The 57671-nt window shown below is 69.0% G+C and carries 46 protein-coding genes and 5 pseudogenes (1 of these 51 running past the window's edge); 31 read left to right on the top strand and 20 right to left on the bottom strand.

Annotated elements, in window-relative coordinates:
* Both IPG61_19950 and IPG61_19945 read right to left on the bottom strand, forming a co-directional pair.
* Positions 1 to 483, bottom strand: partial view of a type II toxin-antitoxin system HipA family toxin gene (locus IPG61_19950; GenBank protein ID MBK6736292.1) — the 5' end (the start) only. Its footprint begins 780 nt before the window's first position; only the first 483 of its 1263 coding nucleotides appear in the window; it begins with the start codon at positions 481 to 483; its stop codon lies off the left edge, out of view.
* Entirely contained in the window at positions 471 to 728 is a 258-nt protein-coding gene (locus tag IPG61_19945) for a helix-turn-helix transcriptional regulator (GenBank protein MBK6736291.1), read from the bottom strand. The genes IPG61_19950 and IPG61_19945 overlap by 13 nt, the downstream gene beginning before the upstream one ends.
* Positions 729 to 1104: 376 nt before the next feature.
* Here IPG61_19945 and IPG61_19940 point away from each other — a divergent pair, with 376 nt between their 5' ends.
* The 3 genes from IPG61_19940 to IPG61_19930 all read left to right on the top strand — a co-directional run bounded on the left by IPG61_19940 (position 1105) and on the right by IPG61_19930 (position 4872).
* Positions 1105 to 2724: a DNA topoisomerase VI subunit B gene (locus tag IPG61_19940; GenBank protein MBK6736290.1), complete on the top strand. Its 1620-nt coding sequence runs from the start codon at positions 1105 to 1107 to the stop codon at positions 2722 to 2724.
* Between the two features lie 397 nt (positions 2725 to 3121).
* Positions 3122 to 4129: a DNA topoisomerase IV subunit A gene (locus IPG61_19935; GenBank protein MBK6736289.1), complete on the top strand. Its 1008-nt coding sequence runs from the start codon at positions 3122 to 3124 to the stop codon at positions 4127 to 4129.
* Between the two features lie 284 nt (positions 4130 to 4413).
* Entirely contained in the window at positions 4414 to 4872 is a 459-nt protein-coding gene (locus tag IPG61_19930) for a MarR family transcriptional regulator (GenBank protein ID MBK6736288.1), read from the top strand.
* Between the two features lie 288 nt (positions 4873 to 5160).
* On the opposite strand, the gene IPG61_19925 is transcribed toward IPG61_19930, so the two are convergent.
* Positions 5161 to 5889 carry a hypothetical protein gene (locus IPG61_19925; protein ID MBK6736287.1) on the bottom strand — a complete coding sequence of 243 codons (729 nt, stop codon included), beginning with the start codon at positions 5887 to 5889 and terminating at the stop codon, positions 5161 to 5163.
* A 146-nt stretch (positions 5890 to 6035) separates the two neighbouring features.
* On the opposite strand from IPG61_19925, the gene IPG61_19920 reads away from it, so the two are divergent.
* From IPG61_19920 to IPG61_19910, 3 genes and pseudogenes are all read left to right on the top strand, one after another.
* Positions 6036 to 6758, top strand: a complete 723-nt coding sequence (locus IPG61_19920) for a response regulator transcription factor (protein MBK6736286.1) — start codon at positions 6036 to 6038, stop codon at positions 6756 to 6758.
* Positions 6759 to 6889: 131 nt separating this feature from the next.
* Positions 6890 to 7285, top strand: coding sequence for an EF-hand domain-containing protein (locus IPG61_19915; GenBank protein MBK6736285.1), 396 nt, complete (start codon positions 6890 to 6892; stop codon positions 7283 to 7285).
* A gap of 513 nt (positions 7286 to 7798) precedes the next feature.
* Positions 7799 to 8374 (top strand): annotated as a pseudogene (locus IPG61_19910) (NUDIX domain-containing protein).
* 86 nt (positions 8375 to 8460) lie between these two features.
* Here IPG61_19910 and IPG61_19905 read toward each other — a convergent pair.
* On the bottom strand, positions 8461 to 9159 hold the full coding sequence (locus tag IPG61_19905; protein ID MBK6736284.1) for a methyltransferase domain-containing protein: 699 nt from the start codon (positions 9157 to 9159) through the stop codon (positions 8461 to 8463).
* 166 nt (positions 9160 to 9325) lie between these two features.
* Here IPG61_19905 and IPG61_19900 point away from each other — a divergent pair, with 166 nt between their 5' ends.
* On the top strand, positions 9326 to 10279 hold the full coding sequence (locus IPG61_19900; protein ID MBK6736283.1) for a malate dehydrogenase: 954 nt from the start codon (positions 9326 to 9328) through the stop codon (positions 10277 to 10279).
* A 178-nt stretch (positions 10280 to 10457) separates the two neighbouring features.
* Positions 10458 to 13019 carry an immune inhibitor A gene (locus IPG61_19895; GenBank protein ID MBK6736282.1) on the top strand — a complete coding sequence of 854 codons (2562 nt, stop codon included), beginning with the start codon at positions 10458 to 10460 and terminating at the stop codon, positions 13017 to 13019.
* 150 nt (positions 13020 to 13169) lie between these two features.
* Here the strand turns inward: IPG61_19895 and IPG61_19890 are convergent, their stop codons facing one another.
* Together IPG61_19890 and IPG61_19885 are read right to left on the bottom strand one after the other, a co-directional pair.
* Positions 13170 to 13391: a helix-turn-helix transcriptional regulator gene (locus IPG61_19890; protein MBK6736281.1), complete on the bottom strand. Its 222-nt coding sequence runs from the start codon at positions 13389 to 13391 to the stop codon at positions 13170 to 13172.
* A gap of 3 nt (positions 13392 to 13394) precedes the next feature.
* Positions 13395 to 13811 carry a hypothetical protein gene (locus IPG61_19885; GenBank protein MBK6736280.1) on the bottom strand — a complete coding sequence of 139 codons (417 nt, stop codon included), beginning with the start codon at positions 13809 to 13811 and terminating at the stop codon, positions 13395 to 13397.
* Positions 13812 to 14010: 199 nt separating this feature from the next.
* Between IPG61_19885 and IPG61_19880 the strand changes: the two genes are divergently transcribed.
* The gene (locus IPG61_19880) at positions 14011 to 16179 is read left to right on the top strand and encodes a hypothetical protein (GenBank protein MBK6736279.1); all 2169 of its coding nucleotides are present in this window, start codon (positions 14011 to 14013) and stop codon (positions 16177 to 16179) included.
* Positions 16180 to 16386: 207 nt separating this feature from the next.
* On the top strand, positions 16387 to 18606 hold the full coding sequence (locus IPG61_19875) for a hypothetical protein (GenBank protein MBK6736278.1): 2220 nt from the start codon (positions 16387 to 16389) through the stop codon (positions 18604 to 18606).
* 141 nt (positions 18607 to 18747) lie between these two features.
* On the opposite strand, the gene IPG61_19870 is transcribed toward IPG61_19875, so the two are convergent.
* The 3 genes from IPG61_19870 to IPG61_19860 all read right to left on the bottom strand — a co-directional run bounded on the left by IPG61_19870 (position 18748) and on the right by IPG61_19860 (position 21414).
* The gene (locus IPG61_19870; protein MBK6736277.1) at positions 18748 to 20193 is read right to left on the bottom strand and encodes a glutamine synthetase; all 1446 of its coding nucleotides are present in this window, start codon (positions 20191 to 20193) and stop codon (positions 18748 to 18750) included.
* Positions 20194 to 20402: 209 nt separating this feature from the next.
* Positions 20403 to 21251: a hypothetical protein gene (locus IPG61_19865; protein MBK6736276.1), complete on the bottom strand. Its 849-nt coding sequence runs from the start codon at positions 21249 to 21251 to the stop codon at positions 20403 to 20405.
* The gene (locus IPG61_19860) at positions 21244 to 21414 is read right to left on the bottom strand and encodes a hypothetical protein (protein MBK6736275.1); all 171 of its coding nucleotides are present in this window, start codon (positions 21412 to 21414) and stop codon (positions 21244 to 21246) included. Before IPG61_19860 ends, IPG61_19865 begins: the two co-directional genes overlap by 8 nt.
* A gap of 188 nt (positions 21415 to 21602) precedes the next feature.
* Here IPG61_19860 and IPG61_19855 point away from each other — a divergent pair, with 188 nt between their 5' ends.
* On the top strand, positions 21603 to 23210 hold the full coding sequence (locus IPG61_19855) for a hypothetical protein (protein MBK6736274.1): 1608 nt from the start codon (positions 21603 to 21605) through the stop codon (positions 23208 to 23210).
* A 29-nt stretch (positions 23211 to 23239) separates the two neighbouring features.
* Complete coding sequence (locus tag IPG61_19850; GenBank protein MBK6736273.1) at positions 23240 to 25837, top strand: S49 family peptidase; 2598 nt, start codon at positions 23240 to 23242, stop codon at positions 25835 to 25837.
* Positions 25838 to 25851: 14 nt separating this feature from the next.
* Here the strand turns inward: IPG61_19850 and IPG61_19845 are convergent, their stop codons facing one another.
* Complete coding sequence (locus IPG61_19845; GenBank protein ID MBK6736272.1) at positions 25852 to 26238, bottom strand: Hpt domain-containing protein; 387 nt, start codon at positions 26236 to 26238, stop codon at positions 25852 to 25854.
* Positions 26239 to 26421: 183 nt separating this feature from the next.
* On the bottom strand, positions 26422 to 27708 hold the full coding sequence (locus IPG61_19840) for an NYN domain-containing protein (protein ID MBK6736271.1): 1287 nt from the start codon (positions 27706 to 27708) through the stop codon (positions 26422 to 26424).
* A gap of 130 nt (positions 27709 to 27838) precedes the next feature.
* Between IPG61_19840 and IPG61_19835 the strand changes: the two are divergent.
* Both IPG61_19835 and IPG61_19830 read left to right on the top strand, forming a co-directional pair.
* Positions 27839 to 29001: pseudogene (locus IPG61_19835) on the top strand (hypothetical protein).
* 286 nt (positions 29002 to 29287) lie between these two features.
* The gene (locus IPG61_19830; protein MBK6736270.1) at positions 29288 to 30178 is read left to right on the top strand and encodes a radical SAM protein; all 891 of its coding nucleotides are present in this window, start codon (positions 29288 to 29290) and stop codon (positions 30176 to 30178) included.
* A 14-nt stretch (positions 30179 to 30192) separates the two neighbouring features.
* Here the strand turns inward: IPG61_19830 and IPG61_19825 are convergent, their stop codons facing one another.
* A complete protein-coding gene (locus IPG61_19825) occupies positions 30193 to 31554 on the bottom strand; it encodes a phosphomannomutase (protein MBK6736269.1) in 1362 nt (453 codons plus the stop codon).
* A gap of 190 nt (positions 31555 to 31744) precedes the next feature.
* On the opposite strand from IPG61_19825, the gene IPG61_19820 reads away from it, so the two are divergent.
* The gene (locus IPG61_19820; protein MBK6736268.1) at positions 31745 to 32464 is read left to right on the top strand and encodes a hypothetical protein; all 720 of its coding nucleotides are present in this window, start codon (positions 31745 to 31747) and stop codon (positions 32462 to 32464) included.
* Positions 32465 to 32480: 16 nt separating this feature from the next.
* Positions 32481 to 33104, top strand: coding sequence for a pyridoxamine 5'-phosphate oxidase family protein (locus tag IPG61_19815; protein MBK6736267.1), 624 nt, complete (start codon positions 32481 to 32483; stop codon positions 33102 to 33104).
* Positions 33105 to 33120: 16 nt separating this feature from the next.
* On the opposite strand, the pseudogene IPG61_19810 reads toward IPG61_19815, so the two are convergent.
* Positions 33121 to 33989: pseudogene (locus tag IPG61_19810) on the bottom strand (dienelactone hydrolase family protein).
* Positions 33990 to 34038: 49 nt separating this feature from the next.
* On the opposite strand from IPG61_19810, the gene IPG61_19805 reads away from it, so the two are divergent.
* Positions 34039 to 35775, top strand: coding sequence for a hypothetical protein (locus IPG61_19805; protein MBK6736266.1), 1737 nt, complete (start codon positions 34039 to 34041; stop codon positions 35773 to 35775).
* Between the two features lie 78 nt (positions 35776 to 35853).
* Here IPG61_19805 and IPG61_19800 read toward each other — a convergent pair whose 3' ends face one another.
* Complete coding sequence (locus IPG61_19800) at positions 35854 to 36366, bottom strand: ferritin (GenBank protein MBK6736265.1); 513 nt, start codon at positions 36364 to 36366, stop codon at positions 35854 to 35856.
* A gap of 274 nt (positions 36367 to 36640) precedes the next feature.
* On the opposite strand from IPG61_19800, the gene pdhA reads away from it, so the two are divergent.
* The 6 genes and pseudogenes from pdhA to IPG61_19770 all read left to right on the top strand — a co-directional run bounded on the left by pdhA (position 36641) and on the right by IPG61_19770 (position 43057).
* Entirely contained in the window at positions 36641 to 37744 is a 1104-nt protein-coding gene (gene pdhA, locus IPG61_19795) for a pyruvate dehydrogenase (acetyl-transferring) E1 component subunit alpha (protein ID MBK6736264.1), read from the top strand.
* Positions 37737 to 38717, top strand: coding sequence for an alpha-ketoacid dehydrogenase subunit beta (locus tag IPG61_19790; GenBank protein ID MBK6736263.1), 981 nt, complete (start codon positions 37737 to 37739; stop codon positions 38715 to 38717). Before pdhA ends, IPG61_19790 begins: the two co-directional genes overlap by 8 nt.
* Before the next feature lie 22 nt (positions 38718 to 38739).
* Positions 38740 to 40136: pseudogene (locus IPG61_19785) on the top strand (2-oxo acid dehydrogenase subunit E2).
* Positions 40137 to 40161: 25 nt separating this feature from the next.
* Entirely contained in the window at positions 40162 to 41595 is a 1434-nt protein-coding gene (lpdA, locus tag IPG61_19780) for a dihydrolipoyl dehydrogenase (protein ID MBK6736262.1), read from the top strand.
* A 1-nt stretch (position 41596) separates the two neighbouring features.
* Positions 41597 to 42229 carry a hypothetical protein gene (locus IPG61_19775; protein MBK6736261.1) on the top strand — a complete coding sequence of 211 codons (633 nt, stop codon included), beginning with the start codon at positions 41597 to 41599 and terminating at the stop codon, positions 42227 to 42229.
* A 162-nt stretch (positions 42230 to 42391) separates the two neighbouring features.
* Entirely contained in the window at positions 42392 to 43057 is a 666-nt protein-coding gene (locus IPG61_19770) for a response regulator transcription factor (protein MBK6736260.1), read from the top strand.
* Between the two features lie 73 nt (positions 43058 to 43130).
* Here the strand turns inward: IPG61_19770 and IPG61_19765 are convergent, their stop codons facing one another.
* From IPG61_19765 to IPG61_19740, 6 genes and pseudogenes are all read right to left on the bottom strand, one after another.
* The gene (locus IPG61_19765; protein MBK6736259.1) at positions 43131 to 44051 is read right to left on the bottom strand and encodes a TraB/GumN family protein; all 921 of its coding nucleotides are present in this window, start codon (positions 44049 to 44051) and stop codon (positions 43131 to 43133) included.
* Positions 44048 to 44983, bottom strand: a complete 936-nt coding sequence (gene hflC / locus IPG61_19760) for a protease modulator HflC (protein ID MBK6736258.1) — start codon at positions 44981 to 44983, stop codon at positions 44048 to 44050. Before hflC ends, IPG61_19765 begins: the two co-directional genes overlap by 4 nt.
* 1 nt (position 44984) lies before the next feature.
* Complete coding sequence (gene hflK / locus IPG61_19755) at positions 44985 to 46010, bottom strand: FtsH protease activity modulator HflK (protein ID MBK6736257.1); 1026 nt, start codon at positions 46008 to 46010, stop codon at positions 44985 to 44987.
* Positions 46011 to 46129: 119 nt separating this feature from the next.
* Complete coding sequence (locus tag IPG61_19750; GenBank protein ID MBK6736256.1) at positions 46130 to 46981, bottom strand: TatD family hydrolase; 852 nt, start codon at positions 46979 to 46981, stop codon at positions 46130 to 46132.
* A pseudogene (locus tag IPG61_19745) lies at positions 46978 to 47480 on the bottom strand (SRPBCC family protein). Before IPG61_19745 ends, IPG61_19750 begins: the two are co-directional and overlap by 4 nt.
* Positions 47481 to 47492: 12 nt before the next feature.
* The gene (locus tag IPG61_19740; GenBank protein ID MBK6736255.1) at positions 47493 to 48260 is read right to left on the bottom strand and encodes a hypothetical protein; all 768 of its coding nucleotides are present in this window, start codon (positions 48258 to 48260) and stop codon (positions 47493 to 47495) included.
* A 262-nt stretch (positions 48261 to 48522) separates the two neighbouring features.
* On the opposite strand from IPG61_19740, the gene IPG61_19735 reads away from it, so the two are divergent.
* The 8 genes from IPG61_19735 to IPG61_19700 form a co-directional block, all read left to right on the top strand.
* Entirely contained in the window at positions 48523 to 49896 is a 1374-nt protein-coding gene (locus IPG61_19735) for an adenosylhomocysteinase (GenBank protein ID MBK6736254.1), read from the top strand.
* A gap of 211 nt (positions 49897 to 50107) precedes the next feature.
* Complete coding sequence (wecB, locus tag IPG61_19730) at positions 50108 to 51262, top strand: UDP-N-acetylglucosamine 2-epimerase (non-hydrolyzing) (protein ID MBK6736253.1); 1155 nt, start codon at positions 50108 to 50110, stop codon at positions 51260 to 51262.
* 190 nt (positions 51263 to 51452) lie between these two features.
* Complete coding sequence (locus IPG61_19725) at positions 51453 to 52694, top strand: glycosyltransferase family 2 protein (GenBank protein MBK6736252.1); 1242 nt, start codon at positions 51453 to 51455, stop codon at positions 52692 to 52694.
* Positions 52685 to 54601, top strand: coding sequence for a hypothetical protein (locus IPG61_19720; protein MBK6736251.1), 1917 nt, complete (start codon positions 52685 to 52687; stop codon positions 54599 to 54601). Before IPG61_19725 ends, IPG61_19720 begins: the two co-directional genes overlap by 10 nt.
* 60 nt (positions 54602 to 54661) lie before the next feature.
* Positions 54662 to 55534 (top strand): YaiO family outer membrane beta-barrel protein, encoded by an 873-nt coding sequence (gene yaiO / locus IPG61_19715; GenBank protein ID MBK6736250.1) that lies wholly within the window; start codon positions 54662 to 54664, stop codon positions 55532 to 55534.
* A gap of 17 nt (positions 55535 to 55551) precedes the next feature.
* Positions 55552 to 57132, top strand: a complete 1581-nt coding sequence (locus tag IPG61_19710; GenBank protein MBK6736249.1) for a phospholipid carrier-dependent glycosyltransferase — start codon at positions 55552 to 55554, stop codon at positions 57130 to 57132.
* A gap of 8 nt (positions 57133 to 57140) precedes the next feature.
* Positions 57141 to 57368, top strand: coding sequence for a hypothetical protein (locus IPG61_19705; GenBank protein ID MBK6736248.1), 228 nt, complete (start codon positions 57141 to 57143; stop codon positions 57366 to 57368).
* Positions 57369 to 57509: 141 nt separating this feature from the next.
* Positions 57510 to 57671: hypothetical protein (locus IPG61_19700; GenBank protein MBK6736247.1), on the top strand; the 162-nt coding region annotated here is incomplete at its 3' end.

The raw sequence follows: 57671 nt of genomic DNA, 5'->3' as shown, positions 1-57671 counted from the left end.
AGCCAGATGCACCGGCAGCTTGTCCTGCGCCCCGGCCAGCGACAACCGCAGTTCCCGGTCCCCGAAGACCAGGGCCAACAGGGACGGCCTGGGAGTCGAGGCGATCTTCGCTTCGAGTTCGGCACAGGCCAGCGGCGTCAGCCCCGCTTCCTCGTCGGCCGGCGCCGCCTCGGGCAGCAGCCGCAGGGCGCCGGCGCAATCGCCCCCCACACCGCCGAGCAGGGCGAATTCATTCCTCTCCGACACGCCCAGCTTCCGCGCCACATGGGCGCGCACGTCGCCCTCGGGCAGCAGATTGGCGAACCACGCGCCGGGCACGGCGCCCACAAACGGTTCTTCCCCGAGCGGCAATGACAGCGAGATGGCGCGGGCCTGCGGCGACGACAGCCAGGCTGACGCATAGCGGAAGGTCATGTCTCGCCCGGGGCCGGTTTCGAGATGGCCCACCAGGGCGCCGTCCCAGGTGACGTTCAACGCTTCCATGTCTGCTCCGCCGTCGAGTGGGTCACGATCTGCAGGCGGAGGCCCAGGGCCGCGACCACCTTCAGGAGCTTATCAAGGCGCACCGTCGGCTTTCCGTTTTCCAGCTCCGAAAGAAAGCGGATGCCCACATTGGTCAGCCCGGCCGTTTCGGCAAGGGTCAGGCCATCACGCTTGCGCCGCGCACGGATGGCGAGTCCGAGAGCAGAGGCATCGGTGATGTCCACCGGGCGGGATGTCTGGTGCATGGGGCGCTCCTCCGATGTTTCCCGTTCGGGAACATTATCAGCTGAATCGGCCCCGACTTCAAGGAATTTTCCCGTTCGGATAAATTTATGGTCCCAGCGCGCCAGCAGGCTGGGAGCCGCGGAATTTCCATCATTGGTGCCGCAACGACTTGCGCCGGCGCAAGTTTCCCCGCAGGCAGCAAGTTTCGCGGCGGGCGCCCCACTTCCATCTACCTTCGCGATCTTTTCGCCGGTTGACCTGCGCCCTCTGCGCCCCTAGTCTTGCGCGGACTCATGAATGCCCGGCATCAGGCACCTGAAGGAACCGCCCCACCCCGGAAGGACCCGGCATGGCCGCCCCCGCCGCAAATCCGCCGCCTCGGCCGACGCGCAAGAGATGGCCGGCAAGCAGCGCGAGATCTCCATCAGCGAGTTCTTCACCAAGAACCGCCACCTGCTGGGCTTCGACTCGCCCGCGCGGGCGCTGCTGACCGCCATCAAGGAGGCGGTCGACAACAGCCTCGACGCCTGCGAAGAGGGCGGCATCGTGCCGGTGCTGTATGTGGAGATCCGGCCCGACCGGCCGGTGAACCTGGGGCTCGAGCTGGCCAGCCTCGACGAGAACGTCAAGGGCGGGAAGAACGACCAGGCGTCGGGCAACGGCACCAGCCGTGACGAGCGCTACCGCATCATCGTCGAGGACAACGGGCCGGGCATCGTGCGCGCGCAGATCCCGCGCATCTTCGGCAAGCTGCTCTACGGGTCCAAGTTCCACAGCCTGAAGCAGAGCCGCGGGCAGCAGGGCATCGGCATCTCGGCCGCGGGCATGTACGGGCAGCTGACGACCGGCGAGCCCGTCACCATCTACAGCTGCACCGGCAAGGGCGCGCCTGCGCACCGCATCAAGCTGATGATGGACATGAAGAAGAACGAGCCGCGCATCCTCTCCGACGAGGAGACGATCTGGGAGAAGGACCACGGCACGCGCATCGAGATCATGCTGACCGGCAGCTACAAGCGCGGGCAGCACTCGGTCGACAACTACCTCGAGCAGACGGCCATCGCCAACCCGCACCTGCACCTGACGTACAAGGATCCGCGGGGCGAGGTCATCATCTACGGCAACTCCACCAGCGAGCTGCCGCCGGCCGCCATCGAGATCAAGCCGCACCCGTACGGCGTGGAGCTGGGCATCCTCGGGCGCATGCTGCAGGACTCGCACAGCAAGACCATGGACGCGTTCCTGCGCGACGAATTCTGCCGCGTGGGGCCCAAGACCGCCGAGCAGATCCTGGAGACCGCCGGCCTGCCCGAACGCAAGGCCCCGGGCAAGCTGCAGCAGGAAGATATCCAGAAGCTGATCGACGCCATCGCCAGCACGAAGATCGCCTCGCCGCCCACCGACTGCCTCTCGCCCATCGGCGAGGACCTGGTCATGGCCGGCCTCAAGAGCGGCGTGGCGGCCGACTTCTACACCTCGGTGACGCGGCCCGCCTCGGTGTACCGCGGCAACCCGTTCCAGATCGAGGTGGGCCTGGCCTACGGCGGCCAGTTGCCGGGCGACGAACTGGCCAAGGTGCTGCGCTTCGCGAACCGCGTGCCGCTGCTCTACCAGGCCTCGGCCTGCGCCGTGCACAAGGCGGTGCTCACCAGCAACTGGCGCGGCTACGGCCTGCAGCAGAGCAAGGGCGCGCTGCCCACCGGGCCGCTGGTGATCCTCGTGCACATGGCCTCGGTGTGGGTGCCGTTCACTTCCGAGAGCAAGGAAGCCGTGGCGCACTACCCGGAGATCATCAAGGAGATCCGCCTCGCGCTGCAGGAGGCGGGCCGCCAGCTGGGCTCGCACATCCGCCGGCGCGCCCGCGAGAAGGACGCGCTGAAGAAGCAGAACTACATCCAGAAGTACATCCCGCACATCGGCGACGCGCTGCAGTCGATCCTGCTGATCTCCGACGCCGAGCGCGCGGAAGTCGTCGCCACCCTGACCGACACCCTCGAGCGCAGCCGCAAGCTCTAGGAAGGACGCCGACGTGGCCGATCGCAAGAAGCCCACAAACAAGAAGACGACGACGAAAAAGCCTGCCGGCTCCGGCGCCGCCTCCGACGACCCGGCTTCGCAGGGCGAACTGGGCTTCGGCCGGCCGCTCGGGCGCCGCATCGTGCGCGCCGAGGACGAGGACGCCAGGTTCGCGGCCGCGGGCGACGACGACTTGGTGGACGACTTGGTGGACGCCCCCGACGACGACGACGGTCACGACGACCTGGCCCTCTCCCGCGCCGGCGGCCCGCCGCGCCGCAAGCGGAAGCCCGAGGCCGGCGCGGCCGAGAAGAAGCTGTCGTTCACGCCCGTATCAAGGCGCATCCGCAGCGAGTCGGCCGTCATCAAGGACAAGATCCTGCTCGGCCAGAAGCCGATGATGAAGTTCCCGCTGCGTTCGCTGGCCAACGTCGACTACAACGCCAAGACCGGCTTCTTCAAGCTCAAGGGCAAGCAGAAGGAACGCACGCTGACCGTCAACACGGTCAAGACCTTCGCCCAGACGCTGAAGATGATGGCGCTGTCCAAGGAACTCATCGAGACCGACGACATCGCCACCAAGCGAGAAGCGTACTACGTCAGCAAGAACTGGGCAGAGGCGCGCTTCAAGGAACAGCCCGAGTCCGACACGGTGATGGAAGACGTCGAGGCCTTCTTCGCGGTCAACCGCGAACAGCTCGGCTTCGTCCCCGAGGAAAAGGGCGGCGACGTGGCCGGCCAGCTCGTGGTCATCGACCACGACCGCGACACCGGCGAGGAACTGCGCATCGACTGCACGCGCTTCGGCAGCGGCGCCTACTCCATCCCCATCTCGGTCGAACACCTGAAGTTCGAGACCGACGCCACGTTCATCCTCTGCATCGAGACCGCCGGCATGTTCCAGCGCCTGGTCAAGCACAACTACTGGAAGAACGCGCGCTGCATCCTGATCTCGATGGGCGGCGTGCCCACCCGCGCCTGCCGCCGCTTCGTGCGCCGCCTGGCCGACAGCTACGGCCTGCCGGTCTACGTCTTCGTCGACGGCGACCCCTACGGCTTCACCAACATCTACCGCACGCTGAAAGTGGGCTCCGGCAACGCCGCCCACCTGAACGAGTACTTCTGCGTGCCGCAGGCGCACCTGCTGGGCATCACCCCGCAGGACATCATCGATTACCAGCTGCCCACGCACCCGCTGAAGGACGTCGACATCAAGCGCGCGAAAGACGCCCTGAAGAACGATCCCTTCATTTTGCACTACAAGGAATGGTCACAGGCCTTCGAACAGATCATCCGCATGGGCGTCCGCGCCGAGCAGCAGGCTTTGGCCAAGCACGGGCTCAACTACGTGATCGACGAGTATTTGCCGCAGAAGCTGGCGCATGTGGAGAGGTTCCTGCCGTAGGGCCGCTGGCGAGGGGCGCCGCTGCTGTGTGTGCGGTGACGCCTCGCGGTAACTTCGCCGGCCGTGCCGACTGCCTCGGGTGACGATAAGCGGTTATTCGTGGCGAGATCTCTGTTGTCGATGTTCTTTTTTTGCTGATGGTTGACGTATCAACCGATTGTGGCACGCCAATGGCCCGTTTCGGGCTCCACAATTGGATGACAGGTCAACCAACCGCCGAGAGAGTATCGTGCGCACCCAGGCCTTACCGGTCCCGCCCCGCCAGGCCCCTCGGCGACCTTCTGGTGAAGCTTGCCCGCAAGTTTGCCACCCAGGAATCCCGCGAACTCGACGACCTGGCCATCGGCCCGACGCAGCACCAGCTCCTGGAACTGGTGGTTGCGGCGCCCGGCATCTGCCCGGCGGCCGTGGCCGAGCGGCTTGCCATCGACAAGGCGGCGGCCTCGCGCGCGGTGAATCGGCTGGTGCGCAACGGATTCGTCGAGCGCCGGCGCGGCACCCGCGACAGGCGATTCTCGGAATTGTTTCCGACCCGGTCGGGCGCGATTGCGGCGCGGGTGTTCAGCCCGGACTTCGCGTCACCGGAGATGCGGCTCGTCGCCGGTTTCAGCGCCGACGAGCTCCAGCAGCTGCGCGCGTTTCTCAAACGCCTCGACGCCAACCTCGATGTGACGGCGAAGGCGTTCATTCGTTATGTCACGCGGGGACCGCGTCGGCCCGGGGACTCGCTGAAGGACGACTAGCGGCGGTGGGGTGCGGGCGCGCCGAGTTGCGAATTGAGGGGCGGGTCAACCGTGTTACCAAGTGAAGGAAGGGCCAACCGTGTTACGAAGTGAGGGATGGGCGAAACGTGTAACGAAGTGAGGGGCGGGCTCTCTCTTCACACCTTCGCGTCGCCGGTTGGTTGACGTATCAACCAAATGGCGGCCGGCCAGGGGCCGATTGGCGCCACCGGATTCGTTGATAGGTCAACCAACCGGTGGCGCCGAAGTGTGAAGAGAGAGCGCCCGCCCCTCGCAAGAGCAGGAGCGTTAGCGCCAGAGCGACTTCACATCGCCCCAGGTCGCCTTCTCCTGGGAGACCGGGTTCTCGCAGCATGTCACGTCGGCGTGCATGATGTTGTTGCCCCACCAGCCGAAATCGCCGACCAGGTCGGACCAGCCGAAGCCGCTGTTGTACCAGCTGATGCCGGTCTGCGGATCGTTGTCCTCCAGCGCCGACGGCCACCAGGCGAAGCCGTTGGGCAGGTGGAAGGTGATGAAGTAGGGCTCGGTGGTCGCCGCGCACGGGCAGGCGTCGGCCATGTCGACATAGATGTCGTAGAGGCCGGCCGCGCTGGCCGAGATCGACCAGGTGGGCGAGGTGCAGTACTCGGGGCCGGGCACGTAGGCGCTGCGCGACGGGTCCCACACCGCCTCGGCCAGGCCGGCGTAGGCGTCGAAGGTGACGGGGGCGTCCTCGGGGCCGAACTGCATCATCATGTAGACGCGGTCGAGCTTGAAGCCGGCGCCGCAGGTGCAGCCCTCGGCGGGCGGGTTGATCAGGTAGGCGTAGGTCTCGCCGCCCATGATCCAGTTGCCGTAGGTCCAGTAGGGGTCGTCGGGGTTGCCGACCTCGCAGGTCGCGCCCGGCGGGGGCGACATGGGCAGCAGCGACAGGGTCGGGTTCTCGAGCTTGATCTGCTCGCGCGGCTGTTCGGCGCCCAGGCTCGCGGCGGCCAGCAGGCACAGGGCCATGATCATCATGAGCGAACGCATCATCGGTGTTCCTCCGGTGCAGGGTGTTGGATTGGCCGGGAGATTCTAGACGAGGCGCGTCCGTAATGCAATCGAAAGATCAAATTGTCACGTGTCCGTGATGCGGAGCTGTATTTTTCGCCGCTGGAACCGGCCACGGCGCGCGTTGCGTGACCGCACGCCCGACCCCGGAAGAGGACTGCGACCCGACCATGCTGCCGATCATCGTCCTGAGCAATGATGCCGAGACCCGCCGCGACCTGGCTGCGGCGCTGGCGCTGGCCGGCTTCGGGGCCGTCGCCGCCGAGAAGCGGCCGGCCACCTGCGCGACGCTGCCCGATCGCGTGCGCCACGGCGGGGCGCTGGTCGTGCTCGACCTCGGTCCGGAGCCCGGCACGGCGCTCGACTGGTGCCGGGCGGCCCGACGTGAACTGCCCGGCCTGCTCCTCTGCGCCGTGGCGCGCGGACCGGAAGCTGCGCTCGAGGTGACGGCGCTGGAGCAGGGCGCCGACGCGGTGGTCTCGTGGCCGCCGGATCCGCGCCGACTGTCCGCGCAGCTGCGCGCCATGCAGCGACCGTTGCGCGCGGCGATGCCCGCGGGCGACCTTGCGCTCGATGCGGCGCATCGTCACGCCGTGGTCGACGGCCGCCACCTGGCGCTGACCGACGGCGAGTTCGAGCTTCTGGCTGTCCTGCACCGCCGCCGCGGAAGCGTGGTGACCCGCGACGAACTCTCGCTCGAACTCCACGGCCGCACCTGCGCTGCCGGCGACCGCTCGCTGGACCTGCGCGTGACACGCCTGCGCCGCAAGCTGGGTGACGATTCGCGCGCGCCGCGCTGGATCCGCGCCGTGCGCGGCGAGGGCTACCTCTTGCTGCCGCCTTCCGCCTGATACCGACCCGTTACCGGCCGCGGAACACCGATTGCTGCCGCTGGGCGCCGCGACGCGCCAGCCGTCCGCGCGCGGCGCGATCGCCGCATCGGCGGGATCACCATTCCACTGACGGCCTGGAAGGGGTGACCATGATCTCTTCGATCAGCGGGAACAGTTCGATGCTGTCCCTGTCTTCCACGTCCACGCGGCCGGCGCCGCCCGACCCCAAGGAGATGTTCAACAGCATCGACACCGACGGAGACGGCAAGGTGACGCTCGCCGAGATGCAGGCGATGTCCGAATCGATGCCTTCGCGCGGCGACGGCGACCAGCCCGCCGCCGAGGACATGTTCGCAGAGCTCGATGGCGACAGCGATGGCGCCGTGAGCTTCGAGGAGTTCGAGGCGCGGCGGCCGTCCGGGCCGCCGCAGGGTCCGCCGCCGCAGATGATGGCCGCAGGCGGCTCGGGCGGCTTCGACCTGGCGGCGCTGTTCGGCGAGCGCGACGAAGAGGCCACCGGCAGCCTGCTGGCGATGATGGCCTGAGCGGGGGCTGGCTCGCGGGTAGTGCCGCGGGCAGAATCGTGGACAGGTGATGGAACGGGCGGCGGCGAGCCCCGATGGCTGCCGCCGCCCGCTCTGCTGGCCGCGCTCGTTGCGCGGGCAGCGCCCGCGGCGTTCATCCGCCGCATCACGCGGGGTCCGCGTCGGCCCGGGGACTCGTTGGACGATTAGTGAGGAGTTGGCGCGGCGTGTCACGCAGTGTGGGGCGGGCTCTCTCTTCACATCTCTGCGCCGCCGGTTGGTTGATCTATCAACCAATTGACGGCCGGTCAGGGGCCTATTGGGGCCGCCAAATTCGTTGATAGGTCAACCAACCGGCGGCGCACAGCTGTGAAGAGAGAGCGCCCACCCGGCCGCGCAGGGGTGTGAAGAGAGAGCGCCCACCCGGCGCCCCCCATATTTGCCCGTGCGCCACCGCCGGCCGAAGTGTTACTTTCCCCCCGCCTCGAGCCCGACCCGACACACCCCGCGACCGCCAAAGGACAGAGCCCGCCCATGCGCGTCATCCTCGTTGTCGAACGCTGCCACCTGTTCCCGGGCCTGAGCCCGCAGGGTTTCCTGCCGCCGGGCGCCATCGACCTCGAGGCTGTGGCCGGCCGCCTGTTCTTTGCCGAGCGCGACTACATGGAGCAGTGCTCCCATTTCAAGCAGGTCATCCCCTATCTCGTGCTCACGCGCGGCGAGGGTGCCGCAACGCGCGTGCTCTGCTACCAGCGGCGCACGAAGCACACCGAGGCGCGGCTGGGCGGCCTGTGGTCGGTCGGGTTCGGCGGGCACATCGAGCCCGAGGATTCGGGTGCGGGCGCGCGGCGCTCGGCCGCGTTGCTCGAGGCCACCGCGCTGCGCGAGATGCAGGAAGAGACCGGCCTGGAGCCGGGGGCCGGTGCGCTGCGGCTGGCCGGCTACATCAATTCCGATGCACACGATGTTTCCAGCGTGCACTTCGGCGTGGTCTACCGCGTGGCGCTCGATGCGCTGCCCGGCAGTGACGACGAGCTGATCCGGCTGGTCAGCGCCCAGGCCGAGCCGCACCAGGCGCGCTGGATCAATGCCCGCGAGCTGCCGGCCCTGCTGGATGACGGCGCCGGGCCGGACGGCGGCTCGTTCGAGGACTGGTCGAAGCTGGCGGTGCGCGGGATGTTCGGGCGTAGCTGCCGTCAGTTCCTGCTGGCGTTGTCCCAATTCCCCTTCGACCAGCCGCCCTTGCCCCAGCCGCCGCCCGACCAGGCTTCCTTCGTCTTGCGCCCGATCATCTCGATCACCATGGCGGCGCCGCGGTGGCCGCTGCCCTCGGACAGGTCGACTTCGTGCTCGACGGCCTGGTCCCAGGCCAGGCCCGGGAACTGCGCGCGCAACTCCTCCAGGTCGTGCAGCCATTCCAGGCGCGGCGGGCCGCCCGACGTGCGGCCCAGCTGGGCCTTGCTGAACGAGCTGAGCAGCAGCGTGCCGCCTGGCGCCAGCGCCTCGGCGACGCGCGCGTGCATGGCGATCGCGTCGGCCGGGGCCAGGTGGGCGAAGCACAGCACCACCAGACTCCAGGGACGGTTGTTCCAGGGATCGGTCGACCAGTCGTCGGCCAGCACGTCGGCGCAGCGGTAGTCCAGCGTCACGTTGCGGGCCGCGGCCAGCGCCAGCGCCTTGCGGCGGCCGACCTCGCTGCTGTCGACGGCCAGCACGCGGTGACCCAGCCCGGCGGCGTAGACGGCGTTGCGCCCCTCGCCCTCTCCCAGGAACAGGGCCGTACCCTTCGGCAGGGTGGGCAGGTGGGTGGCGATGAAGGCGTTGGGCTCTTCGCCGTAGTAGTAGCGCTCGTGGTCATAGCGCTCATCCCAACGGTTGCCTGGCTGGTCGGACATGATTCTCCTTATCGGTCGACAACGGCCCGGGGCTGCACCAAAACGGCGCTTGCGGCCCGAAACCGCTGGAATGGGATCGGGATGGGTGTTAATGTGCTGACAACTCTGGCCGGGGCGCTCCTGTTTCGCCCCGCAAGGCCCCTCATCCTGCAAGGAGACGGCGCTCATGATCAACAAAATCGGTATCGTCGGCGGCGGCAACATCGGCGGCGTGCTCGCGGCCGAAATCGTTTCGCGGCGGCTGGCCCGGAACGTTGCCCTGGTCGACGTCAAGGGTCCGGACCTGGCGGCGGGCAAGTGCCTGGATATCGCCGAGGCCACGCCGGTCTACGGCAGCGACGTGAACATCGTCGGCGCCAAGACCTACGACATCCTGACCGGCTGCGATTTCGTGATCAACACCGCCGGCGTGCCCCGCACGATGCGCCCGGACGGCACCTTCCCCTCGCGTGAAGAGCTGCTGGCCATCAACCTGAAGATCACCGACCTGGTGGCCGACGGCATCAACAAGTTCGCGCCCGGCGCGTTCATCATCTCGATCGCGAACCCGCTCGACGCCATCGTCTACCGGCTGTTCAAGAAGACCAAGGCGAATCCCGCGCGCATCATGGGCATGGCCGGCGTGCTCGACTCGGCGCGCTACAAGTTCTTCGTGGCCGAGGCCGCGGGCGTGTCGGTGGAAAACGTCGAGGCGGTTGTGCTGGGCGGCCACGGCGACACGATGGTGCCGATCCGCAGCGCCTGCCGTATCTACGGCCTGCCGGTCGAACAGTTCGTGCCCGCCAAGAAGCTCGACGCCATCGAGGACCGCACGCGCAACGCGGGCGGCGAAGTCGTCAAGCTGCTGGGCTCGGGCTCGGCGTTCGTCAGCCCGGCGGTCAGCGCGCTCGAGATGGTCGAGGCCATCGCCTACGACAAGAAGAAGATCGTGCCGGTGTGCGCCTACCTGCAGGGCGAGTACTCGGTGAAGGGCCTGTTCGTGGGCGTGCCCGCGCTGCTGGGTGCCGGCGGCATCGAGAAGATCATCAAGATCAAGCTGACGCCGGAAGAGGCTGCCGCACTGAAGAAGTCGGTGGCTGCGGTGAAGAAGACCTGCGCCGAAGTCGACGCGGCCAAGTAGATCAAGCGGTTAGCTAATCGTCACGAATTGATCACGCCGCCGCCGGGTGTCCCCACACCCGGCGGCGTTGTCTTTCGTTGAGTTGTCTTTCGTTGAGGTTCCCGCTTCCATCCTGTAGAATTGTGAGATCGCAGCCTCGGCCCTTCAACGAATCTGGAGTTCGGCATGCGTCGCCTCTTTGTCCCTGTTGCTGGCAGGATTGTGCCTGCTCGTTTCGCTGTCCGCCCTCGCCGCCGAACCCCGCCATGACCTGGTGCGCGTTTCGCTGGCCGATCCCGCCGCCTCCGAGTGGCTGCGCCTGCACCAGAACGAACTGGATGTCGTGTTCGTGAAGCCTGGTGTCGAGGCGCACATCGCGGCGCAGCCGGGCGATGAGGCCATCCTGCGCGCAGCCGGCCTGGTGCCGGAAGTGATGCAGCGCGACATGGAACTGGCGGCCGCGTACCCCGACAAGGGCGTCGGCTTCGGCATCTTCCACACGTTCAGCGAGAACGTGGCCTTCATGGACAGCCTGCGCCTGCTGTACCCGAACGTGATCAGCGCGAAGTGGTCCATCGGCACCACGTACCAGGGCCGCTCCATCTGGGCCTATCGCCTGTCGGACAACCCGGACGTGGACGAGAACGAACCCGAGGTGATGATCGACGGCACGCACCACGCGCGCGAGATCATGGCGGCCGAGTTCCCCATCATGTTCGCCGAGTACCTGTGCAGGAACTACGCGACCGACCCCTCCATCAAGTGGCTGGTCGACAATCGCGAACTGTACCTGATCCCGGTGGTGAACCCCGACGGCTTCGTCTACAACGAGACGACCGACCCCAACGGCGGCGGCATGTGGCGCAAGAACCGCTCGCCCCAGGCGGGCGGCCAGATCGGCGTCGACCTGAACCGCAACTACCCCAACCACTGGGGCTACGACGACATCGGCAGCAGCCCGAGCCCGTCCGACATCACCTACCGCGGGCCGTCGGCCGCCAGCGAGCTCGAGACGCAGGCGATGATCAACTTCGTGAACGGGCGCGAGATCATCACGCACGATTCGGTGCACACGTACTCGGGCATGACGCTGTATCCGTGGGGCTATCAGAACACACCGTCGCCGCATGACGCCATCTTCCAGCACATCGCCCAGAAGATGACCGCCGTGAACAACTATGACTACGGCCGGCCCGGCGCCATTCTCTATGACGTGAATGGCGGCGTGTTCGACACCTTCTACGGCACCACGTCGTTCCACCCGGCCATCTTCAGCATGTCGAACGAGATCGGCAGCTACGGTTTCTGGCCGCCCGAGTCCAACCGCTCCATCGAGTTCAACGAGAACCTGGACGCGCACCTGTACCTGATGCGCGCGGCGGGCACCAGCCTGATGGCGCGCACGCCGGTGGCCACCGGGGCCGTGCCCGGCGGCAACGGCACCTTCAACTTCACCGTCGAGAACGAGTCGGTCGCCTCCAGCGCGCTGAACGTCCAGGTGACCGTCAGCACCGACGACCCCTGGGTGCAGCTGCTGGCCTCGTCGCGCACCGTGGGCAACGTGCCGGCCATGGGCACGGCCACGCTGGGCGCCAGCCCCATCCCCTTCACCGTCGACGCGGCCTGCCCGTCCGGCCACCAGGTCCAGCTGCAGGTGACCGTGCACCAGCCCGACGGCGACCTCACGTTCCCGATGGCCTTCCTGGTGGGCTCGCCCTCGCTCGTGTTCAGCGACAACTTCGAGTCGGGCACCGGCAACTGGACGCTGTCAGGCACGTGGGGCACCACCACGTCGACGTCGCACTCGACGTCGCGCTCGCTGACCGACACGCCCACCGGCAGCTACACCAACTACAGCAACACCTCCGCGCAGCTGAACGGCACGCGCCGCATCTCGCGCCTGCGCTTCTGGCACAAGTACACCACCGAAGCGACCTACGACTTCGCGCAGGTGCAGGTCTCGGCGAACGGCGGCCCCTGGACCACCGTGGCCCAGTACGACGGCACGCTGTCCACCTGGACGCAGGTGACCATCGACCTGGCCGCCTACGCCGGCCAGGACCTGGCGCTGCGGTTCTACCTGACGACCGACGTCTCGCTGACCTATGACGGCTGGTACATCGACGACGTGGAGCTCGAGGGCGCCACTCCGGCCTTCGCGATGCTGCCCCCGGTGGCCCTCAGCCCCGTCGGCGGCGCGGTGGTCAGCGTGCAGCCCGCCCTGACGGTGGCCAACAGCGCCGTGCCCGGCGGCGGCGCGGCCGACTACGGCTTCCGCCTCTACCGCGATGCGGCCTGCACCGACGTAGCCGCCACGGTCAACAACGTGGCCGAGACCGCCGGCCAGACCGCCTGGACCACGCCGACGCTGGCCGCCGGCAACTACTGGTGGCGGGCCTGGGCCGGCAACGGCGTGCTGCGCACGTCGCTGACGGAACCCGAGTCGTTCACGGTATCGTCGTACGTGGCGGGCGTGGATCTTGGCGGCGCGCTGAACCTGCGCGTGCTTGGCGGCGCGGGCAGTGACGGCTCACGCCTGCTGCTGACCCTGCCGGGCCGGGCCGATGTGACCGTGGACATCCACGATGCCCGCGGTGCCCGCGTGCGGCGCCTGTTCTCCGGCAGCCTCGACGGCGGCGAACGCGCCCTGGCCTGGGACGGCCGCGACGCGCAGGGCCGTTCGGCCGCCAGCGGCGTCTACTTCGTACGCGCCCAGGTGGGCAGCGAGCAGCTGACCGGCCGCGTGGTGATCGTGCGCTGAGGCGGGACTGCCTTGGGATGACTCGGGAGTGCGCCGGCCTGCGCGGATGTGCGGGCCGGCGCTGCCTTTTTCGGCCGGCGGCCGACTTGCGCCGGCGCAAGTAGTTGGGCCCAGCCAGTGTGTGGGCCCAGCCCGTGTGCCGGCCCAGCCTCACTCATCCGTGTAGCAGAACACCTCGTCCACCGTCAGGCCGAACACGCGCGCCACGCGGAACGCCACTTCCAGCGACGGGGAGTAGCGGTTCGCCTCCATCACGTTGATGGTCTGGCGCGTGACGCCGACCAGGTCGGCCAGTTCCTGCTGCGTCATCTCGCCCTGCCGGAAGCGCAGGGAGCGGATCTCGTTGGTCAGTCGGCCGCCGCGCTTGCCCATGGCTCACGCCCCCCGGCGATGCAGGGCCAGTTCCGAGACGATCTCGACGATCTGCGCCACCACCCACGAGCCCAGCAGGACGTGCATGAACACGAAATTTCCCTGCGTCACGAGCGCCGTGCACAGCGCGAAGAAGACGCCCGCCGCCAGCACGTAGGCGCCGTTGCGCGTGCCCTTGAGCTCGATCAGGTGGTCGCGCTCGTCGGTCTCGGTGCGCCGGTCGACCAGCGCGATGACGATGTGCCCGGCCACCTGCGTGGCCACCAGCACGCCCACCATCACCGCGAACAGCGCCACCTGGTGCGGCTGCACGTCGGGGCCGGCGCCGGGCAGTGCAGAAGCGAAATAGACGCCGAAGGCGGCGACCAGGCTGATCAGCATCAGCCAGAGGCTCTTTTCGTGGAACGAGAGGCTGGACATGGCGGGCGGCTCCTTGGTGGTGTCGGGTTATTTGTTCTTTGTGTCTGAATTATACGACACTATCCAGCCACTGTCAACTAATTCATACATCACCCTCACGCGGGTCGGCCCCGTTTCCCAACGAAAGCCTTTATTCATATACTGATTCGATATCGCCCAGACGGCATGAGAACGCTTTTCCTCGCTCGGGGGAGCCACCATGATGATCAGACTATCGGGCGCGATCTGCAGCGCCTTGGCGCTGTTCCTTGCCATGGCGGGAACGGGGCGTGCCGAACCGGCGGGGATCACCCTGCTCGGATCGGGTTTCACAGGGACGCCTTTCGCCATCACCGGCGATATCGTCGCCGAATCCGACAGCCTCTACGAAACCATTCGCGACTTCAGCCAGCCGGACGCACCCACGGTCATCGGCAGCACGATGGGCCACGCCATGGACACCATTCTGCGCGAGTTCGTGAGCGGCGACGGCCTGCTCGTCGGCCTGACAGGACCAGCGCCCTTTGGCGAAATCGGGCTCAGCCTGTTCGATGTGAATGACCTTGCGAAGCCGGACTACCTCGGCACGATCAACACACTGCCGTACGAATCGGCGTGGATGCGGGGCCGCGAGTTGCTCGCAAGCACGAATGGGCTGCTGGTCGCCTATGATTTCAGCGCGCCGCTGTCGCCGTTGTTCACGGCGTTTATCCCCCTGGCGACGCACGACGGCTCGCGCTGGCCCAGCGCTGTGGGGAACACGCTGTACCAGATCGAGACCGGTGCCACCCCGGCCACGCTCGGCCTGCCGGCCCTTGCCGGCGACCGCATCGACGCCCTGGCTGCCGGCACAGGTGTTATCTACGCGCTGGTCGCCGTGTCTGTCGGTCAGGTCGATGAGCACCTCGATCTGGTGACCAGCAATGTGGGCGTGCCCGCAGTTCCGGTGGAAGTGGACCGCGTGACGATCAGCGTCGGTGCGGGCGCCGCCGGCCGCTCGCTGATCCGCTCCGGCGACCTGCTCGTCGCCGCCACCGCCGATGGACAGGTGCAGGCCTTCGGCCTGGAAACGCCGTCCGAACCCGAAGCCGGCTGGGTGCTGGCCCATGATTGCAGCCGCCTGGTCGTCACACCGAGCGCCATCCTGGTGCGCGAGGGCCGCGACCTGTTCACCTACGCGCGCACGGCCTGGAACGTGGCGCCGGTGCTGGTGAATCATCGCGGACCGCTGCCGCAGCTGCATACGGTGGTCGGCGAGGGACCGCTGCAGATTGCCCAGTACTATTGGGACCGGAGCATCCTGGCGACGGTCGACGTCTCCGAACCCGCCCTCCCACGCCTGGGCCCCCCGATCCAGATGAACAGCAGCGGCGGCCAGCTGCAGTACGTCGATGGAATCGGTCTGATGGCGGCCTCCAGTGTCGGGCGCCTGGTCGACTTCGCGGATCCGGCACAACCGGTCGAGCGGGACTGGATCAGCGGAGAAGACGGTCGATCGCTGTTGCGGCTCATGTCACGCGAGCTGGTGGTGGTCGAGAACCGCATGACGGACCTTGGTCTCAAACTGCTGGACATCAGCGATCTCTCCGATCCGGTGCAGGCGTCGGTCATCAACGAGCGGATCCTGATGGGCGCCGCCGACGGCCTGCTCGCGGGTGGCAACGCGGCGGGCGTGCGGCTCTACGACATTGCCGATCTCACCGCCCCGCAACTGGTCGGCGCACTGCCCGATCCCGGCGAGGTCACCTGCGGCACCTTCTGGCGCGGCCATTTCTACGCCGTGACGACGCGCAACAGTACCGACAAGACGCTCGAAGCCTGGGATCTCGGCAATCTGTCGGCGCCGATCCTGGTCTCCAGCCTGCCGTTGTCCTTCACAGCCAAGCGCCTGGATCTGCACGGCAGCCGTCTCTACGTGCAGGGCTACATGGTCTTCCAGGTCTTCGACCTGGCGAACCTGGGCACGCCCGTGGCGCTCACCGACGCCATCTGGCACAACAGCGCGGGCAACGGCTTCGCCATGAACGGCAACGTGACCACCATCGGCGGCCAACTGCTCACCATGCGCAACGACGGCCTGTCGCCTTCGGCGGTGCCGCCCGTGGCCCTTGCCGCGGTGCAGTTCGAACCCGCCTGGCCCAATCCGTTCAATCCGTCCACGCAGTTCGCCTTCGTGGTCGACACCGAGCGCGACCTCACGCTCTCGGTTTACGACGTGCGGGGCCGGCGACTGACCGAACTGGCCCACGGCCGCTTCACGGCCGGCCGCCACAACGCCACCTGGGACGGCACCGACAACACCGGCACCGGTGTTGCCGCCGGCGTCTACCTGGTCCGCCTGCATGGCCCGGGTATCGAGGCGGTGCAGACCGTCACGCTCGTGAAATAGCGTTTTTCGTCGTGGCACTTGCGTCGGCGCACTTGCGCCGGCGCAAGTGGCAGGACGCGCTGCGTGGGTTTGGATTGCGGATACGGACGCCCATTGCCTCGGGGGCATGATCCCTGCTACTGCCCTTTCCTCTGCCCTGATCCACAGCCCAACGGGGAAAACCAGGGAAGTTCGGGCCGTCCCGGACCGCATTGGGAAAGGAATACCATGCCCTCTCGCTATCGCAGCATGCCCGCGATTGCCGCCATTTTCGCGTTTCTTGCCCTGCCCCTGCGTGCCGTCGCGGAACCACCGTTCACGATCCTGGGCACCGGAGTGACCGCCAGGCCGTACGTGCTGTGGGACGACCTCGTTGTCGAAACCGACGGCGTCGACGCCTACGTCCGTGACTACGCGGATCCGGCGCAGCCGCGCTGGTACGGCGAACCGTTCAGCTCCGCGCAGATGCATTGGTCGGACGTGGTGGCAGACGACGGTCTTGTCGTGGTGATCAATACCGATCCGTTGTTCTATCCGGTGGGCTACGGCGTCATCGACTTCAGCAACCCCGCTGCACCGGTGGAACTGCACGTGACCGCTGGTCTGGCCTGTCGATCGGTCTGGCTCAGCGAGCGCGCCCTGATCTGCGACCTCGAGACGGGCATCCTGGCCTACGACCTGACGGAACCGGCAGCTCCCGCGTTCTCGGGAGGCCTCGTGGTCGGCCAGCATCCCGGCCGGCGGTGGCTGAGCGTGGTCGGCAATGAGATGTACCTCATCGACCACGGTTCGGTCCTGCGTCGCCTCGACGTCACCGATCCGCGTCATCCGGTCGATCGCGGGTTGGTCACGACGGTGATCGACGGTCGCATCGACGCCCTGGTCGGTGGCGACGGCGTGCTCCATGGCCTGGTGGCGGCGCCGGACGGTACGTCGGGAACATCCCTGGATCTGGTGACCTGGGACTGCACCGAACCCGGATCACCTGTCGAATCCGCCCGCGAACGCCTCTTCACCGACGCCGGCGCCGACGCCGCCGGGCGCGTGCTGGTTCTCGACGGGGATCTGCTGCTGGCCGCCGGCAGCGATGCCCGGCTGCACGCCTTCGGCATGGACACGCCCACCGCGCCGCGGGCCGGCTGGGTACTGCCTCTCGACACCGGCCATGTCGCCCTCGGCGCGCGGACCCTGCACGTCACGACGGACGGCGGGCTCCATGTCTATCCGCGCACCGCCGCCGACGCGCAGCCGCCGGCGGCGTTGGTGTATCCGGTGCTCCCGCGCTTCCAGACGATCACCGGTGAAGGAGCGATCCAGATCGCCCAGCTGCGATCGGACGACTCGGTGCTCATGGCTGTCGACGTGAGTGAACCTGCCCGACCCCGCCTGGAGAAACCATTCCAGACCGGGCTGAACGGCCGGCTGCAGTTCGTCGACGGGCTGGGCCTGATGTTGGACGGCCCCGAGACGGTGCAGTTGCTGGATCTGTCGGATCCGCGCTCTCCCCTGCGCCGTGGTCGCATCGGGTTGCCGGGCACGGGAGCGTCCGCCACCCTGCACGCGCGCGGGATGGTGACCATCGACTACGGGCTGGAAGACACACGGTTGGACATCTGGGACGTTCGCGACCCCGATCAACCCCGGTTCGTGCGTTCGCTTGCCGATCGCTCGGCCTTCTCCAGCGATGGCCGCTGGCTCGTGTGCGGCACCGGTGCACCGCATCACTACGATGATCCGCGCCTCTACAAGCTGGACGACGACTACCGGCCCGAGTTTGTCGGCGAGCTGCAGTCCTCGCTCTGGACCGTGTGGCAGCCGCTGGTCGTCGGCGACTGCGTCTACCTCTTCGGACAGAACGCAACCGCCACGGACCTGATGGAGATCCATCGCCTGTCCGGTCCTCCAACGCGGCTGCAGGTGCAGTCACTGGGGTTCGCCCCGATCCTGGCGACCACCTTGGGCAACCTCCTTTTCGTCCAGGGGAACTACCGCTGTCACGTGTACGATGTCTCGCAGGCGGACGACCCTGAGCATCTCGGGTCATTCGCCGCCGATCGCTTCGGCGGCGCCGGCTTCGCGCGCAACGGCAATGTCCTCACGGTGTCCGGTCAACTGATCACCGTCGGCAGCGGACTCAACGCCACCACGGCGGCGCCCCTGCCCGCGGCATCGGCGGCCGTCCACCTGGAGCCCGCACAACCGAATCCGTTCAACCCTTCGACGCGGCTGGCGTTCACCGTCGACCGTGAACGGTTCCTGACCGTGGCCATCCACGACGTCCGTGGCCGCCTGGTGCGCGAACTGGCGGCGCGGCCGTTCGCTCCCGGCCGCCATGAATTTTCCTGGGACGGCACCGGCGGCGGCGCCCCCGCCCCGTCCGGCGTCTACTTCGCGCGCGTCCACGGCGACGGCGTCGAGGCCGCACAGCCCATGACGCTGCTCAAATAAACGCCGCACCCCGCTCGCTCAACCACGGACATGTTTCAGCCGTCTGCGCGCGTTGGAAATAACAGGAACGGCGGGCAATCCGCAGCGCCGAAGGCGCGAGGACAGCCCGCCGTTCCTTGTTATTTCCAACGCGCCCGACGACTAGAACATGTTCCACAGCATCTGGTTGGTCACCTCGTGATGGAACATGATCTCCGACCGCTTGATGACGTTGCCCATGTCGCGCGGGCAGCGGTGCGCCGCCATTTCCTTCAGTTCGCAGTACTTGGTGTGCGACGTGTCGCCCAGCATCTCGCGCACCCACGTGCTGCGACGGTGGCAGCCCATGGCCTCGTAGATGTTGCCGGGCAGGATCCGCTTGCGGATGCGCTTGGGCGCCGGGGCATCGCCGGACGGCTCGGGACCTTCGAAGCCCGTACGCAGCAGCGAGTAGATCGCCATGTACGGGTTGGAGTCGGGGCCCACCGAGCGCACTTCAATGCGCTGGCCGGACCGCGCCGCCAGCGGGATGCGGATCATGCTGCTGCGGTCGGTGGCGCTCGAGGTGATCTCGTTCGGCGCCTCGAAGTGCGGGTCCAGGCGGCGATACGCGTTCACGCTGGCGTTGAGGATCAGGCAGAGATCCTCGGCGCTGTGCAGGATGCGGCGGATGAACTGGTTGCCCAGCGCGGACATGTTGTCCTTGCCCTTGGCATCCCAGAACAGGTTCTCGCCGTTGCGGGCCACGCTCATGTTCGTGTGCATGCCGCTTCCGTTGATGCCGGTGATGGGCTTGGGCAGGAAGCACGCCGTCATGCCCATCGTCTGCGCCACCTGGCGGCAGAGCAGCTTGTAGAGCTGGATGCGGTCGGCGGCGATCAGCGCCGGCGCGTACTTGTAGTTCATCTCGAACTGCGAGGGGCCCACCTCGGGATGGTCCTTCTCGTTCTCGAAGCCCATGGCGCGCTGCACCTCGGCCGACGCGTCGATGAACTGGCGCAGCGGATCCTGCGGCAGGCTGTGGTAGTAGCCGCCGGTGGAGATGAGCTCGAACTTGCCGCGCTCGAAGTAGCCGCGCTCGGCGTCGCGGTGGTTGAACAGGAAGCCCTCGATCTCGGCCGACACGTTGGCCACGGTCTTGTCGCGCTTGTAGAGCTCTTCGGTGTAGCGCATGAGGCGGCCGCGGAAGTCGGCCTCATACGGCGTGCCGTCCTGGTCGAGCACCTGGCCGAACACCAGCACCTTGCCGGGACCGAACACGTCGGCCGGCATCCAGTAGAAGGCGCGCCAGTCGATGCCCAGGCGCAGGTCGCTCTCGGCAATGCGCGAGAAGCCGCGGATCGACGAGCCGTCGAACGTCAGCGCGTCGGCCTTCAGCAGGAACTTCTTGTCGTAGTCCAGCATGTGGAGCCGGCCCTCGAGGTCGGTGAAGACGACGGTCACGGCCTTGATGCGCTTTTCCTTCTCCAGGTAGGCCCGGCGCTCGGCCTCGGCCTTCTCCATGGGGATCCACTGTTCCTGGTATTCCTTGGACTGCAGGTTCAGCTCTTCGAGCTTCTCGTAGGGGATCTCCAGGAATTCGCGCAGCGAGGTCTTCGACACATCCATGGTTTGGCTCCCGGTTCGTTGGGTGGTGGGCCGGCTTGGCCGTCATGGGACCAGAATAGCACTTATTTTCGTCCAAGTTAAGCTAAAATTGAGTCAAAATTCGTGCATGGCTTCAGATTTTCGCGTTTCGTGCATATTGCAATGCCATTTTAAGCTTAAAATCGTCAAAATATGAAGATTGCCCGAGGGGCCGGCCCAGAAGTGCCGGCCTAGGGATGCCAGCCCCAGCCCGGGTACCAGCGGTTGGCGATCATGTAGAACAGCACCGAATCGAGCAGCAGGTGCAGCACCACGATGTAGAGCAACGAGCCGGTGCGGCGGTAGGTGAGCCCCTGGATGAGCGCGAACCCGTAAAGCACCGGCGGCCCCCAGCCGACGAACGCCATCTCGTGCAGGAACGAGGCGAAGAAGACGGCCTGCGCGAAGTTGGCTTCGCGGTAGTCGAAGCAGCGGCACAGCAGCACGAAGACGAAGTTGATGAACGCCAGTTCGTCCCAGACGCCGACGAAATTGCAGCCCCAGAACAGGCGCCACATGGCCTCGCTGCGCTCGCCGGTCAGGGGAAGCGGCCAGCTGTGGTGAAGCGTCGGCGTCAGGATGTTGAAGTAGAGCCACAGGAACCCGAAGGCCAGCAGGAATCCGGCCGGCAGCCACAGCCACATGCGCAGCGACCAGCGACCGTTCAGCCAGCGGTAGTCGAGCGGCTCCTTCAGCCAGTAGCGTGCGAGCATGGCCGGCACCAGGAGCACACCCACGCCCAGCATCAGGACCAGTTCCAGCACATGGGCGTCGGAGGTGTCGCCGTCGATGTGTGTGAAGAACAGCACGCCGATCAGCCAGGCCAGCAGGGTACTGGTGCGCGCCCAGCGGGAATTGCCCTCGCGGGCCCAGGCCAGCGCCAGGCCGGCGGCCAGGGCCGCCCAGCCGGGCAGGTGCCAGGGCACGCCCGGCAGCGGCGAGGGGTGCGACTTGAGGCCGATGACCAGGACCATGGACAGCGTGATCAGCCAGAGGCTGGCGCGGCGGGCAGCGGGAACGGGCAGGTCGGGTTCAATCATGCAGGACGGCGGCCGCATTCCCGGACGCGAGGCTTTCGCGGGCCGCAGGGTCGGTGGCGGCGCGCCGGTCGGCGCTCGCACGTTGTGCCTGGCCGAAGGCGAAGACCAGCACCAGCAGCAGGGCCAGGACGAAAGCGGCTCGTTTGTCGCGTTGGCGGCTCATCGATAGGGTCGACTCCGGGCTGTGCTGGGGACCGGTTTGCTCCTTCCTAATTAGCGCATCGACGGCCGGATGGCCAGCGATCTTTGGAGACCGCATGGGTCGCGGCAACGTTGGGCGCCGCCCCGTTTTGCGGTTGTCAGGGGCCGGACCGCGGTTCATTGTCACCCGGTAACCGCGGAGGACCACCCTTGCGCCCAAACACAAGCCGAGCCGCCGTCGTGATGGCGCTGGTGCTGGCCGGCATCCTCGGCGGCTGTGGCGGAACAACCCCCGCGCCGGGCGAGGGCACGGCGGCCAGACGTCCGGCGGCCGAGTCGCCGGACGGTGCCGCCGCGCGCGATCGCTGGTCCACCGGCGTGGTGCTGACGGCGGCGCGGCGCGATGACTGCCGACTCGGCGCCGATCCGGTGGCACCGGGTGGGCAATTCGTCGTCTCGCTCACCGACAGCGTGCGGCCCCGGCTGGCGCCCGTGCCGCGCAATCGCGCCGAGCGCCTGGTCTTCTCCCAGCTCTACGAGACACTCGTCAGGATCGATTGCGAAGGCGTCGCCTCGCCCGGCCTGGCCGTGCACTGGTCGTGCGGCGCCGACAGCACCGTCTGGGTCTTCACGCTGCGCGAGGACGCGCGCACCTGGGACGGCGAACGCCTGACTGCGGTCGATGTCTGGCGCTCATGGCAGGAGAACTGTGCGGCGCCGGTCGATGACGGCGCTTCGCCCTGGCAGTGGTTCGACCCGCGCACGGGCTCGGTCTCCGTGCTCGACGCACGGCGCCTGACGGTGCGGCTGCCCGAACCGCAGCGCCTGTTCCCGCTGCTGCTCGCGCACCCGGCCACCGCGGTGGCGGTGCGCAAGCCCGGCTGGGCCTGGCCCGTCGGCAGCGGGCCCTGCCGTCTGACGCCCGCCGACGGCGCGCCGCGGCCGGTGCTCACCTGCCGCCCCCATCGGGAACACCCGCGGGCACCCGACTGGGAGACTCTCGCCTTCCGGGTCACCCCCGGGCGCGATCCGTTCGAGGCGGCCATCGCCGCCGACGCCGGGCCTGTTGATCTGCTGTGGACGCGCGACCTCGAGGCCGTGCACCGGTTCGAGGCGCTGCCGGACTGGCGCGTGCAACCTTTGCCGTGGAACCGCGTCCACCTGCTGGTCTGCCCCCCGGCCCTCGATCGCGCGCAGGCGGCGCTGTGGTTCACCGCGGCCGCGGGCCTGGCTCCCGGGTCCGATGTGCAACAGGTCTCGGCCCGCGACTGGCCGGCGCTGACGGTGCCGGTGGCCGACCGCCAGGCGTGCCCGCAGTTGAGCGGGCCGGTGGCGGCCGACCGCGGCGAGCTGGTCGATGCGCTGTCGGCGGCGCTGGCCGCCGGGCCGGCGACCGTGGTCTTCCCGCAGGACGACCCGGCCGCGGGCGAACTGGCCGGACGCCTGGCCGAGCTGGCCGGCCCCGAAGCCCGCGCGGTGCCGCTGCCGCCGGGTGCGGCCGCTGCCGCCCTGCGGCGCGGGGAAGCCTGCGCCTCGGTGGTGCCCGTGCCGCAGTCGTACGCCGACGGCTGTTTGCAGATGGCAGCCCTGCTGGGGCGCGCCGCCTGGCTGCAACGCGCCGGGCTCGTGGGCGGCGACGCCGCGGGCATCGATGCCGCGCTGCGCGCAGCGCAGATCGCGACCCCGCTCGCGGTCACGCGCGCATGGCTCGTCACGCGCAGTGGACCCGCAGGCGCAGCGGGCGGCATCACTCTCGAATTCGACGCGTGTCCGGACCTGGCAAGGCTGGGACGCGTGGCCACCGCCTCGAAGCACTGATCAGCAACCGACGCCCCGGAGGGATTCCCATGATTGTCGCCCACAACGGAGCGCGTGCGCGGCGCGCGGCGTCCGGTTTGATCGTCTTCGCCATGATCGCCCTCCTGGCGGCAACCGCCTCGCGGGCCGAATCGCCGGCACTGCTGGACTACCGTTCCGAGAGCTGGTTCCTGCCACAGACGCCCGGCGTCACGGCCGGCCCTGTCGGCGGCCTGTTCAATCCCGGCGCCTTCGCCCTGACCGACCGCGCGGGCACCGACCTCTGGACCGACGACCGCGACGGCCACCTGTCCTTCAACCGCTTCGGCTTCGCGGCCGGGCGCACGGTGAACATTGCGTTCAACCGCTCGCTGGTCGACTGGCAGGGCGGCCGCGCCGCCCTCAACGACTGGCAGGTGGGCCTGGCCGGCGGCGGGCGCGCCGGCGCCGTGGGCCTGGCCTATCGCTGGGCCGGCGGCGCGCCGGCCGGGGCGTTGCGCGACCATGCCCTGGTGCTCGGCATGGTCAGCCGTCCCGCCCGCTGGTTGACCTTCGGCGCCAGCCGCGCGCAGAGCCTGGAAGCCGATGCCGCGCAGAACATCTTCGACATGGGACTGCGACCCGCCTCGGCTCCCTGGCTGACGCTGTTCGGCGACTTCACCGTGAACGACGGCACGCCGTTCGGCCAGGGCCACTGGGGCGCGGGCCTCGAAGTGCGCCCGCTGCGCGGCCTGCACCTGGGCGTGCGCGCGCGTGAACGCCTGGACGGCGGCGATCCCGACGTGGCCATTCTCGTGGGCGTGAGCGGCCGCACCGGGCACATGGCCTCGCAATCGGTCATGGACTCCGGCGACGTGGCCATGACCTCCTGGCTGACCCGCAGCGAACCGCCGTTCGCCGGCCGCGACACCAGGCCGCTGTTCGGCCCGAGCGAGACCTGGGTGGCCATCGACCTGCAGAAACGCACGCTCAGCTACCAGAAGTACCGCTGGCTCGACGACGATCACGTGGCCTGGCTCGACCTGCTCGCGCAGCTCGAGGCCGTGCGCGACGACAAGCAGCTCGACATCCTCGTGCTCAACCTGGCCGGCTTCACCGGCCGGCCCTCGCTGCTGTGGGAGATGCGGCAGGAACTGCAGAAGGTGCGCGACGCCGGCAAGCGCGTGGTCATCTATCTCGACCGCGCCGGCATGGGCACCATGCACCTGGCGGCGGTGGCCGATCGCCTGGTCCTGGATCCGCAGGGCGACCTGACGCTGCCCGGCCTGGCGCTCTCGCGCAGCTACCTGAAGGGCACGCTCGACAAGGTGGGCCTCGGCTTCCAGGAGCACCGCTACTTCAAGTACAAGAGCGCCGCCGAGACGCTCAGCCGCGACAGCATGAGCGAGGCGGATCGCGAGCAGCGGCAGCGCATCGTCGACGTGTGCTACGAGACGTGGCGCAACGGCATCGCCGCCGGCCGCGGCCGCACGCCCGCCGCGCTCGATGCGGTCATCGACAGTCTGGGCTTCCTGGCGCCGAACGAGGCGCTGGCCGCCGGCCTGGTCGACGAGGTGGGACGCTGGGACCAGGTGCTCGAATCGCTGCGCAAGGAAGGCGCGCGCCCGGGCCGCTGGCCGGAGTCGCTGCGGCGCGACTACTGGGACGAGCAGTGGGGACAGCGCGCGCGCATCCCCGTCGTGTTCCTGGTGGGCGACTGCGCGATGGACAGCGGCATCAACGGGCGCCGCTCCAGCGCCTGGCTGCGCAAGCTCATTGGTGATCCGTCGGTGAAGGCCGTGGTGCTGCGCGCCGACTCGCCGGGCGGCGACCCTCTGCCCAGCGACCTGGTGGCCGACGCCGTGCGCGCGCTGAAGGCGGCCGGCAAGCCGGTCGTCGTCAGCCAGGGCGATGTGGCGGCCAGCGGCGGCTACTGGATCAGCATGGACGGCTCGCGCATCCTGACCACGCCGGTGACGATCACCGGTTCCATCGGCGTGATCAGCGGCTGGCTCTGGGACGCGGGCATTGCGGAAAAGGCTGGCGTGACGGCGGAGTCGGTGCAGCGCGGCCGCCACGCCGACCTCTACAGCGAGATCGGCCTGCCGCTATTGGGCGGCGTGCCGCGCCGGCCGATGAACGACGAGGAGCTGGCGCGCACCGAGCGCGTCATCCGCGACATGTACGGCCAGTTCGTCACCGCCGTCGCCACCGGTCGCAACCTCACCTATGCAGCCGTCGACTCGGTGGCGCAGGGCCGCGTGTGGATGGGCCAGGACGCCATCGACCGCGGGCTGTGCGACCAGGTGGGCGGCCTCTCCGACGCGATTGCCGAGGCGCGTCGCCTGGCCGGCATCCCGGCCGGTCGCGACGTGGAGCTGGTGGAATACCCGCCGCGCCCGCTGGTGCGCATGCCGCAGCTGGGGCCGCGGCTGGGCGTCATGGGTTCACTGCTGGAGTGGATGTCGCTGCGCACGCTGGCGACGCTGGGCGGCGACAACGAGACCGGCGCAGCACCGGCGATCGACGCCGGTCAATTGTGGCTGCAGGGCGCCGGATTCGGGGAACTCGAGGCGCGCTGGCTGGCGCCGTTCGGCAGGGAAGCGGGCAGGGCGCGGGTGGTGGTGCACCCTGACGCACTGCCCGTCGATTGGCGGCTGGTGGACTAGGACGTCCGGTTCTCTCAAGACGTCCAGTTGTTCGCGACTTCGCCCCAGTTGATCAGCACGACGAGCTCCTCGAGCTCGGCGTAGTTCGCCTTCATGGCGTCGAGCAGCGGGCCGGCGCCGTCGAGCGTGCCGGTCTTCGCCAGCAGCTCCAGGCGCAACGCCGAGGCGACGAACTTGCGGGCGCAGAAGTTCGAGGCGCCGCCCTTCATGCCGTGGGCCTTGATGGCCACGTCCTTCACTTCGCCGGCGGCAATGCTGTTGGCCAAGGCTGCCATCTGCTCGGGGCCGGTCTCCATGAAGATCGTCACGATCTCCTGGAGCAGTTCGGCGTCGCCATCCATGTTCTCCATGGCCTCGGCCAGGTTCATCACGCTGTCGAGGCTGATGAGATCGTGCGCCATTTCGATTCTCCTGTCCCCCGGGACGCGCGTCCTGCGCGCTCCCGCCTCCCCGGAACGCTGACGTTCATGAGCGATATCGATGGCGTATCGGCGCACGGGCCGCGGAGTTGAGGAATAAGTAAGGATCCCGCGTAAGCAACGCGGGATCCCTGTGCGAGACGGCCGTTTCGCGGCAGTGCTGCGCTACTTCTTCGGCGTTCCCCGTCCGCCGGTGGCCGGCGCTGCCTTCTTGGCCGGGGTTGCCTTCCGGCGGGGCGTCTTCTTCGCCGCGGCTCCGGCGGCGGGCTCGTCGCCGCGCGCCGGGGTCCGCCGGGGCGCCCTCGCAGCCTCGCGCGCAGCTTCCTTCGGCGCTTCCTTCGTGCTGTCCCTGGCGCCGTCCTTGGGCGCCGGCTTCGCGGTGGCCTTCGAGGCCGGCCGGCGGCGCGAGGGCGCCTTGCCCTCGGTCCCCGCTGCAGACGGCGCGTCGTGGCCGGTCTGGGCCGCCGTCGCCGGTGCGGGCACGGGCGCGGACGTGGCCGGTGATGCCGTCGCCCCACCCGGCTCCACCGCCGGGCCGCCCGCGTTGCCGGTGCGCGCGCCGCTGCCGCCGCGACCGGACCGCCGACGCCGGCGCGACGTTCGTCCGGCCGCCGTCGCGCTGCCGTTGGTGCCTGCTGCCGCGCCAGCCGCCTCGGGCAGCGCGCCCGCCGCCACCGCATCGGCCGTCGAGCCGGCGCCGAGGCCGTGCACCACCCAGGTGCCGCCCGAACGCGCGTCGCGCTCGACCTTCAGAAGGCCCAGGCCGCGCGCCTCTTCCAGTACGTCGCCGAAGGTGGCGTAGCCCAGCGCGCGTTCGCTGAAGTGGGGCATCTTGCGCGTCATCGTGTCCTTGATCAGCGACGAGTACAGCACATCGCGGCTTTCCTGCAGCAGGCTCTGAACGGTCTGCACCAGGAACTCGAACATCTCGCGCTTGCCCAGCGGCACGTTCACACCGGTGACCGGCGGCGGTGCCTGGTTCTGCCGGTAGATGTCGTCGTAGAAGATGAACTCGTCGCAGTTGCCGATCAGCAGGTTGCTGCTGCTGTTCTTCATGCCCACGCCGATGACGCGCTTGTTGTTCTCGCGCAGCTTGGACACCAGCGGCGAAAAATCGGAGTCGCCGGAGCAGATGACGAAGGTGTCGATGTGCTCCTTGGAGTAGCACAGGTCCATCGCATCGACGACCATGCGGATATCGGCGCTGTTCTTGCCCGAGATGCGGGGCGCCGGCACCTCGATCAGGTCGATGGCCGCTTCGTGCAGCGCCGACATGTGTTCCTTGTGATGATGCCAGTCGGCATAGGCGCGCTTGACGATGATCTTGCCCTTTTCCAGAATACGCTGGATGAGCAGCCTGATCTCCAGGCGCTGGCGGGCGTCGCGCGCGCCGATCGCCAGGTTGTCGAAATCGATGAAAAGCGCGAGGTTGGTCTCACGCGGCTGCGACATGCGGGCCTCCCGGTCGGTTGCAGGTTGTCGGCGCGACAAGTGTTTCGGCGCTACAAGTGTTTCAGCGCTACGAGTGTAACGGCACGATAAGCGATATTTCGGGCCCGGACCAGAAACGAAAGGCGCAGGCATGAACGAGACGCTCACTTCCGCCGAACTGGCGCAGCTGGTCCGCCGGGTCTTTACGCCCACGCCTGCCGACACGGGCCTGGCCCTGATCGTCGACGTGCCCGACGCACGACTGCCCGACAACCCGGAATGGGCCGAGCGGCGGCGCCTTGTGGCCGGCTGGTATGACGGCCTGCGGGCCGCCGGAGCCGCCTTGGGCCTGCCGCGCCTGAGCCTGGCCTGGTACCGCAACGCCGGCAGCAACAACGCCGACCTGCCGGAAACGTGCTGCCTGCACGACGACGCTGCGGGCCCGCCGCGGCCGCCGTGCCCGACCATGCCGACCAGCTGGCCGGCCGGCCCCAGGTCGCCATGGCGGGGCTGCTGCGCGAGCACACCATCATCATCGCCCCCACCGAGCTGTCGGCCACCGCGCCGTTGAAGGTGGCCGCGCGTAGCGGCGGCTTCCGCGCGGCGACCATGCCCGGGTTCCTGCCCGGCATGATCCCGGCGCTGCGGCTGGACTACCAGGAGATCAGCCGGCGCGTCGGGCTGCTGAAGACCTGGCTCGACGTTGCCGAATCGGCCGAGCTCTCGTTCCTGGCCGACGGCGAGCCGTGCCGGCTGACGCTCGACCTGCGCCATCGGCAGGGCCACGCCTCGGGCGGCCTGTTCCCGGACAACGGCGTGGCCGGCAACCTGCCCTCGGGCGAAGCCTACATCGTGCCCTACGAAGGCGAATTGGCCGGCGACCCGAGCGGTTCGCAGGGCCTGCTGCCCGTGGAGATCGACGGGGAGATCGTGATGTTCGCCGTGGCCGGCAACCGCGCCCGCGTGGTCAGCGACGGCCCGGCCAGCCGCGCCGAAGCGGCGCACCTCGCGGCCGAGCCTGCCTACGCCAACCTGGCGGAACTGGGCCTGGGTGTGCTGGGCGACTTCGGCGTGCAGCCCTGCGGCAGCATCCTGCTCGACGAAAAGCTGGGCCTGCACGTGGCCTTCGGGCGCAGCGACCATTTCGGCGGCACCGTGGGCCCGAAGGACTTCTCGTCGCCCGAGGCTGTGATCCACCTCGACCGCGTCTACATCCCGGCCACGCAGCCGCGCGTGCGCGTGAAGGAAGTGCGCCTGCGGGGGCCCGGGCTCGATCGCGCCGTCATCGTCGATGACCGGTTCATCGGATTGTAGGCGCCGGGGGCTGAGGATGGCCGGGCGGCAAAAAAGGGGGGCCGGGACCCGCCATGAATGACTCTCGCCCTAAGTCATTCCGGCGTTGTTGGCCCCGGCCTGGATTCCAGCGCTGCCCGCAGCGCGCTTGTGCCGGTATATTCGGTTTCTCGCGTGGTTTACTTTAGAGATTTCTTTAGGTCGGTCAAGGGTTTTTTGGATATTTGTGGTCGTTTGAAGGTACGAATTCTGTCCGGTTTCCGGGTGCAGCGAGGCCGGGGCGGCTCACGACAAAGGCGGCGGCAGCATGGACTACATCGGCCACATCTTCCGCCCGCCCAGCGAGGCCGAGAGCCTGCTGCTGCAGGTGACCGTCGGCTGCAGCCACAACGGCTGCACCTACTGCGGCATGTACCGTGACCCGGTGCAGCGCTTCCGGATGAAGCCGCTCGACGTCGTGGCGCAGGACGTGGAAGAAGCCGCGGTCTACGATCGCGACGTGGAGCCGATCCGCCGCGTGTTCCTGTGTGACGGCGACGCCCTGGTGCTGCCCACGAAGAGGCTGCTCGAGATCCTGGCCCTGCTGCGTGAGCGGCTGCCGCAGGTGCGCCGCGTGGGCATCTACGGCGATGCGCGCACCATCCTGCGCAAGGACGACGGCGAGTTGGCGGCATTGCGCGAGGCGGGACTCGGCATCGTCTACCACGGCGCCGAAAGCGGCGACGACGAGGTGCTGCGCCGCGTGGACAAGGGCTCGGGCGCCGACGACGCCGTCGAGGCCGCGGCACGCCTGCGCCGCGCCGGCATCCGGCATTCGGTGATGGTGATGCTGGGGATCGGCGGCGTTGAACGCTCGCGCGAGCACGCCGAAGCCACGGCGCGGCTGCTGACGGCGATGGACCCGCCGTTCGTCGGCGCGCTGACCACCACGCTGGTGCCGGGCACGCCGCTGGCGGCCGAGGCCGACGCCGGCCGCTTCACGCTGCCGGACCCGTGGGGCATGCTCACCGAACTGCGCACGCTGGTGGCCGACAGTCGTTTGACGCGCTGCCGCTTCCACTCGAACCACGCCAGCAACTACGTGCCGTTGAGCCTGAACCTGCCCACCGATCGCGACGGCGCGGTGCGCGCCCTGGATGAGCTGCTGGCCGGGCGCGACCGCACGCGGCTGCGCCCGGAGCAGTGGCGGGGTCTGTAGCGGGAGCGGTGCGCTTACGAGTCGAGCATGGCCAGGATCTCCTGCGTCCTGCTCTCCATCAGCGCCTGGTCCCCGCGCGACTCCACGTTCAGCCGAATGACGGGCTCGGTGTTGCTCTGGCGCAGGTTGAAGCGCCAGGCGCCCATGTCCAGCGAGACACCGTCGACGCGGTCCATGGCCACCGCCGCCGGGCGGTAGCGCTCCTCCACGCGGCGCATCGCCAGGTCCGGGTCCTGGAGGCGGCGGTTGATCTCGCCGCTGGCCGGGTAGGCTGCCTGCATGGCGCGCACCAGGTCGGACAGCTTGCGGCCCGTGGCCGACATCTCCTCCACTACGCGCAACCAGGGCAGCATGCCGCTGTCGCAGTAGGCAAACTCGCGGAAGTAGTGGTGGGCCGACATCTCGCCGCCGTAGACGGCGTCCTCGCTGCGCATGCGCTCCTTCATGAAGGCATGGCCGGTCTTGTTCATCAGCGGCACGCCTCCCGCGCGCGTGACCATGTCGATGGTGTTCCAGGTCAGCCGCGGGTCGTGGACGATGCGTCCGCCGGGGTGGTTGCGCAGTGTTGCCGCCGCGAGCAGGCCCACCAGGTAGTAACCCTCGATGAAGGCGCCCGTCTCGTCGAAGAAGAAGCAGCGGTCGAAGTCGCCGTCCCAGGCCAGGCCCAGGTCGGCGCCGTGCTTCAGCACGGCCTCGCTGGTGGCGCTGCGGTTCTCCGGCAGGAGCGGGTTGGGGATGCCGTTCGGGAAGTTGCCGTCGGGCTCGGCGAAGACCGGGATGATCTCGACCGGCAGGCGCCCGGCCAGCGCCGCGACCACCGGGCCGGCGCAGCCGTTGCCGCCGTTGGCCACGATGCGCAGGGGCCTCAGCCGCGCCGGGTCTGTCTGCGCGACCAGGAAGTCGAGGAACTCGGGCAGCGTGTCGGCGGGCGTGACGGTGCCGCGCCTGCTGCCGGGGGTCAGGTCGCAGTCGATGGCGCCGGCACCGATATCGTCGAGCCCGCTGTCGCCGCTGATGGGGCGGGCGCCGTCCCTGACCAGCTTCATCCCGTTGTGGTCCATGGGATTGTGGCTGGCCGTGACCATGATGCCGCCGTCCAGGCCCCGCGCGAAGGTGGCGTGGTAGACCATCTCGGTGCCGCACTGGCCGATGTCGAGCACGTCGGCGCCGGCGTCGTTCAGGCCGCGCGTGAGCGCGGTCGCCAGCGCAGCGCTGCTGAGCCGGCAGTCGCGGCCGACGGCCACCGTGCGCGCCTTCAGGTAGCGGGCCGTCGACAGGCCGATGCGGTAGGCCAGGTCGGCGTCCAGTTCCGAAGGCACCTTGCCGCGGATGTCGTAGGCCTTGAAGCAGGCAGGTTTGGCCGGGCGTGCGGACATCGGGTGATTCTCCTTGGCGCTTGCGGGTCCAGGGCGCGATCATGGGCCGGCGCCCGGGCCGGGATGGCCGGCGCACGCCCCCTTCACTAACATGAATCGCGATGGCGGGCAAGGCGGGACCGGTTTGCGGCTGCTGCCCGGACCGCCGCGATGCGATCCGGGAACTCGAAACGATCCGGGAGAACTGCCGATGCGCCGCACGCTTCCCGCCGTCCTGACCGCCGTCGCGCTGAGCGCGCTGGCCGGCTGTGTCCAGTTCAGCTCCGACGTGAACATCGACGCGAAGGGCGGCGGCACCGCCACCGTGTCGATGTCGGTGGCCTCCGACGTGCTGGCCGCCCGCACCGAGCTGGACCGGATCGGCGGCGACGCCATGGGCATGGCGCTGCCCGTCTATGCCGACATCACGCGGCCCTACCTGGAGAAGCGCGGCGCCGGGCACGGCGTCACGGTGACGTCGTTCGCGAAGAGCACGGCGGCCGGCCGCGAGACGTTCAAGTGCTCGCTCGCCTTCGGCGACCTCAAGGGCATGTCGTGGGTGCTGAACGACATCTCCGGCGCGCTCGGCGGTGCCGGCCTCGGCATCGCGCGCGGCGAGGGCGGGAACCTGGTGCTGCGCTCGCGCCAGTACAACTTCCCGTCCGCGGCGAAGAAGGCGACCCCGACCCCGACGGCCGAGCAGTCGCAGCGGCAGGCCGAGCTGGCCACGACACTGATCGGCGCGATCGGTGAACTGGACGTCAAGCTGAACGTGACGGTGCCCGGCAACGTGGTCCGCAGCAACGCGCCGCTGGTGGCCGGTCGCACCTCGACCTGGGCCATCAACGCCGGCAACATGATGAACCAGCAGGATGTGTCGCCCGAGATCGTGTTTTCCGGGCAGGGACTGGCCATCAAGGTGACGGAGTAGTCCGCCGGTGACGGGCATGCGACGCGTCGAACTCGAATCCCGCGACCCGGACCTCTTCGCCGAGGTGGCGCGCGACTGTGCCGTCGGCTACCTCACCCTCGTGACCGCCGACGGCCGGCCGCGCTCCATCGCGCTGAACTTCGCCGCGCTCGGGCAGGACATCGTCTTCCACGGCGCGCTCTCGGGCGAGAAATTCACGCTGATGCAGGGCGCCCCCCGCGCGGGCTTCACCATGGTGAAGGAATACAGCTTCATCCCCAGCTACTGGAGCGCGCCCGACCACGCCTGCCCCGCCACCCACTTCTTCAAGTCGGTGGAGATCGACGGGCACGCGGTGGTGGTCGACGACCCGGAGTACAAGGCGCGCGCGCTGCAGGCCCTGATGGTCAAGATGCAGCCCGAGGGCCGGCACATTCCCATCGACCACACGCTGCCCATGTACCGCGGCGCGCTGGCGAAAGTGGGCGTGTTCCGGGTGATCAACGAGGGCTGGACAGGCAAGGCGAAGTTCGGGCAGAACGAACCGGCGCGCCTGCGCCGCATCTTCGTCGAGAAGCTGCGGGAGCGCGGCGCGCCGGTGGACCTGCTGACGGCAGGGGAAATCGAGAAGTCGCTCGTCGACACCCCACCGACCGATTGAATGCTTCCGGAAACCGCTACTCCAGCACTTCCGCCAGGAACGTCTTCATCGCCTGCCACGAACGCCGGTCGGCCGCCTCGTTGTAGGCCGCCCCGCGCGACGGATCGCTGCCCGCGCCCACCTGCGTGAAGGCGTGCACCGCGCCCGCATAGGCGATGAACTGGTAGTCGACGCCGGCCGCTTCCATCTCGGCCTGGAACCCGGTCACGGCCTCGGGTTTCACATACGGATCCACCGCGCCGTGACAGACCAGCACCTTCGCCTTCACGCCGCCCCTGGCCGCCGGCAGCGGCGTGTCGAGGCTGCCGTGGAAGCTGACCACCCCGCGCAGGTCGGCGCCCGATCGCGCCAGCTCCAGCACCGCTCCGCCGCCGAAGCAGTAGCCAGTAGCTGCGATGCGCTGCGCATCGACGCCCTTCTGCTTCTTCAGCTCGGCCAGGCCCGCCGCCACGCGGGCGCGCAGCAGCGCGCGGTCGCCGTAGTACTTGCCGGCTTCCTTCGCCGCAGCGGCGGTGTCGGCCGGGCGCACGCCCTGTCCGTAGACGTCGGTGGCCAGGGCCACGTAGCCCAGTTCGGCGAGCTTGCGGGCGCGCATCATCTCGTTCTCGGTCAGGCCCATCCACTGGTGCACGACCAGGACGCCCGGGCGGGGCCCGGCCAGGGCGTCGTCCCAGGCCAGGTACCCTCCAGGGTGACGCCTTCGTGCTGCCAGGTGACGGTCTTCGTCTGGACGGCGGCCGAGGCGGCGGTGGCGCCGAGGGCGATGGCGGGCTGAGGGCGATGGCGGCGCTGAGGGCAAGACGTCGCATGGCTGCTTCTCCCGTAAAATATCGAGTAAAACGCGGCTTCACAGGCGCGCACCACTGGCCCCGCGCCGGTGAACATGTATAATTGAGGCAGCCCTCCCCCGCGAATGCCCTCGGAAGGAACCGGAATGAACGCTGGCCGCCCCTCCCGGCCGCAGTCTCCCGCCGCCACACTGGTGTTTGTCGCGTTGTTCGTCGCCTGCGGTGTATCTGCGGTCGCCGCGGCGGCGCCCCCAGGTGTCGAGGCGCCGTTCGTCGTGCCCGACGATGCCGCCCGCCTCATCGCCCCGGGCTCGGCCCTGGTGGTGGCCGTCTCCTCGCTGGCCGCAGCCGAGACCGAGTGGCAGGCGCTGGCCGCCGCCTTCGGCAGCGTGCCCACCTCGCGCGACTATTCCCTGCTCTCGGCCTTCGGCGACGGCCTGCCCGGCTTCGCCGCCGTGGTGGACCATGATCGTCCCCTGTTCGTGGCCGTGGGCCTGGCCGGCCTGATGCTGGGCAGCGGGCCCGACTTCACCTTCGTCTTCCCGTTCCAGGGCGACCTGGCGCAGCTGCAGTTCCAGGGTCCCGGCAGCCCGTTCGTGAACCTGCAGCAGAGCGGCGGCTATGCGGCCCTTTCCAGTTCGGCGCTGCTGCGCCCGATGGCCCGGCCCACGGCCATCCCCCTGCCCGAGGGCGTGCTGGCTGCCACGCTCGACCTCGGCCTGTCGCTGAAGCTGGGCCTGCCGATGCTGGAAACGGGGATGATGCAGCTGGCCACGCCACGGCCCGACAGCACGGGCGCGCTGCTGCCGGCGATGATCACCGTGGAGGACGCCGAGGCGGTCAATGCCTCGCTGCGCACGGTAGCCCGCTGCGTGACGCGCCTCGACCTGGCGATCCGCCGGGAAGGCAATCGCCTGGTGACCATGGACCGCCTGCTGGTGGTGCCCGGGTCCGAGCTGTCGCCCGGCCCGCAGCCTTCGTTCAGCGAGGCGGCGCAGCTGACGTCGCTGCTGCCGCCCGGCTCGGACCTGGTGCAGGTGGCGGCCATGGACCTGACGCGCCCGTTCGCGGTGTTCGAGGCGCTCTACCTGTCCGACATGAAGCGCACGGCCGCGCAGTTGCCGCCCGACGCGGCGCGCGACTATCAGGCGTGGTACGGCGACTACCTGGGACTGGTGCCGCTGACCGCGCAGCCGGTGGCCGCGAGCCTGAAGGTGACCGACCGCGGCGCCGTGGTGCACGCCGTGATGAAGACCCGCGACGGCGCCGACGCCTTCCGCCGGGTGACCGGGCTGCTCGACCGGCTCTCGGCGCTGCCGGTGGCGCTGCGCCTGGAATCGCTGGCCGACGAGGGCTTCCCGGGCGCCGAAGTGCGGTCCTATCGCGTGAACCTGGATGCGGACGCCCTGCTGGCGCCGGTGCCGGCGGCGGCTGGCTCGCCGCAGGCCGTGCAGATGGCGCAGGTGGCGGGCCTGTTCAGCCGCCTCATCCCCGAAATCCGCCTGGCCCGCTCCGGCAACTACCTGCTGGCCAGTGCCGACAGCGATCGCGCGGCCCTGGGCGCGATGATCGCCGCCTGCCGCGACGAGGATCTTCGCGGCAAGGTGGACCCCCGCCCCTACGATGCGGCCGCGCGCGGCGACGGCCACGTGCAGGAAGTGATCGCCGGCGACCTGACCGCGATGTGGCGCTGGTTCGCCGGCCTGGCCGGCAACGTCGAGGGCGCGCCGCCGCTGCCGGCGCTCGAGGGCCTGGAGCCGCTGCCCTGCCGCCTGACCATGTCGGCCTGGGACGGCGGCTTTGCCGGCACGTTCTCGGTGGACCGCGACGACCTGCTGAGCCTGGCGCGCACGCTGGCGAGCGGGGTGCCGGCGCAGCGCTGACGACTTTCTGCACGTGATAGGCAAAGGGAGCGGTCTCGATGACCGCTCCCTTGTTTTGCGTCGGCGATGCTGCCTGGGCTAGGCCGCGCCGCCCGCCGTCGGCGCCGGCCGGCTCTTCAGTTCGCGGTCGATCAGGAACAGCCCGGCTCCGTCGGTGCCCACCATCTTGATCTTGCTGACGATGTCGTCGACGTTGGCCTCTTCCTCGACCTGCTCGGTCACGTACCATTGCATCAGGTTGTTCGTGGCGTGGTCCTTCTCGGACTGGGCGAGGTCGGCCAGCTTGGTGATGTTCGAGGTCATCAGCTTCTCGTGCGCCAGGGCGGCCTCGAACGCCGCCAGCGGCGTGGCCCATTCCTTGGGCGGCGCCTTGACGTCGGCCAGCACCACGCGACCGCCGCGGCTGATCACGTAGTCGAAGATCTTCAGGGCGTGGTCGTGCTCTTCCTGCGCCTGCAGGCGCATCCAATGGGCGCAGCCGTCCAGATGGTTGTCTTCGAAATAGGCCACCATCGCCTGGTAGATATAGCTGGAGTAGTACTCTTCGTTGATCTGCTGGTTCAGGGCTGCCAGGAGGTTGGTTTTGAGCATGGCCGGGCCTCCGCAAAACTAGGGTCGGTGTCGGTTCCGTGGCTTGCCGGAAAGATAACAGGCCGGCCGCCGCCGGGCCAGTGTCGGGATTGGCGATCGGGGTCCCGCCTGCTATCATGGGAACGGTTCTTCCCGGGCCGGCCCTCCCCGCCGCAAGGCGCTGTCGGGAGCGCACCTGGCCCCCATCACGGATGCCCGCCGCAGTGCCCGTTGCCCTGTGCGGCCGTTCCCGGACCGGGACGGTTGCGGGGCCGCGCCACGCAAAGGACCGCGAATGCCGAGAAAACCCGTCGCGAAGTTCGTCGTCGACCACCTGCAGATCCTGGACGAGAAGGGCCAGGTCGACGCGAAGCTGGACCCCGGCCTGCCCGCCGAGCGCCTGCTGGAGATGTACCGCTGGATGCGCCTGGCCCGCGAGCTCGATGAGCGCATGCTCAAGCTGCAGCGCCAGGGCCGGCTCGGCACGTTCCCGCCCAACACCGGGCACGAGGCCGTCAGCGTGCCCATCGCCATGGCGATGGGGCCGAAGGACTGGTTCGTGGGCGCCTTCCGCGAGACCGGTGGCCGGCTGGTGCGGGGCGAGCCGCTCACCTCGCCGCTCTTCTACTACAACGGCTGGGAAGAGGGCAACATCCTGCCCGACCCGGCGCTGCGCATCACGCCGATCAGCGTGGTGATCGGCTGCCAGATCCCGCAGGCCGCGGGGCTCGCGTACGCCGGCCGCTACAATGGCGAGGACAACGCCACCGTCTGCTTCATCGGCGACGGCGGCACCAGCGAAGGCGACTTCCACGAAGGCCTCAACTTCGCCGCCGTGTGGAAGGCGCCTGTCGTCTACATCGTACAGAACAACCAGTGGGCCATTTCCATTCCGCGCTCGGCGCAGACCTCCAGCCGCACGCTGGCCCAGAAGGCGCTCGCCTTCGACATCCCCTGCCTGCAGGTCGACGGCAACGACGCGCTGGCGATGTGGGTGGCCATCAACGAGGCGCTGGACCACGCGCGCTCGGGCAAGGGCCCGTTCCTGATCGAGGCGGTCACCTACCGCCTGATGATGCACACCACGGCCGACGACCCGAAGAAGTACCGCGACGAGGCCGAGGAGAAGTGCGCCTGGGAGAAGGAGCCGCTCATCCGCTTCCGGGCCTACCTGGCGGCACGCGGCATCTGGGACGACGAGCGCGACGCGGCGCTGGCCGCCGAGCTCAAGGAACAGGTCGACCAGGCCGTGCGCACCTTCGAGACGCCCACCGACTGGGCGCAGGACACGGCCTTCGACCACGTATACGGCACCGACCATCCGCACCTGCACGAACAGCGCGCCGAGTTCCTGGCCAACATGCGCTTCGACGGCGGCAAGGAGGCCGACCATGGCTAAGCTGACGATGGTGCAGGCCATCAACCTGGCGCTCGTGCAGGAAATGGAGCGCGACAAGAGCGTGCTGGTGCTGGGCGAGGACATCGGGCAGGACGGCGGCGTCTTCCGCGTGACCGACGGCCTGCTGGAGAAGTTCGGCAAGGAGCGCGTGCTGGACACGCCGCTGGCCGAGAGCGCCATCCTCGGCACCTCGATCGGCATGGCCATGGCGGGCCTGCGGCCGGTGTGCGAGATGCAGTTCTGCGGCTTCAGCTACCTGATGATGGGCCAGTACGAGGCCCACGCCACGCGCATGCGGGCGCGCACGCACGGGCAGATCACGCTGCCGCTGGTGGTGCGCATGCCGTACGGCGGCGGCGTCCGCGCGCTCGAGCACCACAGCGAGAGTCGCGAAGTCGTGTGGGCCCACCTGCCGGGCGCCAAGGTGGTGCTGCCGAGCGGGCCGCGAAACGCGCGGGCGCTGCTGGCGGCGGCCATCCGCGACCCGGACCCGGTCGTGTTCATGGAGCCCAAGCACTCGTACCGCGCCTTCCGCGAGGAGGTGCCGGACGAGCCCGAGGTGCTGCCCATCGGCAAGGCTCAGGTGGTGCAGGCGGGCACCGACGTGACGCTGGTCTCGTGGGGCGCCATGATGCGCCCGACGCTGAAGGCGGCAGCCGAGGTGGCGGAAAAGCGCGGCGCGTCGATCGAGATCATCGACCTGCTGTCGATCGCGCCGCTCGACGCCGCGACCATCTGCGATTCGGTGCGCCGCACCGGCCGCTGCGTGGTGGTGCAGGAAGCGCCGCGCAGCTTCGGGCCGAGCAGCGAGATCACGGCGCTGATCAACGACAAGGCGTTCCTCTACCTGGAGGCGCCGGTGGCGCGCGTGACGGGCTACGACGTTGTGACGCCCTACTTCGGGCGCGAGAAGCACTACATTCCCAGTGCCGGGCGCGTGGCGCGGGCGATCGAAGAGACACTCGACTACTGAACGGCACCGACGGGAGGCCGCCTTGTTCGAATTCAAGCTGCCCGACCTGGGTGAAGGCATCGCCGAGGGCGAGATCCTCAAGTGGCACGTGACCGAGGGCGGCGACGTCGTCGAGGACGCGCCGCTGGTCGATGTCGAGACCGACAAGGCCGCCGTCACCATCCCCTCGCCGCGCGGAGGGCGCATCGCCTCGCTGCGCGGCAAGGTGGGCGACACGGTGAACGTGGGCGATGTGGTCGTGGTGATCGACGACGGCGCCGGGGCGAAGGCTGGGGCCGTTGCGCCTGCCGCGGCGAAGCCCGTGGCGGCCGCGCCGGCTGCGGCGGCAGTTGCGCCGGCGCAAGTGGGTGGCCAATCCGTGGGTGGCCAGTCCCCTGCCCCGTTGCCGCGCCTGCAGCCGCCGGCCCGCGGCGCCCGGTGCCCGCGGCGCCTGCCACGCGACGCCTGGCCCGCGAGCTGAAGGTGGACATAAACCAGGTGCCGGCCACCGGGCCTGCCGGGCGCGTGACGCCCGAGGACGTGCACCGCTTTGCGGCCGGCGGCAGCGCGGCGCCGGCCCCCGCGGCGGCGCCGGTAAAGCACGCCCCGCCCCCGCCCGAGCATGTGGCCGCCCGCGAGGTGCGCGACGACACGGCGTTCGCCGAGTTCGCGGCCCACGCCTCGGCCACCATCCCGTTCCTGGAACTGGAGCCGCTGCCCGACTTCCGGCACGAGGGCCCGGTGCAGATCGAGGCGCTGCGTTCGATCCGCCGCAAGGTGGCGCGCAAGATGGTCACCAGCATGACGCTGGTGCCGCACGTGGCGCACATGGACGACGCCGACGTGACCGAACTGGAGAACTTCCGCCTGCGCGAGCGCGAACGGCGGCAGGGCGCCGCCGGCGGCAAGCTGACCCTGATGGCCTTCGTCATCAAGGCCGTGACCGCGGGCCTGCGGGCCACGCCGGCGTTCAATGCCAGCCTGGACCCGTTCAAGGAAGAGATCATCTACAAGAAGTACTACAACATCGGTTTCGCGGCGGACACGGGCCGCGGGCTGGTGGTGCCGGTGATCCACGGCACGGACACGCGGAGCATCGTCAACATCAGCGAGCAGATCGCCGACAAGGCCGCGCGCGCGCGGGCCGGCACGCTGCCGCCCGACGAGATGCGCGGCGGCACGTTCACGATCACGAACGTGGGGCCGCTCGGCGGCACGGCGCTGCTGGCGACGATCAACTATCCCGAGGTCGCCATCCTCGGCATGGGACGCGTGCAGGAGAAGCCGGTGGTGCGCGACGGCCAGATCGTCATCCGCAAGATCCTGCCCCTGACGCTGGCCTTCGACCATCGCGTGGCCGACGGCGCCGACGCCGCCCGCTTCGTGGGCGAGCTGGCGCGCCAGCTGTCGGACCCGAACCTGCTGCTGCTCGAGACGTGAACCGGGAAAGGCACTGCACATGGTGATGGGAAGCCTGCGCGAGGAGACCGAGGTCGTCGTCATCGGCAGCGGCCCCGGCGGCTACGTGGCGGCGCTGCGCCTGGCGGACCTGGGCAAGAACGTGCTGCTGGTCGAGAGCCGCGAGCGCCCCGGCGGCACCTGCCTGCTCGAGGGGTGCATTCCCTCCAAGGCGCTGATCCATACGGTGGAGATCCGCGAGACGGCGCGGCGGGCCGCCGAGTTCGGGCTCACGTTCGACAACGTGCAGATCGACACGGACAAGCTGCGCGAGTGGACCGCAGGCATCGTGCAGGGCCTGAGTGACGGCATCCGCGGCCTGCTCAAGCGGCGCGGCGTGACGGTGCTGCGCGGGCACGCCCGGTTCACCTCGTCCACCTCGCTGGCGCTGGAAGGCGGCGAGGTGAGCGGCGTCGACTTCAAGCAGGCCATCATCGCCACCGGTTCGAGCCTGAACCGGCTGCCGGCGGGCATTGTGCAGTCGGTATGGTCGAGCGCCGATGCGCTGAAGCTGCCGTACGTGCCCGAAAGCCTGCTCGTGGTGGGCGGCGGCTACATCGGGCTGGAGATGGGCCTGGTCTACCAGGGCCTGGGCTCGAAGGTCTCGGTGGTCGAGTTCTTCCCGCGCCTGCTGATGGGCGCCGACTTCGACCTGGTCGACGTGATGGTGGGCCAGGTCTCCGAGCGGCTGGAAGAGATCATGGTCGACTCGAAGGTGCTGTCGATCGTCGAGGTTGCCGGCGGCGGCAAGGATGGCGGCGGATACGACGTCGAGATCGAGCACGCCGGGGCGAAGACGCGCAAGCACTACGCGCAGGTGCTGGTGGCCATCGGCCGGCGGCCGAACTCCGACGACATCGGCCTGCAGAACACGCGCGTGAAGACCGACGACAAGGGCTTCATCCTCACCGGCCCGGACTGCCGCACCGACGAGCCGAACATCTTCGCGATCGGCGACGTGGCCACCGGCCCCATGCTGGCGCACAAGGCCAGCCGCGAGGGCAAGGTGGCGGCCGAGGTCATCGCGCACGGCACGGCGGCCTTCGACAACCGCGCCATTCCCGCCGTGGTGTTCACCGACCCGGAGGTCGCCTGGACCGGGCTGACCGAGAGCGAGGCCGAGCAGCAGGGCATCAAGGTGAACATCGGGCGGTTCCCGCTCTCGGCGCTCGGGCGCGCACGCACGCTGGGCCGCACGGACGGCCTGGTGAAGGTGATCGCCGAACCGGAAACCGGGCTCATCCTCGGCGTGGGCATGGTCGGGCCCATGGCCAGCGAGCTGATCGCCGAAGGCACGCTCGCGGTCGAGATGGGCGCCACGCTCGAGGACATCATGGTGACCATCCACCCGCACCCGACGCTCTCGGAGGCCTTCATGGAGGCGGCCGAGGTTGCGGCCGGCGAGGCGGTGCACATCAACCCGCCGCGCAAGGTGCGCTAGGGTGACCCGGATATTGCCCTACGAGGTCGAGGACGACCTGGTCGACGAGGCGCGCGCCACCGGGCGCGCGCTTTGCCGCGTGTACCGGCCGCAGGAAGTGGCGGTGGTGCTCGGGCGCGGCGGCGACGCCGAACGTGAACTGCACCTGGACGCCATCGACGCCGACCACGTGCCGGTGTACCGGCGTCCCGGCGGCGGCGGCGCTGTGGTGCTCGACCCGGGCAACGTCGTCGTGACACTGGTGCTGCCGATGCCGGGGCTGGGCGGCATCCCGGTGGCGTTCAAGGCGGCCTCGGACCTGGTGATCGCCGCCCTGGCGGCCTGCGGCGTGCCCGGCGTGGTGCAGCGCGGCGTCTCGGACCTGGCGCTGGGCGACCGCAAGCTGGGCGGCTCGTGCCTGCGCCGCGAACGGGGCCTGGCGCACTACACGACGACGCTCCTGGTGGCGCCCGACCTGGCGCTGCTGGACCGCTACCTGCAGCATCCCCCGCGGGAGCCGGAGTACCGGGCCGGGCGGGTGCATGGGGATTTCGTAACCTCGCTGGCGGCTGCCGGTTCTCCTTATAGCGCGAGTAGTTTGACAGCCGACCTATACGGAAAGCTGCATATTCTGCTAATTGATCCCCGATTTTGATAATTTGCCGGATTATGGCCGCTTAGCAGTTTTCCTCAGGAACAAATGCTGTTAAGATGTCGGCGATCGGGGGAGAATACTGTCTCAGCAGCCCGGGTGCCCGATCGCCCGCCCAGGCTGTTGTCAGCTGATGTCCGGGGGACGAAAGTGGCACAAGCCGCCATGCAGAACCAGACCTACAGATTGCTGATCGTCGATGACCATCCGCTGGTCCGTTCCGGCATTCGCGCCATCCTGCAGCTGGAGTCGGATCTCGAGGTCTGCGGCGAGGCCGAGAACCAGGAACAGGCGCTGGAGCTCATCGAGAGCGAGCAGCCCGACCTGGTGCTGGTCGACATCACGCTGAAGAACAGCAGCGGGCTGACCCTGCTCAAGGAACTGCAGGCCCGCTATCCGCATATCCTGACCCTGGCCGTGTCGATGCACGACGAGTACACCTATGCGGTGCGCTGCCTGAAGGCCGGGGCCAAGGGCTACATCATGAAGCAGGCCGGCACCGAGCGCATCCGCGACGCGATCCGTTGCGTGCTCGAGGGCGGCACGTACCTGAGCGAGAAGATGACGCAGTCGGCTGTCGAGCAGCTGGGCACCGGCCGCGCGCCGGGCGTCGCCTCGCCGGTCGAGGTGCTCAGCAACCGCGAGCTGGAGCTGTTCCAGCTGACGGGCCAGGGCAAGGAGATCGCCGAAATCGCCGAGATCATGCAGATCAGCCCGCGCACCGTCGAGGTGCACCGCTCGCACATCCAGAAGAAGCTGGGGCTGCGCACCAGCACCGACATCTTCCAGGCTGCGTACGAGTGGCTGCGGCAGTCGGGGATCCCGCCGTAGGCTGGCCGCCCTGGTGAAATCGCAAGGCCGCGCCCCGGTTCGGGGCGCGGCCTTTTCCTTCGCGGCAGCGTCCCTACTCCCCGATCTGCGTGACCGCCCAGCCGCGCTCGCGCAGCAGGCTCGGCAGGCCGCGCTGGCCGGCGAAATGGCCGGCGCCGACGACCACGAAGACATCCTCGTCGCCGCGCAGCCAGGAGTCGAGGCTGTCGGCCATCGTGACGTTGCGATCGTCGAGCAGGCGGCGGTAATAGGCCACCATGCGCGGGTCGTCGCCCGCCTGGTCCTGCATAAGCTCGTCCATGGCCGCCGCGTCGCCGTCCTGCCAGGCGGTGACCATGCGCGAGGTGAGCGTGTCCAGGGAGTCGATCTCCGCCAGCATGTTCTCCACGAGGATGTCGTCCAACTCGTCGTCGACGTCCAGGAACAGGGCCATCTGCGCCTCGACCTCCTCGAGTTCACGCACGGCCTTGCCCTGTGCCCGCGCCGCCTCCAGGAAGTGCATGTCGATGCCCAGCCCCGGGTCGAAGCCCTGCCGGCCGTAGGCCTGCATGATGACCATCATGGAAACCAGGCCCGGCTGCATCCGCTCAAGCACCGACATGGGCAATTCCATCTCTGCGGCCAGGGCCTCGAGCCCGGCCCAGTTGGCGGGCGTCAGGCGGTCGCGCAGGGTCAGCGAGTCGGGCAGCGTGCCGCGTTCGAGCATCAGCCGCGCGATGGCCGCCTGGTTCGCCGGCGACACCGGATCCAGCTCGACGGCCAGCACCGGCGCCGCGGCGAAGGCCTGTTCGATGGGCGCCGGCAACGGGAAGAAGTCGGGCCGCCCGACGTGGATCGAGCCGACCATGGTGACCTTGGCGCCGGGACCGCTGGCCTCCCAGAGGAACAGCGGGGCGCCCCGGGCCGGCGGCGCCAGCAGGGCCAGCGCCGCCAGCGCCGGGACCAGGCGCCGGACGGACCGGTGTCGGAGTATCGGGCCGCCCGCGCCGCTCACTTGCCGCTCCCCGATTTCAGGAAGCGGTAGAAGTCGGCGTCGGTCGAGAGCACCAGCGAGCTGGTGCTGTCCATCGTCGTGGTGTAGGCCTGCATCGTCTTGAGGAACTCGTAGAACGACCGCGAGTCGGCCGAGCGGTTGTAGGCCGAGGCATACACCGCCGTGGCCTTGGCGTCGGCCGCGCCCTTGATCTCCTGCGCCTGGCGGTAAGCCTCCGAGCTGATGCGCAACAGCTCGCGGTCCTTCTCGCCGCGGATGCGGAACGCCTCGCCCTGGCCTTCACTGCGGAAGCGGTCGGCCACGCGTTCGCGCTCGGCAATCATGCGCTCGTAGACCTTACGCTGCACCTCGTCCACGTAGTTGACGCGCTTGAACTCGATGTCCAGGATCTCCAGGCCCAGGTCGGTCGTCCGCGCCCGCGCGTTGGCCAGGATCTCCAGGCGGATGTCATTGCGGCCCTCGGCGATCTGGGTCAACGCGGACTCGTCGCTGGCCTGGGTCTCGGTGAGCACGGCGGCCCGGTTCGAGGTGCGCACCAGCTGCACCAGGTCGTACTTGGCGATGGCGTTGCGCGTCTCACCGTCGAGGATGTCGTCGAGCCGCGTCTGGGCGCCGCGCTCGTTGTGCAGGCGCTGGAAGAACAGCAGCGGATCGGTGATGCGCCAGCGCGCGTACGTATTCACCCAGATGAACCGCTTGTCGCGCGTCGGCAACTGGTTGGGTTCGCCGTCCCATTCCAGGTAGCGCTTCTCGAACCGGTGCACCTTCTGGATGAACGGCGTCTTGAACTTGAGCCCGGGCGAACTGATGGGCGGGCCCACCGGCTTGCCGAACTGGGTCAGGATGACCTGCTCGGGCTCCTGCACCACATAGGCCGACATCGCCAGGACCAGCACGGCCACCGCGACCAGCACGAGGATCAGCTTCTTCATGTCAGCGACCTCCCCGGCCGGCGGCCTTGGCATCGAGGTTCAGCAGCGGCAGCACGCCGCGCAGATCGTCGTCGACGATCACCTTGCTGCGCACCTGCGGCAGCACCTGCGCCATCGTCTCGAGGTAGATGCGTTGCCGCGTCACCTCCGGCGCCTTGCGATAGGCTTCGTAGATGGCGTTGAAGGCGGCGGCATCGCCCTCGGCACGATTCACGCGGTTGAGCGCGTAGCCCTCGGCCTCCTGGATCGTCTGCTGGGCCTCGCCACTGGCCTTCGGGATCTCGCGATTGTATTCGGACTGCGCCTGGTTGATCAGCTTCTCCCGTTCCTGCTGCGCCTCGTTGACCGCGTTGAAGGACGGCTTCACCGGGTCGGGCGGGTTGATGTCCTGCAGCACGACCTGGTCGACGCTGATGCCCGTCTGGTACTGGTTGCACATTTCCTGCAGTTCGACCTGCACCTGTGCCGCCACTTCGGCACGCCCGATGGTGAGCACCTCGTTGACGGTGCGGTCGCCCACCACGCGGCGCATGACCGCCTCGCTCATGTCGCGGAACGTCTCCTGGACGTTGCGCACCTCGAACAGGAACTTGTAGGGGTCGACGATGCGGTACTGCACCACCCACTCGACCAGCGCCGCGTTGAGGTCGCCGGTGAGCATGCTCGATTCCTCGATGAACGACTTCGTCGAGTACTCCGTATGGATGCCGGCCCGCACGGTGCGGAACCCGAACTCCTCCTTGAGCTGGCGCTGGATGGGCACCTTGCGCACGCGCTCGATGCCCAGCGGCATCTTGAAGTGCAGGCCCGGCTCCGTGACCCGATCATACTTGCCGAAGCGCAGCACCAGTCCGGCCTCTTCCGGATCGACGGTGTAGAAGCCCGAGAGCATGACCGCCAACGCCACGACCACGACCAGCAGGTTCGCCACCAGGCGCGGCCTGGGCTTCGGGAAGCGGAAGTTGGGTACCTGGACCCGCGGCGCCTGGGGCCGGAAGGCGTTCTGGAAATCGTCGTTCCCCGTCATGGACACTCCTTGCGGCAGGGCAGTCGGGCGGCGCCGTCGCGCGCCGGGAAGGCAAATGACATTGTACCGGCAAGTAACCGGGCGGGCACAGGATTATTCGATGCGGGGCAGGCGGGGAACTACAGGTTGAACAGCGCCGCGGCGTTGGCCGAAGTGGCGGCCGCCAGCGATTCGACGGTCTGGCCTCGCAGCAGCGCCACCGCGCCTGCGACTTCGTGCACGTGGCGCGGTTCGGTCTGCTCGGGCGTCACGTTCTCGAGGCCGATGGCCGGCGCGTCGGTCTCCAGAACCAGGCGGTCGAGCGGTATGGTGCGCGCGGCACGGCGCACCTGCTGCGCCCGCGGGTGCGTGGCGGCGCCGCCAAGGGCGATGTGCAGCCCCACGTCGACGAACCGGGCAGCCAGTTCCGGCCCGCGCGAGTACGCATGCACCACGCCGCGCAGCCGGCCGCGATGACGGCCGACGGCCGTGAGCATCTCCTCGAAGGCCCCGCGGCAGTGCAGGATGACCGGCAGGTCGAAGTCGGCCGCCAGGGCCAGCTGGCGTTCGAGCAGGGGCATCTGTTCGACGAGGCCGCTGGAGCTGATCTTCGTGTCGAGGCCGATCTCGCCGATGGCCGCGGGCCTCTGCCGCCCGATACGGCCGGCCAGGTGCTCGAGCAGGCTGTCGAGCGCCGCGGCGCGGGCCGCTTCGGCCGCGGTACTGCCGGGAAAGGCGGCCGGCGGCACCGTGGCGCCCTCGAGCGCCGCCACCTGCGTGGGCAGGTCGTGCGCCAGCCAGGGATGCAGCCCCAGCCCCACGACCACGCCGGGACGGACGGCCAGCCGCGCCAGTTCGGCCCAGCAGGGCGCGTCGTAGGCGGGCACCACCACCTTCATGACGCCGACGGCGGCGGCGCGCGCGAGCACACCGTCGGTGTCGTGGTTCAGCGGCGGGTGGTTCAGGTGGCAGTGGGTGTCGACGAGGTTCATGATCGCCGTGCCGTTCTTTTTCCCGCCAGCAACGACCGAAGCAGCTTCACCCACCCCGACCAGCCGCGGGCTTCGGGTTTGAGCCCGAGCGAGGTGGCCGCCTGGGCCATCGCGTCCTCGAGCAGGGCATCGTGGAGCGGACGGTAGATGATGGGCCAGGACATCACGGCAGCGCCTTTCGTCTCCATCTGCAGGGCATGGCGCAACACAACCTCCCGCCCTCCCGAGCCCAGGACCTCGAACCCGTGGTGCCCGTCGAACCCCGCCGGACCCGTGAACCGGAAGCGCACCGACGCACCCGGCTCATGGGACTCGACCACGTAGCGGATCGGCCCGTGGCCGCCCCTGGCGCCGACGCCCAGGGGTCGATCGAAGGCCATGCGTGGCCACAAGCGGTGAGGCCAGAGCCGGTCGTCGGCCGAAGCGAGCGAGTCGATCAACGAACCGACCGCGCTTGCAGGCGCGGCGAACCCCGTTCGTGGATGTTGAGGACTTTCAATGAGGCCCCCGGTTACGGTGCGATCAATCCCATGGTTGTGCCGCACACGTCCTTGAAGTAACCGAATGTCCCCAGGCCGGGAACGGACATGGCGTCGCCGAGGCGCTGGCCGCCGGCGGATTCGATCTCCGCGAGCTTGGCGGCGGCATCGCCGACATGGATGTAGGCCACCGCAGGCATGGCGGGCGTGTGCGACTGGAAGACGCCGGGCACACCGGCGCCGGCGTCGAACGCCATGTACTGCGGCATGGTCTCCAGCGCGCCCCAGCCGAACACGCGGCCGAAGAACGTCGCGGCCGCCGCGCCGTCGGCGGCGTACATCTCCAGCGAACACACCGAACCGAACGGAGGCCGGGGATTGCTGCCGAAAGGCATTTCCATGCGGGGCATCCCCACGGGGATCGGCGCCTCGATGAGCCCGTAGATGGTGCCGGAGTTGTCCTTGAACCGCGCCAGCGTCCCGGCCATGGGCATGGTCCAGGGTGCGCGCTCGACGGCGCCGCCGGCGGCGGTCACTTCTTCGAGGGCGGCCGCAACGCTGTCGACGCGGATGAACGGCACCACGCCGGGAAAGCCCTCCGGCGTGCCGGCGCGCAGCGACACCGAGGGCCCGGCCGGCGCCAGGGCGACCACGATCTCGGGCGAGGCCGGCATCATCTGCCAGCCGAAGACCCGGCTGTAGAACGCGGACGACGCGGCGAGGTGGTTGGCCGCAACGGCGACCATCACCACCGGATGCCTTCCGGAGCCGGCGGGGACCTGGTTCATCGGGTTGCTCATCGGGACCACCCTGGTGGCTGGGGTACGGGACCAACAAGGTTCCTTCAATTCGTGATTCCGGCAAGGGGAACCGGCCTGCGGACCGCGCCGCTCTTGATCAATCGTTACAGAACCTGCACATCGAACCGTGAACCCTGACGATTTGAGAACTCAATATCAGCCCCCAAGGAGCCGAAATAGGGTGGACGGTGGCAGAAAAGGCATCATATTGGACGGGTTGAAAAAAGCCTACCGCGGCAGGATTCCCAAGGGAGAAGCAAGAATGACGAATCAAGAGAAGGTTGCCGACTACAAGGTCGCGGATATCGGTCTGGCGGATTTCGGACGGCGCGAGATCGCCCTGGCCGAGACCGAGATGCCGGCCCTGATGGCCCTTCGTCGCAAGTACAAGGCGGAACAGCCGCTCAAGGGCGCGAAGATCCTCGGTTGCATCCACATGACCATCCAGACGGCCGTGCTGATCGAGACGCTGATCGACCTGGGCGCCGAGGTGCGCTGGTCGTCGTGCAACATCTTCTCGACGCAGGACCACGCTGCGGCGGCCATCGCGGCGGCCGGTACCGCCGTCTACGCCTGGAAGGGCCAGACGGTCGAAGAAGGCGAGTGGTGCATCGAGCAGACGATCCTGAAGAACGGCCAGCCCTGGGCGGCCAACATGATCCTCGACGACGGCGGCGACCTGACGGGCATGGTGCACCAGAAGTACCCGCAGATGCTGAACAGCATCCACGGCATCACCGAGGAGACCACGACCGGTGTGCATCGCCTGCTCGAGATGCTCGAGAACGGCGAACTGAAGGTGCCGGCGATCAACGTGAACGACTCGGTCACGAAGTCGAAGAACGACAACAAGTACGGCTGCCGCCACAGCCTGAACGACGCCGTGAAGCGCGGCACCGACATGCTGCTCGCGGGCAAGAAGGCCCTGGTCGTCGGCTACGGCGATGTGGGCAAGGGCTCGGCCCAGAGCCTGCGGCAGGAAGGCATGATCGTCAAGGTGAGCGAGATCGACCCGATCTGCGCCATGCAGGCCTGCATGGACGGCTACGAGGTCGTTTCGCCCTATGTGGACGGGATCAACACCGGCACGGCCGCGGGCATCGACAAGGCCCTGATGGGCACCATCGACCTGCTGGTGACGACCACCGGCAACGTGAACGTCTGCGATGAGCACATGCTGGCGGCGATCAAGCAGGGCGCCGTGGTCTGCAACATCGGCCACTTCGACAGCGAGATCGACACGGCCTTCATGCGCCGCACCTGGCAGTGGTCCGAGGTCAAGCCGCAGGTGCACCGCATCCAGCGCGACAAGAACAACGCGGACAACTACATCCTGCTCCTGTCGGAAGGCCGGCTGGTCAACCTGGGCAACGCCACCGGGCATCCCTCGCGGATCATGGACGGCTCGTTCGCCAACCAGGTGCTGGCCCAGATGCACCTCTACGGCCGCCGCTGGGCCGACAAGAAGACCGAACCGCTCTCGGTGACGGTGCTGCCCAAGAAGCTGGACGAGGAAGTCGCGGCCGAGATGGTGCGCGGGTTCGGCGGCGTGGTCACCAGGCTGACGCCGGTGCAGGCCAAGTACATCAACGTGAAGGTCGAAGGGCCGTTCAAGAAGGACGACTACAAGTACTAGCAGGGGTACGGGTGGTCGCCGCCGGGCGCCTTTGATCCTACCTTGGGGGCTCCCTCGCCGGATCGGCTGAGGGAGCCTCCTTTTTCAGATACCGGTCAAGGCCCGGGACGGGGCGCCCGAAAACAAGGTTGATCGCGTCCGCGCAACAACCTACGCTCACGGCAGGCGTGTCTGGCGCCACCGCAGGGACCGAGACGAGGTACGAACGCATATGCCCAAGATCCTTACCGTGATCGGTACGCGCCCCGAAGCCATCAAGCTGGCCCCCGTCCTTCAGGTCTTCGCGCGGCGCAGCGAAGTCATCGACAGCCGGGTCTGCGTCACGGCGCAGCATCGCGAACTCATGGACCAGGTTCTTGGGCGGTTCGGCCTCCAGATCCACCACGACCTGGACATCATGGCGCCGAAACAGACGCCTTCGGACGTGGCAGCCGCCATCCTCATCGGCATGCAGCCCGTGCTGGCGCAGGAACGGCCCGACTGGGTGATCGTGCAGGGCGACACGACCACGGCGGCGATGGCGGCGCTGGCCGCGGCCGGCTGCGGCTACCGCGTGGCCCACGTCGAGGCGGGCTTGCGCACTTTCGACCGCTCGCAGCCCTTCCCCGAGGAGCTGAACCGCTGCCTGATCGCCCAGATGGCCGACCTGCACCTGGCGCCGACGCCGCGCGCGCGCGACAACCTGCTGGCCGAGGGCATCCCTGCTGAGCGGATCCTGGTGGTGGGCAACACCGGGATCGACGCCCTTTTCGACACCGTGGCCGGGCTCGGGCCCGAGGCATTGCCACCCCCGCTGGGCACGCTGCCCGCGGACGCCCGGCTGGTGCTGGCCACGGCCCACAGGCGCGAGAACCTGGGCGAACCGTTCGCGCGGATCTGCGCCGCGCTGCGCGACATCGCGGCACTTGACGAGCGCATCCATGTCATCTACCCCTTGCATCCGAGGCCGGAGATCAGGCTGGTGGGCCAGCAGCTCCTGGCCGATGCACCGCGGGTGGTCCTCTGCCAGCCGCTCGATCACCTGAGCCTCGTTCGCGTGATGCTCAGGTCCGAACTGGTCATCACCGATTCGGGCGGCATGCAGGAAGAGGCGCCCACGCTGGGGCGGCCCGTGCTCGTGATGCGTGAAGTGACGGAACGCCCCGAGGCCATCGAGGTCGACGCGGCACGCCTGGTGGGCACCGACCGCGAAGAGATCGTGGCGGCCGCCCGTCATTTCCTCGGCGGCGGCTTCGCGCCGGCCCATCGCAGCCGTCCGCCGCAGTGCTACGGTGACGGCCGGGCTGCCGAGCGCATTGCGGCAGCGCTGCTGGGCGAGACGGTCGAGCCGTGGGTGCCCCAGGTCTCGGTGGCCGGCCGACGGTAGAACAGCGGGAGAATCAATGGACTCCGAACGCAGCGCCGAGCACGACCTCAAGGCCGGCTATGCGCACTGGTGGGTGCTGCCGGTCATCGTGATCACGATGTTCGCGGCAGCTGTGGTGGCCGTGGTGCTGGCCATGCCCGTTGAGGACCTGCCGCTGCCCGATCCGGCGCGGCCCCTGTACGTGCGCATCATGCTGGCCGCGCTGTACCTGATCATCGCCATCGTCGTGGTCAACCTGCTCCGCCACTACTACTTCACGCTCAACCGCCTGTTCGGCCGCCAGCGTCATCCGTACCTCGATCTCGAGACGGCCGAGTGGCCGCACGTGACGATCCTGATCCCGGCCCACAACGAGGAGCGGGTGATCAGCGACATCCTGACGGCGCTGCTCGAAGTGGACTACCCGCACGACCGGCTGCGCATCATGCCGCTGAACGACCGCAGCACCGACGGCACCCGCGAGATCATCGACGGCTTCGCCCGCGACCACGCCGGGCTCATCAAGCCGTTCCACCGCGAGGACGGGTTGGCCGGCAAGGCGGCGGCACTGCAGGACGCCCTGCCGCTCATCACCGACGACATCGTGCTGGTCTTCGACGCCGACTACATTCCCGGCCGCGGGCTCATCAAGCAGCTCGTGGCACCGTTCTTCGACCCCGAGGTCGGAGCGGTGATGGGCCGCGTCGTGCCGCTGAACGCCGACGTGAACCTGTTGACCCGCCTGCTCGACCTGGAGCGCGCGGGCGGCTACCAGGTGGACCAGCAGGCGCGCATGAACCTGGGCCTGGTGCCGCAGTACGGCGGCACGGTCGGCGGCATTCGCCGGCGCGCGGTCGAGGCGGTGGGCGGCTGGGACGTGCGCAGCCTGGCCGAGGACACCGACATCACCATGCGGCTGCTGCTGGCGGGCTGGAAGACGGTGTACCAGAACCGCTCCGAGTGCTACGAGCAGGTGCCCGAGACCTGGCGCTCCCGGATGCGGCAGATCTTCCGCTGGGCGCGCGGGCACAACCAGGTGCTGCGCAAGTACGCCGGGCGGCTCGTGTTCAACCGGCGCACGCGCCTGGCGGAGAAGATCGACGGCCTGCTGCTGCTGAACATCTACCTGATGTCGCCCATCGTGGTGCTCGGCTGGGTCCTGGGCGTGGTGCTGTGGTACCTGGGCGTGACCAAGCCCGGGCTCATCGTCATCCTGGCGGTGACCGGCTACAGCACGCTCGGCAATTTCGCGGTCTTCTTCGAGATCGCCGCCGCGACCTACCTGGACGGCACGCGTTCGCGGGTACGCCTGCTGCCGTTCATCATGGCCGGCTTCCTGGTCAGCCTCATGGCCGTGGCGCGGGCGACGGTGACGCAGCCGTTCGCGCGTCCCACCCGGAACGTGCACTGGCACAAGACCGAGCGCAGCGAGCGGAGGTCGCGATGGGTGTAGGCCTGGCCATCCTCGTCTTCCTGGCGCTGGTACTGGGTTGGACGCTGCTGCCGTTCATTCCGGGCTGGCGCGAACTGACCCGCAAATCGGATGCCGAGGCCTTGCCGGTGCAGCGCCGCTCCGAGGTCGAGGTGCGCCACTTCGCGCAGGGCTTCCGCGCCTACCTGGACCGGACGCTGAAGGGGATCATGGAACGGAGCCGCAGCGAAGGCGCGGCCCTGACCGGTGAACTGGCCGACGGCACGCCGTATCTCGTGACCCAGGGCGGCAACGCCGACGCGGACCTTGCCGCCGACGAGCGTGCGTACTGCACCCGGCTCATCGTCGCTGCGAACGACCTGCGGCTGCCGGCCGACTGGGTGCATGCCGGCGAGGTTTATGCCGCGGGCAACCTCACCGGCGGCGCGCGCAGCGTCTACCGTGCGGCCATGGCCGACGGCTCGCTGACGCTGGCGGCCGGCAGCGCGTCGCTGCGCTGGCTGCACGCCGGGCGGGCCCTCACGGCCGGCGAAGGCTGCCGCCTGTGCGGCCGCGTGTCCTCCGATGCGTCGGTGCACCTGGAGCCGGGCTGCGGTTTCGAGCGCCTGAATGCGCCCGTCATCACGTTCGGCGCCGCGGCCCCCGCGCCGGGGCCCCTTGGCGTCGCCCCCGACGCGGCGCCGCTGGTGGAAGCCGACATTCACGGGCTGGTCGACACCACGGGCGGTCGCTGGCTGGTGAAGGGCGACTTCGAACTGCCGGCCGGCCGTCGGCTCGAGCACGACCTGGTCGTCGACGGCACCGTGATCCTGCGTGAAGGCTCGCACCTGCAGGGCAGCCTCAAGAGCCACGGGCGGTTCAGCGCCGAACGCGGCGTGACCGTGACGGGCAGCATCGTCGGGCAGCGCGACGTCGCGTTCGGCGCGGGCTGCCGCATCGGCGGCCCCATCGTCAGCGAACAGGCGCTCACGCTCGGCGCCGGTTGTGTCGTGGGCTCGGCGGCGGCACCAACCACGGCCAGCGCGCTCGACATCCGGATCGAGCAGGGCGTGCGCTGCCACGGCACCGTCTGGGCCCACCGCCGGGGCGATGTCGTGCGGCCGCCCGAAAAGGCACTCGACCAGCGACTGGACCACCTGAGTCGGCGGGGCTTCCGCGGCGGTTTCATCCCCCGGCACCGCGCCCTGCTCTCGTCGCCCCGCAACGGCGGCAAGATCCTGACCTCGGCGCTGCTGGTGCTGGCGTTCTGGCTGCTGCTGTTCGTGACCCGCGGCGGTGTCGCACGCCTGTGGCTGGCGATCATGGACTTCTGGCAGTCGGTCGCCGGCATGGGCGGCTCCACGAGCATGGTTACATACAAGCTGGCCGGACTGGGTTTCGAGGTGCCGTACCTGGGCTTCGGGGCGGGGCTGCCCGGCAACCTGGCCTGGCTGATCGGCGCCGGCATCACCTCGGTGGTGCTGGTGGTGTCGCTGCTGCTGCCCCACCGCTTCCTGCCGCTGGCGTATTTCCTGCGCATCGCCGGCTTTTTCCAGGCAACGGCGCAGGTGTACTTCCATTTCTGGGGCGGGCACTTCCCCTACACCGGCGACGGCTACGTGCACGGGACGATGATCGCGGGGTTCTTCCTGCTGGCGCTGATCCCGCCGATCCTCGGCTTCACCTACTACCTGTTCGACTTCAGCCTCGGGCGCAAGGTCGGGCTGACCGCGGCCATGATGGGGCACCTGGTCATCATGATCCCGCTGCAGTACTTCCTGCACGCCTGGTTGATGCACCACGCCTCGCTGCTGGTGATGCCCCTGCTGTTCTTCGTCGCCGGCCTGCCGCTCAACGTGATGATGTTCATCGCGCTCTTCGGCTGGGGATTCAGCTGGCAGGACCGTTTGCACGACGAGAACGTGCAGCGGCAAGTGCGTGTGTCGTGATGTGCGTGTGTCGTGATGTACGCGTGTCCTGAGGCGCGCCGTGCGCAGAGGAGCAAGACGATGTTCGAACGTCGCCGGAATCACGGCCACCGCCGTGCCCCGCTCCGCGCCCTGTTGGCGGGCGCGGCGCTGCTGTTCCTGACGGCAGGCCCGGCCGCCGCTCAGGCGCCGCCGGAAGGCCCCGAGCGCCTGCCGGGACTGGCGCCGGCTGCCGACCAGGTGATCGAGTTCGGCCTCGGCCTCGGCCGCTACGACTTCCGCGGTTCCGACGCCACGAGCAGCTTCGACAGCCAGTACGTGCGCTATGCGCGTTCGCGCGCCCAACTGGATACCTGGCGCCTGACCGTGGGCCGCCAGCATCGCCTGGGCGACTCGAGCCTGGACGGAGGCCTCTCCTACACCCGGTACCTGGGCGACACCTCGCTGATGGCCGGCATCTCCAGCGGCACGGGCGATGTGCTGGCGCACCGCTACCGCCTGGACCTGGGCATCACCCAGCCTGTCGCCGGCATGCTGGCGAGCCTCGGCTACACGCGCATCGAGAGCAAGGCCGAGAACAGTTCGCACGGCTGGAGCCTGGGCCTGACGCGCTGGTTCAGCCACGTCATCGTCAGTGCCGGGCATCGCCTGGAGTTCGGCCAGCCCGGCGACACCGAGTCGTCGTCGACCAGCTTCGGCCTCACGTTCTACACATGGCGGAAGACCTACCTGGGCCTCGGCGCCGACTTCGGCCAGGTGGCCTACCAGCTGGTGGGGCCCGATGTGCCGATCCCCGGCGGCGTCCTGGTCGACTACGATTCGTGGAACGCGCATGTGGCCCTGATGCGGTACGTGAACGAGCGCTCGGGCTTCAACCTGCGCTACGACCACGGTGACGCGCGCGACATCTGGACCACCGACGGCATCTCGGCCTCCTACTTCCGGGAATGGTGAGCCGCGGCTGTCCCGCCGTGCGTTTGTTCGCCGGCGTGACGGTGCTCTTCGCCCTGTTGCAGGTGTTCAGCCTGTGGTCGGGCGCACTCGGCGTGACGCTGGGCCGTGCCGCAGCCACCATCATCACGGTCATCTCCCTGCTTGTGGCGATACTGTTCGGCCTGCGCTACCGGGACGATGCCGCCGGTGCGGGCCCGACGGCGAGCGATCGCCCGACGCGCCTTCTGCTGCGGCTGACGACCGCGGCGGCGCTCGGCTGGACCGCTTTCGTCTGGATCCGCCTGTGGCTGCTGGCTGCGCGCCGCGCGCCCTACGACTGGGACGGGCTCTACTACCACCTGCCCGCTATCCACGAGTGGGCGGTTGCCGGCCGGATCGCCTGGCTCGAAACGCCTTCCGAGGTCCCCTTCGTCAACTACCCGATGGGCGTCGAGGCCACGACGTTCCTTCTGCACCGCGTGCATGGCGCCGACGCGCTGCTCAACGCGGGCAACCTCTGGTACTGGCCGCTGGCGGTGCTTGCGGTGGTGGTCATCGCCCGACGACTGGGCGCGTCCCGCACCTGGGCCTGGCTGGCCGGGGCGCTGGTGTCGAGTGCACCGGTGCTGGCCGCGCAGAGCCTGACCTGCTACACCGATCCCGCCTTCGCGGCCACGGTGCTCGCCTCGCTGGCGGCGGCGATGCTGGTGCTGTTCCCCACCTCTCCGACCGGTGCCGGACCCTGGGTGTTGTGGGGCGCCGCGCTCGGCCTGATGGCCGGCGCCAAGGGCAGCGGCGTGCCGTTCGCCCTGGTCAACGCGGTGATGGTGGCGGCGGTGGTCGCCTGGCGCGAACGGGGCTCGGCGCTGCGTCGCTGGCCGCAATGGTTGATGGCGGTCGTCGCGGCCGTCGCAACGGGCGGCTATTGGTATCTTCGCAATGCGCTGATCACGGGCAACCCGGTGCATCCCATCCAGGTGGCGATCGGCCACAAGGTGATCTTCCCCGGCTACGACCACGTGCAGTTCAGCGAGGCCAACCTGCCGGCCTGGCTGGCCGCCTACCCCGCCTGGCTGCGGATGCCGGTGTCCTGGCTGCAGACCGACGCGCCCATCCACGGCTACGCCCCCACCGGCGGCCTCGGCTTCCTGTGGCTCGTGGCCTGCATACCGGCCACGGCGCTGCTGCTGCTGCTCGTGGTGCGCCGCCGCCGCGACCGCTTTGCTGTGGAGTTCCTGTTCCTGGCCGCGCTCGTGGCCGTGCTGCTCGGGGCCCAGACTTCCTCCTGGTGGGCCCGCTTCACCGTGTGGCTGATCGGATTGGGGCTGCCGGCCCTGGTCGTGGTGCTGCAGCGCGCGCAGGGTGAGGCGCGGACACGGGCTGCGCGACTGCTGGTCGTCGTCGTGACCATGGCCTGCGTGGCGCTGGCCGGCTGGGAGACGAACCGCACGCTGGGGCTGGAACGGCTGGAGGGCCTCCTGCCCGCGACGGAGCGGTCGCACGGCCTATCGTACTTCCCTGCAGGTACATCTTCCCCGACCTCGACCGGACGCCGGGCCTGGACCGCTTCCTCGCGGCGGAGATCAGACCGTACGCGCTGGGGCGCCTGGGCACGCTGATGGGCGGGGTGCTGAGCCAGCCGCTCGGCCAGCGGGGCGACATCGTACTGCCGCCCCGCCCCGGGCCCGCCGACCTGGCGGCGCTCCGCGCGGCCGGCGACACTTGGCTCATCTGGGATCTCGAGGCCGAGCCCGAGGTGCCGGCGCACGTCAGGGCCATGGTCGCGGAGGAGATCGCCGCCCCGGCCGGCCAGGCTTCGCCCTTCCTTTTCCTGCGTCTGGCGCCTGCCGACTGACCGCACGGACGGACACGATTTCGGCGGCACGGCCCTGGCGGCGCGCGGGTCCTGCGGATTGCCCCGGGACGGGCCGGGTGCTACGGTTCGGCCCGTCGCGCCCCGCCGGTACACCAAGGCCCGAGCCCGCAAAGGTCCGCCATGCCCACAAACGCCACTCGCCTGCCAGCCGTGCGCCGGCTCGTCCCGGTCCTGACCGGGCTGCTGCTGGCCGCCTCCTCCGCCCTGGCCTGCACCAACCTGGTCTGCAGCCCCGGCGCCACCGTCGACGGCTCCGTCTTCGTCACCTATACCTGCGACGGC

The organism is bacterium (assembly GCA_016703265.1).
Classification (GTDB): Bacteria; Krumholzibacteriota; Krumholzibacteriia; order LZORAL124-64-63; family LZORAL124-64-63; genus CAINDZ01.
Note: the sequence above shows the minus strand (reverse complement) of the source record. Positions and strands in the feature narration are given on the sequence as shown.

What these genes read in the sequence shown, in the direction of transcription:
- IPG61_19740 (MBK6736255.1), bottom strand. Translation starts at nt 48,260, where the DNA reads ATGAGCAACCCGATGAACCAGGTCCCCGCCGGCTCCGGAAGGCATCCG.
- IPG61_19770 (MBK6736260.1), top strand. Translation starts at nt 42,392, where the DNA reads ATGCAGAACCAGACCTACAGATTGCTGATCGTCGATGACCATCCGCTG.
- IPG61_19825 (MBK6736269.1), bottom strand. Translation starts at nt 31,554, where the DNA reads ATGTCCGCACGCCCGGCCAAACCTGCCTGCTTCAAGGCCTACGACATC.
- IPG61_19735 (MBK6736254.1), top strand. Translation starts at nt 48,523, where the DNA reads ATGACGAATCAAGAGAAGGTTGCCGACTACAAGGTCGCGGATATCGGT.
- IPG61_19750 (MBK6736256.1), bottom strand. Translation starts at nt 46,981, where the DNA reads ATGAACCTCGTCGACACCCACTGCCACCTGAACCACCCGCCGCTGAAC.
- IPG61_19935 (MBK6736289.1), top strand. Translation starts at nt 3,122, where the DNA reads ATGATGAAGTTCCCGCTGCGTTCGCTGGCCAACGTCGACTACAACGCC.
- IPG61_19905 (MBK6736284.1), bottom strand. Translation starts at nt 9,159, where the DNA reads ATGTCCGACCAGCCAGGCAACCGTTGGGATGAGCGCTATGACCACGAG.
- pdhA (MBK6736264.1), top strand. Translation starts at nt 36,641, where the DNA reads ATGCCGAGAAAACCCGTCGCGAAGTTCGTCGTCGACCACCTGCAGATC.
- IPG61_19915 (MBK6736285.1), top strand. Translation starts at nt 6,890, where the DNA reads ATGATCTCTTCGATCAGCGGGAACAGTTCGATGCTGTCCCTGTCTTCC.
- IPG61_19885 (MBK6736280.1), bottom strand. Translation starts at nt 13,811, where the DNA reads ATGTCCAGCCTCTCGTTCCACGAAAAGAGCCTCTGGCTGATGCTGATC.
- IPG61_19880 (MBK6736279.1), top strand. Translation starts at nt 14,011, where the DNA reads ATGATGATCAGACTATCGGGCGCGATCTGCAGCGCCTTGGCGCTGTTC.
- IPG61_19870 (MBK6736277.1), bottom strand. Translation starts at nt 20,193, where the DNA reads ATGGATGTGTCGAAGACCTCGCTGCGCGAATTCCTGGAGATCCCCTAC.
- IPG61_19725 (MBK6736252.1), top strand. Translation starts at nt 51,453, where the DNA reads ATGCTGGCCGCGCTGTACCTGATCATCGCCATCGTCGTGGTCAACCTG.
- IPG61_19925 (MBK6736287.1), bottom strand. Translation starts at nt 5,889, where the DNA reads ATGATGCGTTCGCTCATGATGATCATGGCCCTGTGCCTGCTGGCCGCC.
- IPG61_19820 (MBK6736268.1), top strand. Translation starts at nt 31,745, where the DNA reads ATGCGCCGCACGCTTCCCGCCGTCCTGACCGCCGTCGCGCTGAGCGCG.
- IPG61_19790 (MBK6736263.1), top strand. Translation starts at nt 37,737, where the DNA reads ATGGCTAAGCTGACGATGGTGCAGGCCATCAACCTGGCGCTCGTGCAG.
- hflK (MBK6736257.1), bottom strand. Translation starts at nt 46,010, where the DNA reads ATGACGGGGAACGACGATTTCCAGAACGCCTTCCGGCCCCAGGCGCCG.
- IPG61_19720 (MBK6736251.1), top strand. Translation starts at nt 52,685, where the DNA reads ATGGGTGTAGGCCTGGCCATCCTCGTCTTCCTGGCGCTGGTACTGGGT.
- hflC (MBK6736258.1), bottom strand. Translation starts at nt 44,983, where the DNA reads ATGAAGAAGCTGATCCTCGTGCTGGTCGCGGTGGCCGTGCTGGTCCTG.
- IPG61_19945 (MBK6736291.1), bottom strand. Translation starts at nt 728, where the DNA reads ATGCACCAGACATCCCGCCCGGTGGACATCACCGATGCCTCTGCTCTC.
- IPG61_19900 (MBK6736283.1), top strand. Translation starts at nt 9,326, where the DNA reads ATGATCAACAAAATCGGTATCGTCGGCGGCGGCAACATCGGCGGCGTG.
- lpdA (MBK6736262.1), top strand. Translation starts at nt 40,162, where the DNA reads ATGGGAAGCCTGCGCGAGGAGACCGAGGTCGTCGTCATCGGCAGCGGC.
- IPG61_19840 (MBK6736271.1), bottom strand. Translation starts at nt 27,708, where the DNA reads ATGTCGCAGCCGCGTGAGACCAACCTCGCGCTTTTCATCGATTTCGAC.
- IPG61_19815 (MBK6736267.1), top strand. Translation starts at nt 32,481, where the DNA reads ATGCGACGCGTCGAACTCGAATCCCGCGACCCGGACCTCTTCGCCGAG.
- IPG61_19800 (MBK6736265.1), bottom strand. Translation starts at nt 36,366, where the DNA reads ATGCTCAAAACCAACCTCCTGGCAGCCCTGAACCAGCAGATCAACGAA.
- IPG61_19850 (MBK6736273.1), top strand. Translation starts at nt 23,240, where the DNA reads ATGATTGTCGCCCACAACGGAGCGCGTGCGCGGCGCGCGGCGTCCGGT.
- IPG61_19830 (MBK6736270.1), top strand. Translation starts at nt 29,288, where the DNA reads ATGGACTACATCGGCCACATCTTCCGCCCGCCCAGCGAGGCCGAGAGC.
- yaiO (MBK6736250.1), top strand. Translation starts at nt 54,662, where the DNA reads ATGTTCGAACGTCGCCGGAATCACGGCCACCGCCGTGCCCCGCTCCGC.
- IPG61_19845 (MBK6736272.1), bottom strand. Translation starts at nt 26,238, where the DNA reads ATGGCGCACGATCTCATCAGCCTCGACAGCGTGATGAACCTGGCCGAG.
- IPG61_19940 (MBK6736290.1), top strand. Translation starts at nt 1,105, where the DNA reads ATGGCCGGCAAGCAGCGCGAGATCTCCATCAGCGAGTTCTTCACCAAG.
- IPG61_19860 (MBK6736275.1), bottom strand. Translation starts at nt 21,414, where the DNA reads ATGAGCCGCCAACGCGACAAACGAGCCGCTTTCGTCCTGGCCCTGCTG.
- IPG61_19865 (MBK6736276.1), bottom strand. Translation starts at nt 21,251, where the DNA reads ATGATTGAACCCGACCTGCCCGTTCCCGCTGCCCGCCGCGCCAGCCTC.
- IPG61_19890 (MBK6736281.1), bottom strand. Translation starts at nt 13,391, where the DNA reads ATGGGCAAGCGCGGCGGCCGACTGACCAACGAGATCCGCTCCCTGCGC.
- IPG61_19805 (MBK6736266.1), top strand. Translation starts at nt 34,039, where the DNA reads ATGAACGCTGGCCGCCCCTCCCGGCCGCAGTCTCCCGCCGCCACACTG.
- wecB (MBK6736253.1), top strand. Translation starts at nt 50,108, where the DNA reads ATGCCCAAGATCCTTACCGTGATCGGTACGCGCCCCGAAGCCATCAAG.
- IPG61_19875 (MBK6736278.1), top strand. Translation starts at nt 16,387, where the DNA reads ATGCCCTCTCGCTATCGCAGCATGCCCGCGATTGCCGCCATTTTCGCG.